The 57,225-nt window shown below is 43.1% G+C and carries 50 protein-coding genes, 1 pseudogene and 1 other annotated feature; of the genes and pseudogenes, 43 read left to right on the top strand and 8 right to left on the bottom strand.

Going from position 1 to position 57,225, the window contains the following annotated elements:
- Positions 1-70: 70 nt before the first annotated feature.
- The 8 genes from rsmA (at position 71) to WKT00_RS11310 (ending at position 10,875) form a co-directional block, all read left to right on the top strand.
- A complete protein-coding gene (gene rsmA / locus WKT00_RS11345) occupies positions 71-955 on the top strand; it encodes a 16S rRNA (adenine(1518)-N(6)/adenine(1519)-N(6))-dimethyltransferase RsmA (protein WP_101696071.1) in 885 nt (294 codons plus the stop codon).
- A 66-nt stretch (positions 956-1,021) separates the two neighbouring features.
- On the top strand, positions 1,022-2,395 hold the full coding sequence (locus tag WKT00_RS11340; RefSeq protein WP_101696070.1) for a citrate/2-methylcitrate synthase: 1,374 nt from the start codon (positions 1,022-1,024) through the stop codon (positions 2,393-2,395).
- Positions 2,396-2,398: 3 nt separating this feature from the next.
- Positions 2,399-2,653, top strand: a complete 255-nt coding sequence (locus WKT00_RS11335; RefSeq protein WP_340263712.1) for a PF20097 family protein — start codon at positions 2,399-2,401, stop codon at positions 2,651-2,653.
- A 39-nt stretch (positions 2,654-2,692) separates the two neighbouring features.
- Positions 2,693-3,529 carry a hypothetical protein gene (locus WKT00_RS11330; RefSeq protein WP_340263711.1) on the top strand — a complete coding sequence of 279 codons (837 nt, stop codon included), beginning with the start codon at positions 2,693-2,695 and terminating at the stop codon, positions 3,527-3,529.
- Between the two features lie 310 nt (positions 3,530-3,839).
- The gene (locus WKT00_RS11325) at positions 3,840-4,535 is read left to right on the top strand and encodes a response regulator transcription factor (RefSeq protein WP_101696067.1); all 696 of its coding nucleotides are present in this window, start codon (positions 3,840-3,842) and stop codon (positions 4,533-4,535) included.
- 12 nt (positions 4,536-4,547) lie between these two features.
- Positions 4,548-7,184 carry an MFS domain-containing histidine kinase gene (locus tag WKT00_RS11320; RefSeq protein ID WP_101696066.1) on the top strand — a complete coding sequence of 879 codons (2,637 nt, stop codon included), beginning with the start codon at positions 4,548-4,550 and terminating at the stop codon, positions 7,182-7,184.
- Between the two features lie 97 nt (positions 7,185-7,281).
- Positions 7,282-8,433: a methyltransferase gene (locus WKT00_RS11315; protein WP_101696065.1), complete on the top strand. Its 1,152-nt coding sequence runs from the start codon at positions 7,282-7,284 to the stop codon at positions 8,431-8,433.
- Positions 8,434-10,875 (top strand): hypothetical protein, encoded by a 2,442-nt coding sequence (locus WKT00_RS11310; protein ID WP_340263709.1) that lies wholly within the window; start codon positions 8,434-8,436, stop codon positions 10,873-10,875. It abuts the gene before it with no gap.
- A gap of 45 nt (positions 10,876-10,920) precedes the next feature.
- Here the strand turns inward: WKT00_RS11310 and WKT00_RS11305 are convergent, their stop codons facing one another.
- Positions 10,921-11,421: a QueT transporter family protein gene (locus WKT00_RS11305; RefSeq protein ID WP_340263707.1), complete on the bottom strand. Its 501-nt coding sequence runs from the start codon at positions 11,419-11,421 to the stop codon at positions 10,921-10,923.
- Between the two features lie 304 nt (positions 11,422-11,725).
- Positions 11,726-12,664 (bottom strand): annotated as a pseudogene (locus tag WKT00_RS11300) (DDE-type integrase/transposase/recombinase).
- Between the two features lie 227 nt (positions 12,665-12,891).
- Between WKT00_RS11300 and asnS the strand changes: the two are divergent.
- From asnS to WKT00_RS11275, 5 genes are all read left to right on the top strand, one after another.
- Positions 12,892-14,283 carry an asparagine--tRNA ligase gene (asnS, locus tag WKT00_RS11295; protein WP_101696062.1) on the top strand — a complete coding sequence of 464 codons (1,392 nt, stop codon included), beginning with the start codon at positions 12,892-12,894 and terminating at the stop codon, positions 14,281-14,283.
- A 108-nt stretch (positions 14,284-14,391) separates the two neighbouring features.
- Positions 14,392-15,081, top strand: a complete 690-nt coding sequence (gene vanR, locus WKT00_RS11290) for a VanR-ABDEGLN family response regulator transcription factor (protein WP_101696061.1) — start codon at positions 14,392-14,394, stop codon at positions 15,079-15,081.
- Complete coding sequence (locus WKT00_RS11285; RefSeq protein ID WP_340263706.1) at positions 15,071-16,276, top strand: sensor histidine kinase; 1,206 nt, start codon at positions 15,071-15,073, stop codon at positions 16,274-16,276. Before vanR ends, WKT00_RS11285 begins: the two co-directional genes overlap by 11 nt.
- Complete coding sequence (locus WKT00_RS11280) at positions 16,212-17,267, top strand: metallophosphoesterase family protein (protein WP_101696059.1); 1,056 nt, start codon at positions 16,212-16,214, stop codon at positions 17,265-17,267. The genes WKT00_RS11285 and WKT00_RS11280 overlap by 65 nt, the downstream gene beginning before the upstream one ends.
- Positions 17,268-17,270: 3 nt before the next feature.
- A complete protein-coding gene (locus WKT00_RS11275) occupies positions 17,271-18,836 on the top strand; it encodes an ATP-binding protein (RefSeq protein WP_340263704.1) in 1,566 nt (521 codons plus the stop codon).
- A 118-nt stretch (positions 18,837-18,954) separates the two neighbouring features.
- Here the strand turns inward: WKT00_RS11275 and WKT00_RS11270 are convergent, their stop codons facing one another.
- The 4 genes from WKT00_RS11270 to murC all read right to left on the bottom strand — a co-directional run bounded on the left by WKT00_RS11270 (position 18,955) and on the right by murC (position 23,745).
- The gene (locus WKT00_RS11270; protein WP_101696057.1) at positions 18,955-20,139 is read right to left on the bottom strand and encodes a ribose-phosphate pyrophosphokinase; all 1,185 of its coding nucleotides are present in this window, start codon (positions 20,137-20,139) and stop codon (positions 18,955-18,957) included.
- A complete protein-coding gene (locus WKT00_RS11265; protein WP_340263701.1) occupies positions 20,123-21,139 on the bottom strand; it encodes an ATP-binding protein in 1,017 nt (338 codons plus the stop codon). The genes WKT00_RS11270 and WKT00_RS11265 overlap by 17 nt, the downstream gene beginning before the upstream one ends.
- Positions 21,140-21,154: 15 nt before the next feature.
- Entirely contained in the window at positions 21,155-22,231 is a 1,077-nt protein-coding gene (locus WKT00_RS11260) for a DnaD domain protein (RefSeq protein WP_101696055.1), read from the bottom strand.
- Between the two features lie 134 nt (positions 22,232-22,365).
- Positions 22,366-23,745 (bottom strand): UDP-N-acetylmuramate--L-alanine ligase, encoded by a 1,380-nt coding sequence (gene murC / locus WKT00_RS11255; RefSeq protein ID WP_340263699.1) that lies wholly within the window; start codon positions 23,743-23,745, stop codon positions 22,366-22,368.
- 235 nt (positions 23,746-23,980) lie between these two features.
- On the opposite strand from murC, the gene WKT00_RS11250 reads away from it, so the two are divergent.
- Genes WKT00_RS11250 through spoVG form a run of 3 tightly spaced genes read left to right on the top strand, consistent with a single transcriptional unit; the run spans position 23,981 to position 26,680 of the window.
- On the top strand, positions 23,981-25,255 hold the full coding sequence (locus WKT00_RS11250) for a glucose-1-phosphate adenylyltransferase (protein ID WP_101696053.1): 1,275 nt from the start codon (positions 23,981-23,983) through the stop codon (positions 25,253-25,255).
- The gene (gene glgD, locus WKT00_RS11245; RefSeq protein WP_101696052.1) at positions 25,252-26,370 is read left to right on the top strand and encodes a glucose-1-phosphate adenylyltransferase subunit GlgD; all 1,119 of its coding nucleotides are present in this window, start codon (positions 25,252-25,254) and stop codon (positions 26,368-26,370) included. Before WKT00_RS11250 ends, glgD begins: the two co-directional genes overlap by 4 nt.
- 37 nt (positions 26,371-26,407) lie before the next feature.
- On the top strand, positions 26,408-26,680 hold the full coding sequence (gene spoVG / locus WKT00_RS11240; RefSeq protein ID WP_101696051.1) for a septation regulator SpoVG: 273 nt from the start codon (positions 26,408-26,410) through the stop codon (positions 26,678-26,680).
- A gap of 65 nt (positions 26,681-26,745) precedes the next feature.
- Here the strand turns inward: spoVG and WKT00_RS11235 are convergent, their stop codons facing one another.
- Positions 26,746-27,453 carry an RluA family pseudouridine synthase gene (locus WKT00_RS11235; protein ID WP_101696050.1) on the bottom strand — a complete coding sequence of 236 codons (708 nt, stop codon included), beginning with the start codon at positions 27,451-27,453 and terminating at the stop codon, positions 26,746-26,748.
- A gap of 218 nt (positions 27,454-27,671) precedes the next feature.
- Positions 27,672-27,878, top strand: a binding site (T-box leader).
- Between the two features lie 109 nt (positions 27,879-27,987).
- On the opposite strand from WKT00_RS11235, the gene proS reads away from it, so the two are divergent.
- The 15 genes from proS (at position 27,988) to WKT00_RS11160 (ending at position 44,113) form a co-directional block, all read left to right on the top strand.
- Entirely contained in the window at positions 27,988-29,427 is a 1,440-nt protein-coding gene (proS, locus tag WKT00_RS11230) for a proline--tRNA ligase (RefSeq protein ID WP_340263695.1), read from the top strand.
- 29 nt (positions 29,428-29,456) lie between these two features.
- Positions 29,457-30,317, top strand: coding sequence for an REP-associated tyrosine transposase (locus WKT00_RS11225; RefSeq protein WP_340263693.1), 861 nt, complete (start codon positions 29,457-29,459; stop codon positions 30,315-30,317).
- 111 nt (positions 30,318-30,428) lie between these two features.
- A complete protein-coding gene (locus WKT00_RS11220; protein ID WP_340263691.1) occupies positions 30,429-31,760 on the top strand; it encodes a CCA tRNA nucleotidyltransferase in 1,332 nt (443 codons plus the stop codon).
- A gap of 164 nt (positions 31,761-31,924) precedes the next feature.
- Positions 31,925-32,938: a CotS family spore coat protein gene (locus WKT00_RS11215; RefSeq protein ID WP_101696046.1), complete on the top strand. Its 1,014-nt coding sequence runs from the start codon at positions 31,925-31,927 to the stop codon at positions 32,936-32,938.
- A 44-nt stretch (positions 32,939-32,982) separates the two neighbouring features.
- Positions 32,983-34,716: a phospho-sugar mutase gene (locus tag WKT00_RS11210; RefSeq protein ID WP_340263689.1), complete on the top strand. Its 1,734-nt coding sequence runs from the start codon at positions 32,983-32,985 to the stop codon at positions 34,714-34,716.
- A 189-nt stretch (positions 34,717-34,905) separates the two neighbouring features.
- Positions 34,906-35,208, top strand: a complete 303-nt coding sequence (locus WKT00_RS11205) for an HU family DNA-binding protein (RefSeq protein WP_274602442.1) — start codon at positions 34,906-34,908, stop codon at positions 35,206-35,208.
- Positions 35,209-35,300: 92 nt separating this feature from the next.
- Positions 35,301-35,540: an RNA-binding S4 domain-containing protein gene (locus WKT00_RS11200; protein ID WP_101696043.1), complete on the top strand. Its 240-nt coding sequence runs from the start codon at positions 35,301-35,303 to the stop codon at positions 35,538-35,540.
- A 51-nt stretch (positions 35,541-35,591) separates the two neighbouring features.
- Positions 35,592-35,876: a sporulation protein YabP gene (gene yabP / locus WKT00_RS11195; protein ID WP_173815044.1), complete on the top strand. Its 285-nt coding sequence runs from the start codon at positions 35,592-35,594 to the stop codon at positions 35,874-35,876.
- A gap of 4 nt (positions 35,877-35,880) precedes the next feature.
- On the top strand, positions 35,881-36,234 hold the full coding sequence (yabQ, locus tag WKT00_RS11190; RefSeq protein WP_101696042.1) for a spore cortex biosynthesis protein YabQ: 354 nt from the start codon (positions 35,881-35,883) through the stop codon (positions 36,232-36,234).
- Positions 36,235-36,294: 60 nt separating this feature from the next.
- Positions 36,295-36,618, top strand: coding sequence for a septum formation initiator family protein (locus WKT00_RS11185; protein ID WP_101696041.1), 324 nt, complete (start codon positions 36,295-36,297; stop codon positions 36,616-36,618).
- A 94-nt stretch (positions 36,619-36,712) separates the two neighbouring features.
- Positions 36,713-38,122, top strand: coding sequence for a SpoIIE family protein phosphatase (locus WKT00_RS11180; protein ID WP_173815015.1), 1,410 nt, complete (start codon positions 36,713-36,715; stop codon positions 38,120-38,122).
- Between the two features lie 133 nt (positions 38,123-38,255).
- Positions 38,256-39,644, top strand: a complete 1,389-nt coding sequence (tilS, locus tag WKT00_RS11175; protein ID WP_340263688.1) for a tRNA lysidine(34) synthetase TilS — start codon at positions 38,256-38,258, stop codon at positions 39,642-39,644.
- A complete protein-coding gene (gene hpt / locus WKT00_RS11170) occupies positions 39,628-40,155 on the top strand; it encodes a hypoxanthine phosphoribosyltransferase (protein ID WP_101696039.1) in 528 nt (175 codons plus the stop codon). Before tilS ends, hpt begins: the two co-directional genes overlap by 17 nt.
- Before the next feature lie 26 nt (positions 40,156-40,181).
- Positions 40,182-42,020 carry an ATP-dependent zinc metalloprotease FtsH gene (gene ftsH, locus WKT00_RS11165; protein WP_173815012.1) on the top strand — a complete coding sequence of 613 codons (1,839 nt, stop codon included), beginning with the start codon at positions 40,182-40,184 and terminating at the stop codon, positions 42,018-42,020.
- A gap of 50 nt (positions 42,021-42,070) precedes the next feature.
- Positions 42,071-44,113, top strand: coding sequence for a glycoside hydrolase family 13 protein (locus tag WKT00_RS11160; protein WP_340263686.1), 2,043 nt, complete (start codon positions 42,071-42,073; stop codon positions 44,111-44,113).
- Between the two features lie 113 nt (positions 44,114-44,226).
- On the opposite strand, the gene map is transcribed toward WKT00_RS11160, so the two are convergent.
- Entirely contained in the window at positions 44,227-45,036 is an 810-nt protein-coding gene (map, locus tag WKT00_RS11155) for a type I methionyl aminopeptidase (protein ID WP_101696036.1), read from the bottom strand.
- Between the two features lie 222 nt (positions 45,037-45,258).
- Here map and WKT00_RS11150 point away from each other — a divergent pair, with 222 nt between their 5' ends.
- The 12 genes from WKT00_RS11150 to WKT00_RS11095 all read left to right on the top strand — a co-directional run bounded on the left by WKT00_RS11150 (position 45,259) and on the right by WKT00_RS11095 (position 56,918).
- Positions 45,259-46,344: a 6-phosphofructokinase gene (locus tag WKT00_RS11150; RefSeq protein WP_101696035.1), complete on the top strand. Its 1,086-nt coding sequence runs from the start codon at positions 45,259-45,261 to the stop codon at positions 46,342-46,344.
- 18 nt (positions 46,345-46,362) lie between these two features.
- Positions 46,363-47,943, top strand: coding sequence for a DNA polymerase III subunit gamma/tau (dnaX, locus tag WKT00_RS11145; protein WP_101696034.1), 1,581 nt, complete (start codon positions 46,363-46,365; stop codon positions 47,941-47,943).
- 15 nt (positions 47,944-47,958) lie between these two features.
- Entirely contained in the window at positions 47,959-48,312 is a 354-nt protein-coding gene (locus tag WKT00_RS11140) for a YbaB/EbfC family nucleoid-associated protein (RefSeq protein WP_101696033.1), read from the top strand.
- A 17-nt stretch (positions 48,313-48,329) separates the two neighbouring features.
- Positions 48,330-48,926: a recombination mediator RecR gene (recR, locus tag WKT00_RS11135; protein ID WP_101696032.1), complete on the top strand. Its 597-nt coding sequence runs from the start codon at positions 48,330-48,332 to the stop codon at positions 48,924-48,926.
- Positions 48,926-50,023 carry a LacI family DNA-binding transcriptional regulator gene (locus WKT00_RS11130; protein ID WP_101696031.1) on the top strand — a complete coding sequence of 366 codons (1,098 nt, stop codon included), beginning with the start codon at positions 48,926-48,928 and terminating at the stop codon, positions 50,021-50,023. Before recR ends, WKT00_RS11130 begins: the two co-directional genes overlap by 1 nt.
- 245 nt (positions 50,024-50,268) lie before the next feature.
- Positions 50,269-50,922 carry a fructose-6-phosphate aldolase gene (gene fsa, locus WKT00_RS11125; protein ID WP_101696030.1) on the top strand — a complete coding sequence of 218 codons (654 nt, stop codon included), beginning with the start codon at positions 50,269-50,271 and terminating at the stop codon, positions 50,920-50,922.
- 65 nt (positions 50,923-50,987) lie between these two features.
- On the top strand, positions 50,988-51,824 hold the full coding sequence (locus tag WKT00_RS11120) for a transketolase (RefSeq protein WP_101696029.1): 837 nt from the start codon (positions 50,988-50,990) through the stop codon (positions 51,822-51,824).
- On the top strand, positions 51,812-52,753 hold the full coding sequence (locus tag WKT00_RS11115) for a transketolase family protein (protein ID WP_173815009.1): 942 nt from the start codon (positions 51,812-51,814) through the stop codon (positions 52,751-52,753). The genes WKT00_RS11120 and WKT00_RS11115 overlap by 13 nt, the downstream gene beginning before the upstream one ends.
- 135 nt (positions 52,754-52,888) lie before the next feature.
- Positions 52,889-53,386, top strand: coding sequence for an HDIG domain-containing metalloprotein (locus WKT00_RS11110; protein WP_101696027.1), 498 nt, complete (start codon positions 52,889-52,891; stop codon positions 53,384-53,386).
- 105 nt (positions 53,387-53,491) lie between these two features.
- Positions 53,492-54,532 (top strand): LysM peptidoglycan-binding domain-containing protein, encoded by a 1,041-nt coding sequence (locus WKT00_RS11105; RefSeq protein WP_101696026.1) that lies wholly within the window; start codon positions 53,492-53,494, stop codon positions 54,530-54,532.
- Positions 54,533-54,737: 205 nt separating this feature from the next.
- Positions 54,738-55,991, top strand: coding sequence for a DUF5711 family protein (locus WKT00_RS11100; protein ID WP_101696025.1), 1,254 nt, complete (start codon positions 54,738-54,740; stop codon positions 55,989-55,991).
- A 9-nt stretch (positions 55,992-56,000) separates the two neighbouring features.
- Positions 56,001-56,918 carry a CvpA family protein gene (locus WKT00_RS11095; RefSeq protein WP_101696024.1) on the top strand — a complete coding sequence of 306 codons (918 nt, stop codon included), beginning with the start codon at positions 56,001-56,003 and terminating at the stop codon, positions 56,916-56,918.
- The last annotated feature ends 307 nt before the right edge of the window (positions 56,919-57,225 follow it).

Genomic DNA, 57,225 nt, shown 5'->3' with positions numbered 1-57,225 from the left:
TTTTTTCTATATCATATCTCGTGAAATTATTGTATAATAATCGAAAATACCTGAATTCAAGGAGGGGAAAATGAACGGTCCAACACTGGGAAACCCACAAAATACGATTGAAATATTGCAAAAATACCAATTTTCATTTCAGAAGAAATTTGGTCAGAATTTTTTAATAGATACACATGTGCTGGATAAGATTATCCGGGCGGCAGAGATTACCAAAGAAGATATGGTATTGGAGATCGGTCCGGGAATTGGAACCATGACACAGTATCTGGCGGAGGCTGCCGGTAAGGTGATTGCTGTGGAGATTGACAGAAATTTGATACCGATTCTGTCAGAGACGCTGTCTATGTATGATAATGTTCGGATTATCAACGAAGATGTATTAAAATTGGATATTCGGAAACTAGCGGAGGAAGAAAATCAGGGGCGGCCGATTAAAGTGGTAGCGAATCTTCCTTATTATATTACAACACCTATTATTATGGGATTGTTTGAAGGACAAGTTCCGGTGGAGAGCATTACGGTTATGGTGCAAAAAGAAGTGGCGGATCGGATGCAGACGGGACCGGGAAGCAAGGATTACGGTGCGCTGTCGCTGGCAGTACAGTATTATGCAAAACCTTATATTGTGGCAAATGTACCGCCAAATTGTTTCATGCCGCGTCCTAAGGTTGGTTCGGCGGTGATTCGGCTGACCAGACACGATACCCCGCCGGTTCAGGTGAAAGATGAAGGGCTGATGTTTGAGATTATTCGAGCTTCTTTTAATCAAAGAAGGAAGACTTTGGCAAATGGATTAAACAATTCCAGTCGTTTATCATATCCGAAGGAAGTGATTGCCGAAGCGGTTGAAAAACTTGGGAAGGGGCCAAGTATCCGAGGAGAGGCGCTGACGTTGGAAGAATTTGCAAGGCTGAGCGATATTTTAAGCGAAAGCAGACATGAGCAGGGATAATTATCAGAAGCGATGATTATATAAAGTACAGATTGAAAATAATTACGGGCAGAAAGGATGATGGCTATGGCAGAAAAAAGAGTAGAGTATGCATTGTTTGAAATCACACCGGAGATTGAGCATCTGGCAAAATTGTGTGAGGAAAATAACGCGATTGAGAAGGAACTGTATGCGAAGTACGAGGTAAAGCGTGGGCTTCGTGATTTGAACGGAAAAGGTGTTCTTGCCGGTTTGACGAATATATCTGATGTATGTGCTACGAAAATTGTGGATGGAAAAGAGGTTCCATGCGAAGGAAATCTTTACTATCGCGGCTATAACATCAAAGACCTTGTCCGTGGATTTTTAAATGATAAACATTTTGGATTTGAGGAAATTTCTTATCTGTTGTTGTTTGGGGAATTGCCAAGTGAGCAGGAGCTGGAGGCTTATAAAAAGACATTGGTAGAGCGCAGAACTCTACCGCCTACTTTTGTAAGAGATGTGATTATGAAGGCTGCGAGCCGGGATATGATGAATAGTTTGTCCCGTTCTATTTTGAGCTTGTATACTTATGATGCAAAAGCAGATGATACTTCTATTCCGAATGTGCTTCGTCAGTGTCTGAATTTGATCAGTCAGTTCCCTATGATGATGGTGTACGGATATCATGCGTATAATTACCGGATGGGAGATGATTTATTCATCTATGCTCCGTCACCAAAGCTGTCTGTGGCGGAAAATATTCTGATGATGTTAAGAGAAGACCGCAAATATACGGAATTGGAAGCTAAAATTCTGGATATGGCGTTGGTGCTTCACATGGATCACGGCGGTGGTAACAACTCCACGTTTACGACACATGTTGTAACCTCTTCAGGAACCGATACTTATTCTACTATGGCAGCAGCTATGGCATCGTTAAAGGGACCTAAGCATGGCGGTGCAAATATTAAAGTGACACAGATGTTTGAGGATATGAAAGAGCATGTATCCGATTGGGAGGATCAGGACGAAGTTCGCCAGTATTTGGTAGATTTGCTGGAGAAACGTGCTTTTGATAAGAAGGGATTAATTTACGGAATGGGTCATGCCGTTTATTCAGTATCCGATCCGCGAGCAGATATTTTCAAAGGTTTTGTAAAACAGCTTGCAAAAGAAAAGGGACGTGAAAAAGAGTATGCTCTCTATGAATCTGTTGAGCATATTGCGCCGGAAGTAATTGGAGAGAAACGTAAGATTTACAAAGGAGTAAATGCAAATGTAGATTTCTACAGTGGTTTGGTGTACAGTATGTTAGACCTTCCGTCATCTCTATATACGCCGATTTTTGCGGCAGCTCGTATTGTTGGATGGAGTGCGCATCGTTTGGAAGAGTTGAAAAATGTAGACAAAATTATTCGTCCGGCTTATAAGCCTTTGGCAGCACATCGTGAATATGTGCGTATGGAGGACCGTTAATTTATGAAATGTCCCTATTGCGGAAATGAAATGATACAAGGAATGATACATATTGATTCCAACGGTACATTTTTTGAACAGAGGTTTGTCAGTGATAACGATACTCCTGTCAAGGAAAAAAGACAGATTATGAAAAGGTTGTTGGGCGTTTATGCGCCGGCTTATACCAATATGAAGGAGTGTTCTGATGCATGGTGCTGTGAGTCTTGCAAAAAAGTTTTTGGAGAGTTCCCATTAAGAGAAGAGTGGGAAGGGTAGAGCGCGCAGAAACTGAAAGACTAGGAAGAGGAGACGAATATGACACAGCAATATTTAGATTTGGAAAAAAATGTACCGGTTCATGTATTTCCTAAGGCTCAGAAAGAAGTCGATCGCTATTGGAAATGGTGTCATATTTGGAAAGGGATTACGTTGGTAGCGCTTGTGAGCGTGATCCTGGCAAATGTTATGGGTCTTGTTGGAATTACCAGTGCGCTGATGGTTCCGACCTATTTTCTGGCACTTGCAAGTATGGCAATTTATATCGGGTATCGAGTAAAATATTCAAAAAAATGGAAAAATTTCCTGCTTAAGGAGTGTAATCCGGGAAAGGAACTTTCTGTTTTATGGGCGCTTTTGCCGAAAACGTCGTGTGTGAAAAGTAACCTTTGGAGTAGACATTTCTATAATGTGGGGATTACTTTGTTTTACGCTGGTAGAAGAGAAGATGCAGAGAAAATCTTTCCACTATTTGTAAAATATTGTCCAGATGCATCCGGGGAGTTCAAGTACGAACTCCTTCGGATGACAATTGCGTTTGAGCAGAATAACGAGCAACAGCTGCAAAGGTCCTGTGATCGGTTAAGACAGCTGGAAATGATGGTAAAGCCCAAAGGAAAGTTTTGGACATTATATCAGGATCGATTGAGATATCCGATGCTAATACAGCTTGAGAAGAGTGGACAGTATGAAGAACTTTATCACATATGGCAGCAGACTGGAAACAGGCAACACTCCAGACTTGCGGAGGTGGTCAGACAGTTTCATCTTTATCGGGCGGCAGAGGCAATGGGGAATGCAGAATTAGCAGAGCAGCACAAGAGGTATGTGCTTACATATGGCGGTACACTTTGGTATCGAACTTATGTTGAATAACAGAAATCTTTATTATACAGCGAAACCCCGCTAACCAAAGGTTAGCGGGGTTCGTTGTTACTATAGTTATTTAAAGGAATGAGAGTAAAGTGTGCACCGGGAAGGTTACGCCCGGTGTTTTACTTTATGAGGGGGGAGATAGTTGATGTGCTCTTCAACTATCTGACATTTAGTATACATGGAAATTATGTCCAAAGTATGTTGAAATTCTAAAAGAAGCGGAAAAATTCTTTAAAATATCTTAATAAATTCCCCAATCTCTCTTAAAAACTCCCTGTTATTCTTGTATAGTATAAGGGAGGTGATGAAAATGGCTAAAATATTAGTATGTGATGATGATAAAGAAATCGTGGAAGCAATTGAAATATATCTGCTGCAGGAAGGGTATGATGTACTGAAGGCATACGATGGAGAAGAAGCCCTGAAAGTATTGAAAGAGGAGAAAGTAGATCTCCTTGTAATTGATGTAATGATGCCAAGGCTGGACGGGATCAGAGCCACCCTTAAAATTCGGGAGAAAAACAACATGCCGATCATTATTCTTTCCGCAAAATCAGAAGATGCGGATAAGATTCTCGGATTAAATGTGGGAGCAGACGACTATGTGACCAAGCCGTTTAACCCATTGGAATTGGTAGCGAGAGTAAAATCGCAGCTTAGGAGATATACGCAGCTTGGAAGTACCGTGGAGTCAGAGCATCAGGAGGTTTATGAAACGGGTGGATTGTCCATCAATGATGATCTGAAAACAGTAACTGTTGATGGTGAGATCGTAAAATTGACTCCGATTGAATATAATATTTTGTTATTGTTGGTGAAAAATCAGGGAAAAGTTTTTTCTATTGATCAGATTTATGAAAGTATCTGGAATGAAGACGCGATTGGTGTAGATAATACGGTGGCAGTACATATCCGGCATATTCGTGAGAAGATCGAGATCAATCCCAAAGAGCCCCGTTATTTAAAAGTAGTGTGGGGAGTTGGATATAAAATAGAAAAAATTTAGAAAGGAGGATCTATGAAACAGCAATGGTATCAGTCACCGATTACAAAAGCGTTCCTAATTGCAGCGGAGCATATATTGGTGGCAGTTATGGTAGGATGTATTCTTTTATTATATTGTTATCCAGTGATGGGAAGTGAGCTTCTGCATGGAAAACCAGCAGAAAAATATGAGGATACAGCTGCGTTTTCTACATTGATATGGGAGGCCTCCAATACCGTAATGGATGGAATCCGTAATGTAGATGAATTTGAGACAGACGGAAATTATGATCCGCAGAAGATTGTGGACATTGAAACTTATAGAGACACGCATAGTTTGTCCGGAGAGGATGAGCATGGTTTGGCTTACCGCTTGGAAGACCTTTACCAGTGGGCGCAAGAGTATTATAGCACTGGCGAGGGAGGCGTGATTTATAATGCGGCAGAAGAAAGACCGGCGGAAGCAGTTGATGGAGATAGTGAATATTACAAAATTATTGTTTGCAAGAAGCCAGATGGTTCTTACCATTATTATTCTTATGAAGAATTTAAAAATATGATCGACAGTGGAGAGCTTCAATTTGTAGTTACGGAAGATGAATCCACTTCAGAAGACGATCTTTTAGCGATGCTTCATTCGTCAGAATTGTATGAGGGAAATGCTGATCGTGTGGGATTCCGCGGACTGCAAAGTGAAGACGGGAAGATTTCCTATATTGATTGCTGGAATTATGACGGGCAGGTAATGAAGGAAAAAGTTCCGCCATTGAATGCAAAGAGTGTAGTGGATGTGGCAAACAATAATCCGTATTGGAACGGAAGGCTGAATGAAGCGTATGAGATGTTACATGATGCAATTTTTGGAATTTATGATGAGCTTTCCAGTTATTTGAATAAGGAAGAATATTATAAAGAAGGGGATACGAATCTGGTTTATCTCTATGCAGATCAAAGAAATAAACGGATTTATACGAATTGTGAGGCGTTTTCAGATTACACAAACTTGGAAAATAGCATTAAGAGCGTCCAGGCAATGGGAAAGTACGCGGTGATTCATCCGAAATTAAAAGATTTTGATACGAATATTCAAGAGATTGATGAAGAAAGCTGGAGGAATCATATTAAATTTAGTGGCCCAAATGAAGATAGTTTTGTATACGCTGTGGCGGTAGATACGGCCTATCCGATTCATGACACCTTCTATAATGAAGCAAAATTGTATCAGAAATATGGGGGAAATGCACAGATTCTTGCAGTAACAGCCGCGGTGTCGGGGGTATTTTTTCTTCTGATTTTGATTTGGCTTACGGTAACTGCAGGCCGCAGTAACCGGACGCAGGAAGTATGTTTAAATTGGTTTGATAAGATTAAAACAGAACTAGCCGCTGTTTTGGTAATTGGACTTTGGATAGGGCCGTTGGCCTTTGCAATTGCGGTGGCATCGGATATTTTCTTCCCGGCCGTTCAGTCTGTGACGCCATATCTGTTTGAAGAAGGGCAAAATGGATACGATTATGTTCGTGAAGCAATTCCGTATATTGCATATATTGCAGTGATGGCAGTTTATACCTGTGCGTGGTTTTTGATTGGCTATTTGAGCCTGGTAAGACGTATAAAACGGAAAACACTTTGGAAAAACAGTGTGCTTAGAAGTATTGGCAAATTTATTGGAAAAATTTATAGTCATATTCAATGCGTATGGCGGGCAATCCTAATATTTGGTGTTTTTCTTCTTCTCCACTGGATGCTGGTAATTACCAGTGGAAGCTATCTATTTGCCGTGTTAGTGTTTGGCGCAGATTTGGTGGCATTTGTCTATTTGATTTACCAGGCGATAGGAAAGCAGAAGATAAAAAAGGGAATTGAGAAAATTGCCGGAGGAGAAGTTGATTATCAGATTTCTGCGGAAGAGCTTTACGGAGAGCAGAGAGTGATTGCAGAATGTATCAACTCCATTGGTGAAGGGCTAGATTCTGCATTGGAAGAAAATATGAAGAGCGAGCGCTTAAAAACAGACTTGATAACGAATGTTTCGCATGATATTAAGACGCCCTTGACTTCGATTATTAATTATGTGGAACTTTTAAAGCAGGAAAATTTTGAAGATCCTAAAATACAGCGCTATCTGGAGGTTCTAGAACAGAAGTCCCAGCGCTTGAAGACGTTGACAGAGGATGTGGTAGAAGCTTCAAAAGTGAGCTCCGGGAATATTAGCTTAGAATACATGAATATCAATTTTGTGGAAATGATTCAGCAGACCAGCGGCGAGTTCGCGGAGAAGTTCCAAGCGAGAGATTTACAGGAGATATTAACGCTTCCGGATCAGGAATTGATCATACGGGCAGATGGACGAAGAATGTGGAGGGTGACCGCAAATATTTACAATAATGCAGCGAAATATGCGTTAAGGGGAACGAGAGTTTATGCGGACCTGAAAGCGGAAGATGGCTGGGCAGTATTTAATTTGAAAAACATATCTGAACAACGTCTTAATATTTCGGCAGATGAACTGACGGAAAGATTTATTCGCGGAGATATTTCGAGAAGTACCGAGGGAAGCGGATTGGGGCTTTCCATTGCAAAGACATTGACGGAAATACAAGGTGGAAAATTCGAGATTTATGTGGATGGAGATCTGTTTAGAGTTACAGTGAGCTTTCCGATTTGTTAATTGGGGACGGAGGTTTTTGCAAAAACCTCCGTCCCCAATTAATTTTCCCCTGTCCCTCTTGCAGGATTGTGGAAAAAACATTATTATAATAAATGCTATGGATGAATTAAGAAAACTTTTACAGGAAAATTTAAATATAGACTTTATTTCGGCCGTTCTCAGTAACCCAAGGAAAAAGGATGGTCCATCCAAGGTGAAAGTACGCCCAATTATGAAGAAAGACCAGTTGCTCTTCCAATTGGAAACCTTTGAAAATAATCAGGCTTTTCACCGGAATGTGGATAAGATAGAAGCAAGCGAGCTTTTGGCTCATGCGATGGAGAATATGAAGCAGATGCAGATGGAGACGCAGTGTGCGGATTACAATGTGCTGGTAAGTAAGAAAGGGAAGGCAACGATCAAGCGAAAGCTTCATAAGGGAGAGGCAAAGAAAGTGGATCTGTCTCATAACAGGAAGAAAAGGTATGTGTTAGAAGAAGGAATTCCGGTTCCGTTTCTCGTAGATCTTGGAGTAATGACAGCAGAGGGAAAGATTGTGCGTGCACGGTTTGACAAGTTCCGTCAGATTAATCGTTTTCTGGAATTTATAGAAGATATTCTGCCTCAGCTTGCAAAAGATCGTGAACTTACAATTTTGGATTTTGGCTGCGGAAAATCCTATCTTACATTTGCTATGTACTATTATCTGCATGAATTGAAGCGCTACGATATTCGGATTGTTGGACTGGATTTGAAAAAAGATGTGATTCGGCACTGTAATGAACTGAGCCAGCGGTATGGGTATGAGAAACTCAAATTTCTGGAGGGAAATATTGCGGATTACACGGGAGTAGATGAGGTGGATATGGTTGTAACCTTGCATGCGTGTGATACGGCAACGGATTTTGCACTTGCAAAGGCGGTGCACTGGAATGCAAAGGTAATTCTTTCAGTGCCGTGCTGCCAGCATGAGTTGAATCGTCAGATTAAAAATGAGGATCTAGCGCCGGTTTTAAAATATGGCTTGTTGAAAGAACGTATTTCAGCGTTGGTAACGGATGGACTCCGTGCTCAATATTTGGAACGGGAAGGTTATGAGGCGCAGATTTTGGAGTTTATTGATATGGAACACACGCCAAAGAATATATTAATCCGTGCAGTAAGAACAGGGCGCAAAGGGGAGAATGAAGACGCAATTCGCCGCTGCGAACAGGCGCTTGGAGTAGCGCCGACGCTGGGATGGCTGTTAGACCATGAAGGGGAAGTTTAAATGAGTTGGAAAAAAAGATTGTTAAATATCGGGATTTTATCGGCAGTATTTGTGGTAGCAGTGCTATTCTTTGGATATTTGACGAATAAAGGAAATGACGATATGACAGCGGACATGGGGGCGGCTACCTACCCCCAGGTTTCCTTTTCTTATGATGGGTATAGTCTGAATACACTGAGTGGTTATGCGAAACGGATGGATATTGTGTCTATGCGTGATTCTATTACGCCAGTGGTAAACGGGTGTTTGAATCTTTCTGTTCAGGAGTATGGAAATAAAATAGAGAGTCTGAGATATCGGATTTTTTCGCTGAACGGAAAAGAAAAATTGTTGGATGAGACCGTGAAAAAGCCGGGCGAGGAGATTGCTCTGGAGTTTGATCAAGAGGGCCTTTTGACAGAGGAGCGGGTGTTGGAGCTGACTCTTAACCTCGGGAAGGATCAATTGGTACATTTTTATACCCGGATAAAAAATGGCACCGATGCGCATATGCTGGAGTGCCTGGATTATATTCGCAACTTCCACGAAAGTGCCCTGGGAAAAGTAGAAGGAGCGGGAGTTGGCGCTGCGATTGAGCCGAGTGAAGAGGGAGATAATACGACCTTTGGACATGTGACGATTCATTCTGATTATGATCATGTATCCTGGGGGGAGCTGGAACCGGTTGTAGAGCAGGGAGAACGCTGGTACATTAAGGAGATGAATAGTTCTTCGACTTCGGTGCAGTTGGAGTATCGCGTCCGCTGCAAGGGAGAAGAAAATGAGACGGATCTTTATACTGTGAAGGAATTTTTCCGTGTTCGTCATATTCCAGAGGTAAATAAAACATATCTTTTGGATTACGATCGGACAATGGATCAACTGTTTGATCCGACAAAAGTGGTGTTGAATGAGAAAGGAACCCTACTTGGAATTCAGTCGGAAAATATTCCTTATGAAGTCAATAAAGACGGTTCTATTGTATCGTTTATTGTGGGAGAAGAACTGTGGAACTATAATAAAAATACAGATGAAATTTCCCTGGTATTTAGTTTTTCAGCTGCAGAGAATACAGACGGGCGCAATCTGGTTGCACAGCATCAGTTGGAACTTCTTGAAATGGATGGAAAGGGGAATACAACATTTGCCGTGTACGGCTATATGAACCGGGGAGAGCATGAGGGTGAGACCGGAGTTGGCGTATACTGCTATGATATTGAGACGAATTCTGTGGAAGAGAAGGTATTTATTTCTACGGATATATCTTATGGAAATGTGATTCAGTCTCTCAATAAGCTGGCTTATTATAATGTGGATCAGGATACGTTGTATGTTATGCTGGAGGGAACCTTGTATGAGTATCAGGTTTCTGAAGAGGAACAGACTGTGCTGGTGAAAGGGTTAGATGACAGTCAGTATACGATTTCGGAAAACGGGCATATGGCCGCTTATCAGAAAGAAGGAGATGAAAACGGCGCGAAGAAGCTGGAAGTGCTGAATCTTGATAATGGAAAGAAACGAGAAGTCACCTGTCAGGATTCGGAATATTTGAAGCCTCTGGGCTTTGTGAAGAATGACTTTGTCTATGGTGTTGCGAAGGCTGAAGATATGGGAAAAACCGTATTTGGAGAGCGGACGCTTCCAATGTATAAAGTTGAGATTCAAGATGAAAAAAGTAAGGTGATCAAGACTTATGAAGTGGAAGGCATTTTTGTTCTGAGCGCAGAGTTTGAAGATAATATGATTACACTGAATCGTGCGACGAAGAATGGAGAAACCTATACGAAAACAGCGCCGGATTACATTACTAACAACAAAGAAAAGAAAGAAAGTAATATTTATTTGGAGTCCTATGCCACAGAATTGAAGGAAACTCAGAGACGTTTGACTTTTGAAAACGGTATTTCTGATAAGGAGCCAAAAGTCCTGAAACCAAAGCAGGTATTGTTCGAGACCCCATCGGTGGTAACATTTGATGAGTCGGAGCCGAAGAAGAAATATTTCGTATATGGGCATGGAGAACTGCAAGGAAGTTACGGAAAAGCCGGTGAGGCGGTGCGGGCAGCAGATGCCATCAGCGGAGTGGTGGTGGCGGAAGATCAGACGTATGTGTGGGAACGTGGAAATCGAAACCTTCAGCATACAATCAGTGATAAGGAGGAGATTATAGAAGGAATACGAACAAAGCTTGCAGCGCAGCAGCCGCCGGCAGAAGTTATGAAAGAGATAAATGGCGGAAGTTATATGGATCTGACGGGGTGCAGCACGGAAGAATTATTGTATCTGATAGGAAGGGGTCGACCGGTAGTTGCTATGCTGGATTCCGTTTATGCGGTTATTTTGGTTGGATATGACGATAGCAGCGTGACATATGTGGATGTGGCAAGCGGCGAGCGCAGAAGTGTGCCATACGAAGAGATGGATCAGATGACTGCGGGAAGTGGAAATACGTATATAGGATAACATTTGGGACGGAGTTTTTTTCAAAAAACTCCGTCCCAAATGTTATTATACCCTGTCCCTAATTGGACGAAAAAGTACATTTTTATATTTTTTTAAAGCATAATAAATGATTAATCCCAATAATCCACAGGAAATAATTTCACCTATTCCCACTGTCAACATCATAAAAGGAATTGGCAGTGCAACGCCATAGCCGTAGCGAAGTACGAATGGAACAACGAAAACGTTGGCGATGATTGGTGGCAGTGGTCCAAGAAATGGATTTTTACTGCGCAGCTGATACGTGAAAAATGCGCCAATCAAAGTTGCAAGACTGCCAAATATAATATCTGGGAGAATGGCGCCGCCTAGGATGTTTCCGATTAGGCATCCTGTGAATAACCCGGGAATAGCCGCTGGTGTAAATAGGGGAAGTATGGTAAGTGCTTCTGAAATTCGAATTTGTACTTCTCCGAAAGAAAATGGTGCGAATACGAAAGTTAGCACCACGTAGATAGCAGCGATCATGGCTGCCTGTGTCATGAATGTTACTTTTTGATTTTTCATATTTTGTTCTCCTTTAGTTTTGTTTTACGAGTGGAAGGTCGCGAACACTCGATTCATTTTACGCCGGGAATCGGCGGTGAGCCCATTAAGACCTTGTTTTTGCGGGCTCTGCAACGTGAGTTAGTATAGCATGAAAAGCCAATAAAAGCAAGGTAAGAGAAGGTCTTTGCACTAGATTAGTGACGGCGGGGATTTCGCTTCGTGTATATTAGTCAATGATGTGACACCAATTTTTAAAAAATAAAAGAACTGGTATGGTACTATAAATTTTAATGAAGGAGCAAGTGTTGCTCCTGCCAAATTCTTATTCCGCCTCAAGTAAGAGGCGCATCTCCAATGGAGATTTCCAACCTAATACTTGCATAGGGATGTTGTTGGAACGATTTAGGTAACGTTTCATTTGAATTAGAAGATCGTTGTAATCATAGAAGGACATATGATTGTAAAATCGTTCTTGATCATTTCGGTGACTACGCTCTACTTTCCCATTGTGTCTTGAAGTGCGTGGGCGTATTCGTTTATGCTCAATGCCAAGTTTCTTACACAGGATATCAAGGGGATGGGTTCTGTCTGTTTTGGAAAGATGTGTAAACTCAGCACCGTTATCGGTTTGAAGGATTTGAGGCTTATATCCAAAGTAGACAATTGCTCTTTTGAGAAAGTCAACTGTTGAATAGCTGCTTTGCTCCATATAAGGGAAGATAAAACGTTCCCTGGAAGCTTCATCGATTACAGTGTATTGATAGAACTTCTGTGGAATTAAGCCTGAATAACAGGAAGATGGAACATATTTTACATCCATCTGCCATTTGATACCTAATTTAGTTGGAGTATCGTAAGGTTTTGGCTTGTGTTTATTTTTGGTGGATGGCGCAGCATTAGAATACCCAAGTCTCCTGTACACTCTATACAATGAGCCGGGATGTCTTGAGTAACCTTAATGTGTGCGGAGCTTACCATAAAGTTCGCAAACGGAGATATTTGGATTTCGTCTGTGGTAATCCTGAATCCATTTAAGTTCTTCTTGTGTGTGTGCATTAGGGTGCTGGCTATGAGGTTTATGTGATTTATCCATTAACGATTCCTTTGTTCCATCGAACTTTTTATTCCAACGTAACAAGGAAGATTTGGAAATATGGTAGCGGCGACAAACGAAAGAAACGCCTACACCGGTACGATAAAGTTTAACTGCATAAAATTTTGTATTAAGTTCATGTGGAAAATATCGTTGAGAGTATGTTATTGTATTCGTGACGGCTGATGATCCTTTATATAGATTTTTGGTTTGGCGATTAGAATTTTATAGGACTCAACCGTTTTTGTATAGAGGCAGGGTGTCACATCAATTGTAACTCTACATTAGTGACGGCGGGGATTTCGCTTCGCCCCTTTCAAAAATTTTTTGGATATGTTATAATACTTTCAAACTGTCCGTGAGACGTAAGCGATTAGAAAAAGGAGTAGATAGATATGGATTTAATTGCAATCAGAGAATTATATAAGAACAAAGATCAGTATTTGGATCAGAAAATTACTGTGGGGGGATGGGTGCGCAGTATTCGTGATTCAAAAGCATTTGGATTTATTGTATTGAATGACGGTACATTTTTTGAGCCACTGCAGATTGTGTACCATGATACCATGGATAATTTTGAGGAAATTTCCAAGTTAAATGTAGGAGCTGCAGTTATCGTAACAGGAACGCTGGTGGCGACACCGCAGGCAAAACAGCCATTTGAGATTCAGGCAGATACGGTAGAGGTGGAAGGTGCGTCTGCTCCGGACTATCCGCTTCAAAAGAAACGCCATAGTTTTGAGTATCTCAGAACAATTTCTCACTTAAGACCGAGAACCAATACCTTCCAGGCAGTGTTCCGCATCCGTTCCCTGACAGCTTATGCGATTCACAAATTTTTCCAGGAGAGAGGATTTGTATATGTGCACACGCCGCTGATCACAGGAAGTGATTGCGAAGGTGCAGGTGAGATGTTCCGGGTAACGACATTAGATATGGAAAATCTGCCAAAGACGGATGAGGGAAAGGTGGATTATAGCAAAGATTTCTTTGGAAAAGAGACGAGCCTTACTGTAAGCGGTCAGTTAAATGGAGAAGCGTATGCTCAGGCATTTCGTAATATTTATACATTTGGTCCTACATTCCGGGCAGAGAATTCCAATACGACCCGTCATGCAGCAGAATTTTGGATGATTGAGCCAGAGATGGCATTTGCAGATTTGGATGATAATATGATGCTGGCAGAAGCAATGCTGAAATATGTGATTAATTATGTGTTGGAAAATGCACCAGAGGAAATGAATTTCTTTAATTCATTTGTGGATAAGGGACTTTTAGATCGTCTTCATAATGTGGTGTCTTCTGAATTTGCAAGAGTTACTTACACAGAGGCGGTAGAGCTTTTGGAGAAGAACAATGACAAATTTGAGTACAAGGTATCCTGGGGAACAGATCTTCAGACGGAGCATGAGCGCTATCTGACAGAGGAAGTGTTTAAACGTCCGGTTTTTGTTACAGATTATCCGAAGGACATCAAGGCATTCTATATGAAGCAGAATGAGGATGGAAAGACAGTGGCAGCAGTTGACTGTCTGGTTCCGGGAATTGGAGAAATCATCGGAGGAAGCCAAAGAGAGGATGATTATGAGAAGCTGCTTGTGAGAATGAAAGAAATGGGACTTGCTGAGGAAGATTATAAGTTCTATTTGGATTTAAGAAAGTATGGTTCAACGAGACATTCCGGATTTGGTCTGGGATTTGAGAGATGTATTATGTATTTGACAGGAATGGGCAACATCCGTGATGTGATTCCGTTCCCAAGAACTGTGAATAATTGTGACCTGTAAATGTGGTAAATGGGGATAATTTTAATTGCCAAAAGGGACAGGGATATTTTCATCGGGGACGGAGTTTTTTGAAAAAAACTCCGTCCCCGATGAATAGGAGGACAAATTATGAACATTTTAGTTGTGGACGATGAAAGAGAGATTGCTGACATTATTGAGTTGTATTTGCAGAATGATCAGTATAATGTATACAAGTTTTACAATGGACAGGATGCGCTAAATTGTATTCGGACAATGAAGATTGACCTTGCGATTCTGGACATTATGCTTCCGGACATTGATGGTTTTCAGATTTTGAAACAAATTCGGGAGCGTTATACGTTTCCTGTGATTATGTTGACAGCGAAGACGGAATATATGGACAAAATTACAGGACTGACATTAGGAGCAGACGACTATATACCGAAGCCTTTTAATCCGTTGGAATTGGTTGCAAGAGTAAAGGCTCAAATTCGCCGATACACACAATATAATGAAGGAACCAAGGATGAGGGTGACGTAATTGATTTTGGAGGTCTAGTATTGAATCGGACATCCCATGAGTGCGTATATAATGAAGTTCCACTTACCCTGACTCCGATAGAGTTTGATATTCTTTGGCTTCTTTGTGAAAATCGCGGTAAAGTGATCAGTTCAGAAGAGTTGTTTGAAAAAGTCTGGAACGAAAAGTATTATAAGAACAGCAACAACACGGTTATGGTGCACATCCGTCATCTTCGTGAGAAAATGAGCGGCCCAACCGGGAAATCTGATTTCATTAAGACAGTGTGGGGAGTTGGGTATAAGGTTGAAGAATAATTATCGCAAATTGAAATTCAGTATTCTTTTGCAGACAGTGTTTGTTACAGCCGTAACGGTGCTGGTCGGAGGTTTTCTGCTGAATTATGTCATTGATGGAATTTACAATGATAGTTTTGGGAAAATTTTTGTAAAAGTCCTAATGTCTTTTCAGGTAGATGAGCAAACGGCAATTGATTTATATTGGAGATGGCTGGGAGACAATAAAGCCTTTTTTATGGTTGTTGGCTTTTTGCTTCTTTTTGCGCTGTTTTTCTACGTCGCGCTCTCCAAGATGACAAAGTATTTGGATCAGATCGGGGATGGTATTGAGAATATTGTTTCGGATTCTACAGAGCCGATTCATTTGATTACGGAATTAAAACCGATTGAAATCCGCTTAAATGAGATCAAAGCGACACTGAAGCGTCAAGAACTGGAAGCGGAAGAGGGAGAGAAGAAGAAAAATGACTTGGTACTCTTTCTGGCACACGATTTGAAAACACCGCTGACGTCCATTGTTGCGTATCTGAGTATGTTGGACAGCCATCCGGATATGCCGCAGGAGCAGCGGGAAAAATATATCCGAATTGCAATGGAAAAATCGATTCGTCTGGGGGAATTGATTAACGAGTTTTTTGATATTACCCGCTATAATCTACAGAATATTGAATTGGAACCGGTTGAAATCAATCTTTCTTTGATGCTGGAGCAGCTGGCAGATGAGCTTTATGGAGTGCTTCAGGAAAAGCAGCTGACTTGTGAGGTGAATGTAGAAGAAAATTTGATGATTTACGGAGATCCAGATAAGTTGGCGAGAGTTTTTGATAATATTTTAAGAAACGCAATTGCATATTGTTATCCACATACGAAAATTCGGATTGAAGCCCAGATGAAAAATCAGGATATTGAGATTATATTCAGCAATCAGGGAGATAAAATTCCAGGAGCAATGCTTCAGACAATATTTGAAAAATTCTATCGTGTAGATGGTTCCAGATCCAGCGGAACCGGAGGAGCGGGATTAGGTCTTGCGATTGCAAAAGAAATTGTAGAGTTGCACGGCGGCATGATTCGCGCGAAAAGTGATGATATTTCTACACAGTTTATTGTAACATTGCCAGGAAAGGCTGACGAAGAGGGAGTAACAGATGAAATTTATACACATCGCAGATATACATTTGGGGGCAAATCCGGACGCAGGAAGCGCAGGTAAGGACACGCGCGGACGAGAAATGTGGGAGTCGCTTGAACGAGTGACGAAAGTTTGCCGGGGAGAAAAGGTGGACGTTCTGTTGGTGGCAGGGGATTTGTTCCACCGGCAGCCACTTTTGAGAGAATTAAAAGAGGTTAATTATTTATTTGCGTCGATGGAAGAGACGCAGGTAATACTGATTGCCGGAAACCATGATTATCTGAAAAAGGATTCTTATTACCATACATTTGCCTGGGCGCCGAATGTACATATGATTTTGAGTGAAGAAATTTCCTGTGTAGAACTGCCGGAACTTGAGTTGGCTGTTTATGGCTGCAGTTATTATAGCAGAGAAATTGCAGAGGAAAAATATCAGGGGATTTATGCAAAACATTGCCAGAAATATGAGATTTTGTTGGCACATGGTGGTGATGAGAAGCATATTCCGATCAAAAAAAATGATATGGTTTCTCTTGGATATGACTATGTTGCACTTGGGCACATTCATAAGCCACAAATATTTGAACCTTATCCTATGGCATATGCAGGAGCGCTGGAGCCCATAGACAAGAATGATATGGGGGAACACGGTTATATCAAAGGGGAATTAACGGAACAGGGATGCCAGTTTGAATTTGTCAAATCTGCTTTGCGAGAGTACATTTCTATGGAGATTGTGGTGGATAAAGAGACGACCGGATATGAACTGCGTGGAAAAATTGAAGAAGCGATTGCCGGATGTGGATGTAGGAATCTCTATAAGATTCGGATTACAGGGCAGAGAAGTCCAGAGACGCTGTATGATTTGAGCGCGATGGATCCGTATGGTAATATTGTAGAACTGAAAGATGAGACCCGTCCGGCTTATGATTATGAGAAATTGATGAAACAAAATGGCGAGAACCTGCTTGGCCGGTTTATTCAAAGTTTGAAGGATAGCGAAGAAGACAGCATTGAATATCAGGCCTTGTGTGCAGGAGTAGAGGCTTTGGTAGAGACGAGAAGAGGATAGAGTATGAAAATCTGCAACCTTTTGCTGAAAAATTTCGGCAAATTCCAAGGACGAGAGATTGAATTAAAAGAGGGAATCAACATTCTATATGGGAAGAATGAGTCGGGAAAAACGACTCTGCATTCTTTTATCAGGGGGATGTTTTATGGAATAGAGAGAGGGCGTGGCCGAGCATCTGTGAATGATACTTACATGATGTATGAACCATGGGACAATGCGGCTTATTATTCGGGGGCACTTCGTTTGGAGAGTGGCGGAAAAATTTTCCGGATAGAGCGAAATTTTGACCGCCATACGAAAAAGGCGGATTTAGTGTGTGAGACGGATGGAGAGCAGCTGTCTGTGGAAGAAGGGGATTTGGATATGCTGCTGGGAGGATTGAGTTCCTCTGGGTTTGACAATACGGTTTCTATCGGGCAGATGAAAGTTGAGACGGGACAGTCGCTGGATGCGGAGTTTCGTAATTATGCAATGAACTACTATCAGTCGGGAGCAGAAGAAATTAATCTGGAAGCAGCCCTTAATTATCTGCGAGAGAAACAAAAAAGCTTAGATCAGCAGATTCGTCAGGAAATGGAAAAACGACAGGAAAAAAGGGAGAGGATTGAACAGGAGTCTTCTTATGTGTGGAGGGATGTTCATCGTTTGGAGATGGAACGGGAACATCTGGATGAGGAACTGCATTATCGGGAAAAGAAGGAACAGGAGCGAGAAAAAGAGCAAAACAGCAGTCAGAATGGACATAGTGTAGTGGAAGAGCTACGGGCAGATAAATGGAGGGTTCATCCTCTGGAAATTATTTTGTTTATTGTGCTGGTAATTGGTTCTTTTGCCTTGATTCCCCGTCCCTGGAACTATCTGGTTGCGATTGTCATATTCCTTGCTTGTGGATTATATATTTGGAATCGGATGAAGGTGGGGAAAAAACAAGAAAAAACGGAACCTGAGTTGATTTTAGAAGAGATTACGCCAGAAGAAGAAAAAATACCGCTGAAAAAATTGGCATGGGGAATTGAACGAATTGATGCCGACTTAAAAGAAAAAAGAATTCAGTATGACAATCTTCAGGAGCAGTTGGCAGAACTGGATGAAATCAGCGGAGAATTTCAAGAGTGGGACAGGAAGCGGGAAGCATTCGTGCTTGCTCAGGAGAGATTAAAAGCTTTGTCTCAGACAATGCAGGAACAGTTGGAAGCTAGATTGAATCAGCGGGCATCGCAGATCATTCAGGAAATTACAAATGGACATTATGATCGTCTTTTAGCAGAAGATCATTTGCATCTGGTACTATTGTCGAAAGGAAAGAGAGTGCCGGTTGAGCGAGTTAGCAGAGGAACTTTGGAACAGGCATATTTTGCGCTTCGGATGGCAGCTGGAGAGATGCTTTTAGAGGAGGAGATGCCGGTTATTTTAGATGATACATTCGTGAATTATGATGATGAGCGTTTGGAGAGAACCCTTCAGTGGTTGGTAAAGAACAGGAAACAGGTTTTGATTTTTACCTGTCAGAAGCGAGAAGAACAGGTCCTGTTGGAGAGGGGAATTGCGTTCCACAAGGTTATTGTATAAAAGATGAAAAAGAATAATAAGAATCCCGGAAGAAAGGGATTTGTGCTTGTTTGAAAAGACTGCAGAAATCTTTCTTCCGGGATATTTTGTTTTAATAAAGAGAAATTAAAGATCGATATTAAATCTCTTCGCCTCGGTTGTATTTTTCGATGACCGCCTGAATACGTTCGCTTGGATTTAAAATACTGCTGATGGAACCATCGTGGTTCAGCGTATCAATCATCAGAGCGATGTACTTACTCATGTCACAGTTGATATAGTAAGGACGCTCCAGAAGCTCTGGTGTCTGATAGATCAGGTTGGTGGTGAGGATTGCGTCAATGAGTCCTTCCTCGTATGCCTGATCAAACTTCTCAAGTCCGTTGGTGAAGAGTCCGAAAGTTGCAGCAGCAAAAATACGTTTTGCTTTGCGCTGTTTCAGCTGGCGTGCAACATCTAAAATACTGTCTCCGGAGGAAATCATATCATCCAGGATAATTACATCTTTTCCTTCTACAGAAGAGCCAAGGAATTCGTGTGCAACGATAGGGTTGCGTCCATTCACGATTTTGGTGTAGTCACGACGCTTATAGAACATACCCATATCAAGGTTTAGAACGTTGGCAAGGTAAATTGCACGTCCGGTAGCACCCTCATCCGGGCTGATTGCCATCATATGTTCGCTGTCGATCTTCAGATCTTTGTAATGACGGAGCAGTCCTTTCACAAACTGATAAGTAGGACGAACTGTTTCAAAGCCGTTTAAAGGAATTGCATTTTGAACTCGTGGGTCGTGTGCATCAAATGTAATGATGTTGTCAACACCCATGCGAACAAGCTCCTGAAGAGCGAGTGCGCAGTCTAAAGACTCGCGTCCGCTTCTTTTGTGCTGACGGCTTTCGTATAAAAATGGCATAATGACGTTGATGCGGCGTCCTTTTCCGCCAACAGCAGCAATCACTCGCTTTAAATTCTGAAAATGGTCATCTGGTGACATGTGGTTTACATGACCGGTCAAAGAATAGGTCAAGCTGTAGTTACATACGTCCACCATAAGATAGAGATCTTTACCGCGAACAGATTCGTTGATGATACCTTTTGCTTCTCCGGAACCAAAACGTGGAACTTTGGCATCAATCAGATAAGTATCCTTTTCGTAACCATTGAACACGATATCATTTTTGGGGGCGTGATTGTCTTCTTTGCGCCATTGCACTAGGTAATCATTTACTTTATTACCCATTTCGTTGCAACCGTCCAGTGCGATGATCCCCAGAGCACCAACCGGTATGTTGTCAAGAGTACGATCAGTACGACGTAGCATCTTTTGTACCTCCCAGGTTTAATAATTTTTTTTGGATACGGATGTCGTCTCCAGTCAACCGCAGCATAGTATAATTACTGCTGATTCGTGAAAAGATCCGCTCCGAGTAAATAGATTTTATATCTTCCAATGCTAGATTGGTAGAGATAACAGTGGATTTCTGACGCAGGATGCGTTCGTTTAGACAAACAAATAACTGTGATGTAGTAAAGGAATTGGAAAGTTCCGTTCCCAAATCATCAATGATCAGCAGATCACAGTTATAAATATATTCGGGCTCTTCCTGGTCTTGTTCTTCTTTTCGCCCAAAAGTATGGCGGGCAAAAAGATCAAACAACTGCGCTGCAGAAAAGTAAATGACGGAATAAGCCTGGTCAATTAGCTCTTTGGCAATGCAGTGCGAGAGGAATGTTTTTCCAACTCCTGTGTCTCCATAGAGCAGAATATTTTGAAAGTTCTCTGAAAAATGAGCTGCAAAATCATGGCAGGTTTTCAGAGCTGTCTGCATGGATTCTAATGAAGATCGCCCGGTCAGCGGGTCGATATGGTTGCTGGAATAAAAATCCAGGCAACAGGTATGGAAGTTTTCCTTTTCCAGAATTTCATGCAGATTCGATTGTGTATAGAGAAGATCTACGATTGCTTTTTTCAGGCAGTGGCATTTCTGGGTGCCCTGATAGCCCGTATCTTGACAGTCTGGACAAGTGTAATGAAGTTCCAGATAGTCAGAAGGCAATCCGTGAGATTCTAATAGCCGTTGTTTTTGTAAAGTAAGAGAGGTAAGGTCCTGCTTTAAAGAAAGAAGAGCGGTCTCGTCACCATCTAAAAGTTTCCTTGCCTTCTCAAGGCTTAGAGAAGAGATGGCGTGATCCAGCTCTTCCAGTTCCGGAATCAGAGAATAAGCGCGTTTATAGCGTTCCCGAAGCTGGTATTCGTTATCCAATTGTCGTTGTTCATAAGTACGCATAATTTGTTCGTACTGTGAATTCGATAATGCCATGGATCAAACTCTCCTTTATTGCTGAACAAGTCTGCGTTCCAAATCATCCATATTATAGGAACGGTTGTCGAAATTGTTGAATTTATTTGTTTTTGGAGCAGGAGAAGAGCAAGCAGTCTGCTTTTGTTTCTTTTTCTGTTCCTTTTCTTTTAGATAATGGGCGTCCAGTGCAGAAATATCCTTAAATGCACGTACTTTTTTTTCATGCCAGTTTTCTAAAATTCGATCGGTATATTCAAAGCTTGGCTGATGGATCGCGTTCATAGTGCGGTCACATGCCTCTAAAATAATGTCCAGTGTAAAACCATATTCTTCATTCCATTTACGAATATAAGCAATTTCAGAAGAGGCAGGGGCTCGTCCCTTAATTCCGTATGCATTTAAAATGGAATAACAATTTTTATTATACTGAAGAGAACTGGATTTTGCGGCTTCTACAGTGGTAATATTCTGTTCGCTCCAGGAAAGTGCGACTTTTTGGATGTATCGCATGCTCTTGTGCCCGTTTTCCACACAGTATTCAATCAAATATTCAATCAACTCTGCGGACATATGGAGAGAATCAAAAAAGTATGTAATCATATCGATGTCAACAGAAGATAAAGTTTTTCCCAAGTATTGTTCTGCAACAAAGAGCAGCTCTTTAAATTCTTTCCGCTCTTTGCGGCTACGATACTGCTGAATATTAGAAACGCTGTTGACTTCATCTGAGGACGCCTTTGGCACGGATTCTTTGCACATAGAAGGTGTCGAAGCGGTCTGGATAGCAGATGCGCCGGCCTGCTGATTGGCTGTGCCAGAAACAGGATCTTCCGGTGTTAGCTGTGTAGTATCATCCGGATCGTCATAATCAAGAAGTCCTTCTTTTTTCCAGTATTTTAGTGCTCTTAACACATCCTTCTCCGTGCAGTCTAACAGATCTGCCATCGCAGAGATGGAAAGTGTGCCAGAAGCGTTGGAAAGATGGCGCAAAATCAGAAGATACACCTTTACATATTCTCCGTTTGCCGTGGGCATATAACGGTCTATAAATTCATTTTCCAGCACGGTAGTAGTGCCTTGTACGTAATTTGTAAGGGTTAATTTTTTCATAATCAGTACGCCTGTCCTTCCTCTTGCTCGTTTAGTGTAGAGTTATTATAGCATCAGAAGGACAGGGAAAAAAGAAATTTTTGCTTGAAAAATCAGGTTTTTTGTGGATAAAAACCTGTGGAAAATGTGGATAACTAACGTTTTAACAGGTTTTCGCCAATGTTTACAACGTCTCCCGCGCCCATAGTTATCAACAAGTCCCCTTTATGACACATCTTGAGACAGAAGTCCTCGATTTCTCCGAAACTGGAGAAATAATAGGCATCACAGCCCTTTTCTTTCAGTGCATTTGCAAGGTCAAGAGAAGAAACACCAAGGGTATCCGTTTCTCTGGCGGCGTAAATATCGGCCAGAATAATATGATCGGCCCTTTGGAGCGTTTCTACAAATTCATCAAACAGCGCCTTGGTACGTGTGTAGGTATGGGGCTGGAAGATGCACCAGAGCTCCTGGTGAGGATAGTGATGGGCAGCGTCTAATGAGGCTGCAATTTCTGTTGGATGATGTGCATAATCATCAATAATAGTAATGCCGTTTACTTCGCCTTTATGTTCAAAACGACGGTTTGTTCCGTGAAAATCATGGAGTCCGGTCTGGATTGTTTCCATTGGAATTCCAAGTTTGTCTGCAACGGCAATGGATGCCAGAGCATTAGAGACGTTGTGGTCGCCGCTGACGGACAAAGAAATCCGTGAAGCAAAGATTCCTCCGATTACCAGGTCAAAGGAAGCTGCTCCGGTTTGATTGTGTGTGATATTAACGGCAGTGTAATCAAAAGAGCTGTCCATTCCATAGGTAATGACATTACATTTTAAACCATCGGTAATGCCGCCTAAACGGTCAATTTCACCGTTGATGATCAGTGAACCGTCTTTTGGCAGGAGTTCTGCAAATTTGCGGAATGAATTGCGAATATCTTCCAGATCTTTAAAGAAATCCAGGTGGTCCTCGTCAATATTAAGAATCACACTGATTTTTGGAAAGAAATGAAGAAAGCTATTGGTATATTCGCAGGCTTCTGTCAAGAAAATTTCGGAATTTCCGACTTTAATATTTCCGCCGATAGCTTTTAAAATGCCGCCTACAGAAATTGTTGGATCCAGTTCTCCGGCGAGAAGGATGTGGGACAGCATGGATGTCGTTGTCGTTTTCCCATGGGTTCCGGAAATGGCAATCGGCATATCGTAGTTATTCATCAGCTGTCCGAGAAGTTCTGCCCGGCTTAACATAGGAAGACCTTTTTGTACAGCTGCCATATATTCTTCATTGTCTTCGTGAACGGCGGCAGTATATACAACCAGATCGATTCCTTCTATCATATTAGATGCTTTCTGCCCGTAAAACACGGTTGCACCGAGTGAAGCTAGATGCTGGGTCAGAGCGGACTCCTTGTTGTCAGAGCCGGAGATCGTAAATCCTTCTTTCAGAAGAATTTCTGCAAGACCACTCATGCTGATACCGCCGATACCGATGAAGTGTACGTGTACAGGCTGAGAAAAATTAATTTTATACATATTGATCAATCACCTTTCTGTTCAATTGCGTGAATCTAATTAAAATAACTGTCATAAATCTATCTATCTGTCCATATTATTATAAACATATATGGCAAAAAAACCAAGCCGTAAGTTTTTGTTATATTTTAATAAAAAGTTCAGAAAAAATACGATTTATTTGTAAAATTCGTTCTCTGAAAATCAAAACTATGGTATAATCAGAACTATAATATTACTGAGGAGGGGTGATGACATGAGAAAAAAGGAAATGATAGCGATGCTGTTGGCAGGAGGGCAGGGCAGCAGACTTGGAGTTCTTACTGCTAAGGTCGCAAAACCAGCGGTTGCATTTGGCGGTAAATATCGGATTATCGACTTTCCACTCAGCAACTGTATAAATTCAGGAATTGATACGGTCGGAGTATTGACCCAGTACCAGCCGCTTCGGCTGAACGCACATATAGGTATTGGAATTCCGTGGGATCTAGACCGGAATTTCGGAGGCGTGACTATTTTACCGCCGTATGAGAAGAGCAGCAACAGTGAGTGGTATACCGGAACGGCAAATGCTATTTATCAGAATCTGGAGTATATGGAGACGTTTAATCCAGATTATGTATTAATTTTGTCAGGCGATCACATTTATAAGATGGATTATGAGGTTATGCTGGATTTCCATAAAGAGCATGATGCTGACGTTACGATTGCGGCAATGCCAGTGCCAATGGAAGAAGCGAGCCGTTTTGGAATTGTAGTTACCGAAGAGGAAGGGCGGATTGCAGAGTTCCAGGAGAAGCCGCCGCAGCCAAAGAGCAATTTGGCTTCTATGGGAATTTATATTTTCAGCTGGCCGGTATTAAAAGAAGCACTGCTTGCTCTGAAAAATGAGCCGGGGTGCGACTTTGGAAAACATATTATTCCATATTGCCATGAAAAGGGACAACGGTTATTTGCCTATGAATATAATGGATATTGGAAGGATGTAGGAACGCTGGGATCATATTGGGAAGCGAATATGGAATTGATTGATATTATTCCGGAGTTTAACCTGTATGAAGAATTCTGGAAGATTTATACAAACAGCGAAATCCTTCCGCCGCAGTACATATCTTCACAGTCGGTGATTGAGAGAAGTATTATAGGAAATGGCTCTGAGATTTATGGAGAAGTTCATAACAGTGTGATTGGTTCAGGAGTAACCATTGAAGAAGGAACGGTTGTCCGGGATTCTATTATTATGAAGGATGTTACCATTGGAAAAGGCTGTGTAGTAGACAAGTCTATTATTGCAGAGAAATGTAAGATTGGTGACAACGTTACATTGGGAATTGGAAGTGACGTGCCAAATAAGTTGAAACCAGCAATTTATTCCTTTGGCCTTGTAACCATTGGGGAAAATTCAGTAGTGCCAAGCGGAGTGCAGATTGGAAAGAATACAGCGATCAGTGGAGTGACTTCCAAAGAAGATTATCCGAATGGCGTATTAGACAGTGGAGAGACATTGATAAAGGCAGGTGAACGTGTATGAGAGCTGTTGGAATTATATTAGCAGGTGGAAACAGTAATAAGATGCGTGAATTAACACAGAGACGTGCGGTGGCAGCAATGCCGGTGGCGGGAAGCTACAGAGCAATTGATTTTGTGCTTAGCAATATGTCTAATTCACACATTCAGAAGGTTGCCGTGCTGACACAGTATAATGCACGGTCACTCAACGAACATTTGAATTCTTCTAAATGGTGGGATTTCGGAAGAAAACAGGGTGGTTTGTACGTGTTTACGCCGACAATTACGGCGGATAATGATTATTGGTACAGAGGAACTGCAGATGCGATTTATCAAAATCTAGATTTTCTGAAAAGATGCCATGAGCCTTATGTGATTATTACTTCTGGAGACGCTGTTTATAAGATGGATTATAACAAAGTGCTGGAATATCACATTGCAAAAAAAGCAGATATTACAGTGGTTTGTAAAGAAATGGATTCAAATGAGGATGTAAGCCGGTTTGGAACGGTGAAGATGAATGATTCTATGAGAATAGAAGAATTTGAGGAGAAGCCGCTTGTGGCAACATCCAATACGGTATCAACGGGAATATATGTGATTAGAAGACGCCAGCTGATCGATCTGATTGAACGGTGCGCGGAAGATGACAGGCATGATTTTGTAACCGATATTCTGATCAGATACAAAAATGTGAAGAAGATTTACGGTTATAAGATAAAGGATTACTGGAGCAGCATATCGACAGTGGATGCTTATTACCAGACAAATATGGATTTCCTAAAACCGGAAGTCAGAGAGTATTTTTTCAAAAAGCAGCCAGAGATCTACTCTAAGGTTAGTGATTTGCCACCGGCAAAATATAATCCGGGCGCAGTGGTTAAGAACAGCCTGATAGCGAGTGGAAGTATTATCAATGGAACAGTGGAAAATTCAGTTCTCTTTAAAAAGACGTTTGTCGGCAATAATTGCGTGATCAAAAATTCTATTATTTTGAACGATGTTTATCTGGGAGACAATACTTATATTGAAAATTGTATTGTTGAAAGTCGTGATACGATCAGAGCAAATACGCGTCATGTTGGAGAAAATGGTGTAAAAGTAGTTGTGGAAAAGAACGAGAGGTATGCACTGTAAACAGGAGTGCAGCTTGGAAGAAAGGGGCTAAAGGAATATGCAGATTACAGATGTACGTGTGAGAAGAGTCGCAAAAGAGGGGAAACTTAAAGCGGTAGTTTCAATTACTATGGATGAGGAATTTGTAGTACATGATATTAAAGTGATTGAAGGAGAAAAAGGTCTGTTTATTGCAATGCCGAGTAAGAAGGCGCTGGATGGGGAATATAGAGATATTGCACATCCGATTAATTCGGGGACGAGAGAGAGAATTCAAAATATTATCCTTGAAAAGTATGAGGAAGCGCTGAACGAAGAGGTAGAAGAGTAATTAATCGGGGACGGAGTTTTTTGAAAAAAACTCCGTCCCCGATTACGTTGTGCGCCTGTCCCGTTCTAACAATCATCCTGTTCTAATTCAAAATGTAAGGGCTTTTGGGTCTTAGGATGATGAAAATCTAATCGATAGGCACATAAGCAGGTTGTTTGCCAGGTGCCGTTTTCCACAGGTTGTGGATTATATTTGGAATCTCCGAGAATAGGACAGCCAAGAGCTGCTAGCTGTACTCGGATTTGGTGATGCCTTCCTGTATCGAGGTGGATGTTAAGCTCAATTGGGGACGTGTTCAAATGAAAAAAACTCCGTCCCAAATGAAAAATCCCCTGTCCCTTTTGAACGGTTTCGTAATGCAGACGGGCAAGTTTTGCACCAGGTGTATCGGGAGTGCAGATTTGAGAGATATTTGTTTTGCGGTCTTTGACCATATAATTTTCAAGGGTGCCACTTTCCGCAGGTGGCATTTTATCAACGAGGGCGCGATAATATTTCCCAAAGCTATGGGAGGTAAGCTGGCGGTTTAGTTCTTTGGCAGCGAAGGGAGTTTTTGCAAAGACCAAAATTCCGGATACCGGTTGATCTAAACGATGAATGACTGCCAGATAAGGTTCACCCTTGCTGTGGTTGGAGTGGGCGATATGATTTTTAAGAAGAGAAACCATATCTGGAGAGCCAAGTTTTCTGCTTTGAGTTGCAATGCCGTGCGATTTGACGCACACCAGAATGTGCGTATCTTCGTATAGAATATTAAGAGGTTTGGTATTCATTGTTGATTCTCCTTAATGTTGAAGTGGTTTGTTTTTATCATTTAAACATAGAGTATCTGAATATGCAAATATAAATGGAAAGGAAGGTGGATAAAGGTGTAATATTACTGACTTTTGTACATGTGAGGAAATGGTGAAGCAGAGTAAGGGCTTGGGTGTGGAAATTTCTGCCTTGACAAATGCAAAATGATAGATTAAAATCACAGTTAACTCAAGAATTTTTGGCAATGAAGAGGATTAGTACATGAAAGCAAGCCCCAGAGAGGAGATCATATGGTGGGAGATCTCTGCTTTGAACTACATGGAACCCGCCTTGGAGCCACTGCATGAAAGTGCAGCGTCTGCCAGCGTTAATGGCAAATGAGAGAACTGCGAATGGGTTGCAGTTAACTAGGGTGGTACCGCCGAGCTTTTCGGTCCCTTTTAGCGGGGACGTAAGGCTTGGCTTTTTCTTTGTGAAAAATAATACGTTTCCCGATATATTTGAGTGTGGGGCAAGGGCCTCGTCAGAATAAGAAAAAGGAGAAGAGAAACATGGCAAAGGAAAAATTAGTAAAAAATATCACACCTCGTGATGAAAATTTTGCACAGTGGTATACAGACGTTGTGCGCGAGGCAGAGTTGTGTGATTATTCAAGCGTAAAAGGATGTCTGAATTATTTACCGAATGGGTATGCGATTTGGGAACTGATTCAGGCGGACCTTGACAGACGTTTTAAAGAAACAGGAGTAGAAAATGTATCTTTACCGCTTTTGATTCCGGAAAGCTTGCTTGAAAAAGAAGCTGATCACATTGAAGGATTTGCGCCGGAAGTTGCATGGGTAACACATGGTGGTATGGAAAGACTGCAGGAAAGATTATGTATTCGTCCGACTTCAGAGACGTTATTCTGCGATCTGTGGGCAAGAACAGTAAAATCTTATCGTGATCTTCCGAAGGTATGGAACCAGTGGAATTCTGTGCTTCGTTGGGAGAAGACTACAAGACCGTTCCTTCGCTCTAGAGAGTTCCTGTGGCAGGAAGGACATACAATTCACGCAACATATGAAGAGGCGGAAGCACGTACGATTCAGATGTTCCATGTATACGAGGATTGCTATAGAGAAACGATGGCGATTCCATATGTGTCTGGAAGAAAGGCAGAGCATGAGAAATTTGATGGAGCGCAGGATACTTACACAGTAGAGGCGCTGATGCATGACGGAAAGGCACTTCAGTCTGCAACAAGCCATTTCTTTGGAAGCGGATTCCCAGATGCATTTGGTATCAAGTATATTGATAAAAACAATGAGCCTCACAGTGTATACGAGACTTCCTGGGGATGGTCTACCAGAAGTATCGGAGCATTGATCATGGTTCATGGTGATGATGACGGACTTGTTCTGCCACCGCATGTTGCACCTGTTGAATGTAAAATTATTCCGATTGCACAGCATAAAGAGGGCGTGCTTGACAGAGCGTATGCATTGTTAGATGAGCTGAAAAAAGCTGGATATAGAGTGAAGATTGACGACTCCGATAAGAGTCCGGGATGGAAGTTCTCTGAACAGGAGATTCTTGGTATTCCAACTCGTATTGAGATTGGACCAAAAGACATTGAGAACAATCAGGTTATTGTTGTTCGCCGTGATACACGTGAGAAAATTGTGGTATCTCTGGATGAAATTGCTACAAAACTGCGTGAAATCTTAGAGCAGGAGCAGCAGGATATGTACGACAGAGCGAAAGAATTCTTGGACAGCCATATCGATACAGCCGTGACGATGGATGAAATGGTTGAGAAGTTTAAAGCAAATCGTGGATTTGTAAAAGCATGCTGGTGTGGAGATCCGGAGTGTGAAGGCGAAGTGAAGTATGCAACAGGAGGAGCAGCAACCAGATGTCTGATCGAGGATGAAGAAATGATTTCAGATAAATGTATCTGGTGTGGAAAACCTGCAAAACATATGGCATATTGGGGAAAATCCTACTAATTTTTGCAATTCATTTGGGACGGAGTTTTTTGAAAAAACCTCCGTCCCAAATTGAAATTGAAAATACCCTGTTCCTAAATTTTAAGAAGCTCATTCTCCGTCAAAGGGGGAATTATATGCCAAGAAAACCGAGACAGGAAAGTCTAACAGGATATTATCATGTAACGACACGAGGGTTGAATAAAGAGCTGATTTTTAATGAAAATCGAGAAAAATCTAGAATTCTTAATATCATTCGAGAAAACTATCAAAAATTCAATGTCAAAATATTTGCATATTGTATCATGCAAAATCATATTCACTTGTTGGTGAAATCAGAAAAAGAGGATTTATCATCTTTCATGGCCAAGATTCTGGCTGAATACGCAAAATATTATAATTATAAACATAAAAGAGTTGGTTACGTCTTTCAGGGACGATTTCATAGCCAATGTATCGAAAGTGAAGAACATTTCTGGAATTGTCTACGATATATTCATTTAAATCCATTAAAAGCAAAAATGTGTAAGAATGTACAAAGTTATCGTTATAGTAGTGCACAAGAATATTTTGATCTGGCAAAATACAAGAAGGGTATTTTAAGTAGTGAAGGATATGATATGAACGTGGGATTACTGGATGGCACGAAAGCCTTTGAAGAGTTTCATCGGATTGAAAGTTCAAAGGTTTTTGCGGATATTCCAGAGGAGGAATTGATGCAGCAAAAAGAAATTGCAAGGATGTTTCTCGAGAATATTTCGAAAGATTTTGAACTTTCCAAGGAAGAGATTTTGGATTGGTGTGACATGAGAAATTTGTTTGAAAGTATTATTGCAAATCAGTTTGAAATTTCAAAACGTGCGGCAAAGAAGCTTCAGAAACTATTAAGGGAAGAAATGAGAATGAGATAACCAAAAGGGACAGGGATATTTTCATTCGGGACGGAGTTTTTTGAAAAAACCTCCGTCCCGAATGAAAATATGATATTATAACCATGGTGTTAGTAAATGGAGGAAAAAGATATGGATAAGTTAAAAATTAATTTGCCGAAGCAGGTAAATGAAATTATAAAAGTTTTGCAGGAACATGGATATGAGGCATATGCTGTTGGTGGTTGTGTGAGGGATTCAGCCTTGGGGAGAAAGCCAGAGGATTGGGATATCACAACATCTGCAACACCAGAAGAAACAAAGGCGCTGTTTCATCGGACATTTGATACGGGGATTGAGCATGGAACAGTAACGGTTTTGCTGGACCATGAAGGGTTTGAAGTTACGACATATCGGGTAGATGGAGACTATGAAGATAACAGGCACCCAAAAGAAGTTACATTTACTAGAAATTTGAGAGAAGATTTATTGAGGCGTGATTTTACCATTAATGCGATGGCGTATAACGAAAAAGATGGGCTGGTCGATGTTTTTGGAGGAATGCGCGATCTAGAGGCAGGAGTAATACGATGTGTGGGCAATGCAAGACAGCGATTTTCGGAAGATGCCCTTAGAATTCTGCGAGGAGTAAGATTTGCGGCACAATTGGGATTTGAGATTGAGGAGGATACAAGAAGCGGGATGCGCGAGCTTGCGGATACACTTCAAAATATCAGTGCTGAAAGAATTCAGATAGAGTTAATAAAAATGCTGACTTCGAAACGGCCAGGATTGCTGAAGGATGCCTATGATTTGGGAATTACAAAGCAATTTTTGCCGGAATTTGATCAAATGATGGAAACGGATCAGGAAACGCCGCATCATATGTATAATGTGGGAGAACACACACTACATGCAATGGAAAATATAAGAGCAGATAAAATTTTGCGTTTAACTATGTTAATGCATGATATGGGCAAGCCGAAGATGAAAACGATAGATGCAAACGGTCGGGCGCATTTTAAAAAACATGCAGTAGAGAGTGAGAGTATTGCGAAAAATGTGCTGCGCAGGTTGAAATTTGATAATGATACACTGCATAAAGTGTGCAAACTTGTTTGTTATCATGACTATCGTATGCCAGCAGAGGCAGCTAATGTTCGGAAGGCGATGAATAAAATAGGGGAAGATCTATTCCCATATTATATGGAAGTGCGTCGGGCGGATGTTTTAGCGCAGAGTCTGTATCAAAGAGAAGAAAAGTTATCTAATTTAGATGCAATTGAAAAATTATATTGTGAAATCTTAGAAAAAAAACAATGTGTGTCATTGAAAGATCTTGCAGTGACTGGCAAGGATTTGATAGAAGCCGGGATGAAGCCTGGCAAGGAAATTGGGGATAAGTTAGAGGAAATGTTGGGGATAGTACTCATAAACCCAGAAAAGAACACGAAAGAAGCATTGTTGAAAACTCTGCACATATAATTCGTTAGAACGTGAAAGACAAATTGGGACGGGGGAAAGTCAATTTGGGACAGGGAAAAATATGAATGGGGACGGAGGTTTTTTCAAAAACCTCCGTCCCCATTCATATTTTCTCCCCATCGGACATACGTTAGAGAGAATAACGGAAAATGTAGGGGATGGATATGCAGGAATATGAGTTGAAAGTATTAGAACAGTACAATATAAAAGTGATCAGTACGCGGAAAACCAGGGGCGCCGTGCTATGTGATACGGACCAGGGACTTCTTCTGCTAAAAGACGTCACCGGGCAGGAGAAGCGAATACCGGTTGTGTGGGAGCTGCACGATTACCTCCGGCAGCAAGGAGTAGAGAATACGGATGAAATCATTTTGAATCAAGAGGGGGACAGTGTGTCCGCATTAGAGGGGGAAGGAAGATACATACTGAAGCGCTGGTTCCCCGGACGGGAATGTGATCTGCACCGACCGGCGGAACTTCTGGAGGCAACAGCCAGCCTTGCAAAATTACATTTACTGATGCAGCATCAGCTGGAACTTCCGGCGGGGACAGGGACTGATTTGAAGGAAGAGTACGCACGTCACAATCGGGAATTGAGAAAGGTGCGGAAATATATGAGAAAGCTTTCGCCCAAAGGAGAATTTGAAATTGCCTTTTTAAAATGTTTTGATCAAATGTATCAGTGGGCATCCGCTTCGCTTCAGGAATTGGAACAGTCAGGCTATGATACACTTTATAAAGAAAGTGTGGAAGGGCACTGCCTCGTTCATGGAGAATACAATTACCACAATATTCTGATGCTTCCGACAGCGCGCCCTGCGCGGGTGGAAATGCCGGAGATTGCAGTGACCAACTTTGAAAAATTCAAGTATGATGTACAGGTAGAAGACTTGTATTATTTTCTGAGAAAAGTAATGGAAAAGACCGGCTGGAAAACCAGGCTTGGTGATAATATGATCAATGCCTATTCAGCCGTCCGCCCAATATCGGATGTGGAGATGGAATACTTGAGAAATCGTTTGTCCTATCCGGAGAAAATCTGGAAGATCGCCAATTCCTATTATCATTCCAACAAAGCATGGGTTTCGGTGAAAAATATCGAAAAGCTTTCCACGGCAATTCGGCAGACGGAAGAAAAACGCCGGTTTTTAGAGGAGATATTTTCTTTTCATTTGTAGCATCCTGTTGTATAATAATGATATTAATGACAGGAGGTGCAATTATGGAATATCGTGAAAGATATGAAGAATGGTTGAATAACCCATATTTTGATGAGGCTATAAAGAAGGAACTGCAGGGGATTGCAGAAGATGATAAGGAAATCAAAGAGCGTTTTTACAAAGATCTTGAGTTTGGAACGGCAGGACTTAGAGGAATCATCGGAGCTGGTACGAACCGCATGAATCTCTATACCGTCAGAAAGGCAACTCAGGGGCTTGCAAACTATATTATAAAGAAAGAGGAACAGGCAAAAGGTGTTGCCATTGCGTATGATTCTCGCCGGATGTCTCCGGAGTTCGCAGATGAAGCAGCGCTTTGTTTGGCTGCAAATGGAATCAAAGCATATGTATTTGAGTCCCTGCGTCCAACACCGGAGTTATCTTATGCAGTGCGCAGACTGGGCTGCATCGCAGGTATTAATATTACAGCAAGTCACAATCCGCCGGAGTATAATGGTTACAAGGTTTACTGGGAAGATGGAGCGCAGATTACGCCGCCCCATGATAAAGGAATTATGGATGAAGTAAAGGCTGTGACAGATTACAGTACTGTAAAAACCATGGGGCTTGAGGAAGCAAAAGACAAAGGTCTTTATGAAGTGATTGGCGAAGATGTGGATGATGGATATATTGCAGAATTGAAAAAGCAGGTGATTCATCAGGATGCCATTGACGCAGTTGGAAAAGACTTAAAGATCGTTTACAGTCCGCTTCATGGAACCGGAAATATTCCGGCAAGACGGATTCTGAAAGAGCTTGGTTTTGAAAATGTATACGTGGTCAAAGAACAGGAACTCCCAGACGGAGAATTCCCGACCGTTTCCTATCCGAATCCAGAGGCGAAAGAAGCGTTTGAGCTGGGTCTGCAACTGGCAGAAGAAGTGGATGCAGATCTTGTGCTGGCTACGGATCCGGATGCAGACCGCCTTGGTGTTTATGTGAAAGATAATGCGTCCGGCGAATACCGTGAGTTGACAGGTAATATGTCCGGATGTCTGCTTGCAGATTATGAGATCGGTCAGAGAAAAGCATTAAAGGGACTTCCTGATGACGGATATCTGATTAAGACGATTGTAACCTCCAACCTTGCAGATGCGATCGCAAAAGGTTACGGAGTTGGGCTGATCGAGGTGCTGACAGGATTTAAGTTTATCGGACAGCAGATTTTGGGATTTGAAACGACAGGAAAGGGTACATATCTTTTCGGATTTGAGGAAAGCTATGGATGTCTGATTGGAACCCATGCAAGAGATAAAGATGCGATTGTAGCAACGATGGCGCTTTGTGAAGCGGCTGCTTACTATAAGACACAGGGCAAGACTCTGTGGGATGCTATGGTTGATTTATATGAACGTTTTGGCTATTACAAAGATGGTATTCAGGCGATTACGTTAAAGGGAATTGAAGGCTTGCAGAAGATTCAGGAGATCCTGGAGACTCTGCGTAAGAATCCGCCGGCAGAAGTAGGCGGATATAAGGTACTCAAAGCAAGAGATTACCAGGCAGATACGATCAAAGATATCGAGACGGGAGAAGTGACAGGGACAGGCCTTCCATCTTCCAATGTACTGTATTATGATCTGACGGATGATGCGTGGCTGTGTGTAAGACCATCAGGAACAGAGCCGAAAGTGAAATTCTATTATGGAGTAAAAGGAGAATCTCTTGCAGACGCAGATGCAAAATCAGAAGCACTTGGAAAAGAAGTTCTGGAAATGATTGATGCTATGATGTAAAGAAATGGAAAATAAGGTTTCAGCCGTATGCAAAAATGCGGAAAAAGCCCGTAAATACGGCGAAAACCGGGAAAATTACCTTGACAAACATAGGGAAAAACGGTATAACAGTAACTAAAGGCATTTGCAGAGGGGACTGATGCAAGATGTCAAGGATAATAGAAGAGAGTAGAATAAATACAGGATTCTATGCGAAGACAAGAGGAGGAAAAATCCATGAACAAAACAGAATTAATCGCAGCAATTGCTGACCAGGCAGAATTATCTAAGAAGGACGCTGAGAAGGCTTTAAAAGCATTTGTTGACGTAGTAACAGATGAATTAAAGAAAGATCATAAAGTACAGTTAGTAGGCTTTGGAACTTTTGAAGTAAGCAAGAGAGCTGCAAGAGAGGGAAGAAATCCTCAGACAGGAAAGACTATGAAGATCGAAGCTTGCAGTGCACCAAAGTTCAAAGCAGGAAAAGCTTTAAAAGATGCGGTAAATGCATAATTGTGGATACGAATAGAATAGTAAGGTTCGTGTAAGGATAGGGAGCTTTTTGGCTCCCTACTTTTATTATTGAAAACAGGAGGATTTCAGAGATGAGATTGGATAAATTTTTGAAAGTGTCCCGTCTGATTAAAAGAAGGACAGTGGCAAATGAAGCCTGCGACGCAGGAAGAGTACAGGTTAACGGAACGGTTGCCAAGGCATCCGTGAAGGTAAAACCGGGAGACGTCATAGAAATTCAGTTTGGTACCCGCACCGTGAAAGTGGAGGTGCTGGATATTCAGGATACAACCAAAAAGGAAGAGGCAAAAGAATTGTTCAAATATTTGTAATATTCGCGAACAACCTTTCATAGGATTAGGAAGAAAGGTTGTGTGGCAGATATGGAAGAAAGAACAGTATCAAAAAATCATAAACTGGTCATTAATAATCGGAAAAACAGTCTGGTAACCGGAGTGAATGATGTGTTGTCTTTTGACTTAAATGAGATCCTGCTGGAGACAGAGCAAGGAATGCTCATGGTGAAAGGGTCCGATCTTCACGTGAATCGGTTAAGTCTGGAAAAAGGGGAAGTCGATCTGTCGGGAAATATTGACAGTGTGGCGTATTCAGATATGAAGGCGGTTGGAAAGCAGTCGGAAAATCTGTTTTCTAAATTGTTCAGGTAATGGAATGACAGGGATCCGAGAAGAATTTATGGTGTTTTTGGCGGCAGTGCTTTCCGGGGGAATCATCCGTTTGGTATACCGATGCATTTCCTGTTTCCGTCAGATTGTACGTCATAATCTGACAGTGATAGGAATTGAGGACCTGATTTTCTGGATGGGGACGGCTGTTTATGTGTTTGTGCAAATTTACCATACCAGTGATGGTAGCGTTCGATGGCATTTTATACTAGGTGTTGTAGTTGGGGCGCTTTTTATGACGGGGTTTTTGAAACAGGAAGAAAAACTGTATAAAAAAATCTACACTTATCGGGAACGGATTTGCTCCAAAAGACTTGATTCAGGGAGGAAAAAAAGATAAGATAAAAAACAATAAGGGATAATAAAAGTCGGCAGGGGTGCCGGCGTAAGGGTGAGTATAATGAATAAAATGAAGCAGAAAAGCCGTATGCAGCGGCAGAGGAAGCGCATGCAGCGCCATCGGAGAAGTGTTCTCGGAATCAGCGCAGTTATCCTTCTTCTTATGGCGGTAGTGTCGGTTAATAGCGTATCGCTGAAAGCCAAAGACCGGGATTATCGGGCACAGGAAGAGGAACTGAAAGAGAAGATTGAGGACGAAAAAGCACGTGCGAAAGAGATTGAAGAGCTGGAAGAATATGTAGGTACAGATGAATATGTAGAGGATGTGGCGAAGGAGAAGCTAGGTCTTGTACATGAAAATGAGATTATATTTAAGGCGGAATAAAGAACAGATGATAAGCTTTAGGAAGAGATTCCTAAAGCTTTTTTCAATGTCTGGGCAAAATTTGTCAAAGAAACCGCAGGAAAAGGGGAAAAGAATGGAAGCAGTAAAAGAAAAAGAGACGTTTTTGAATCCATATGTCATTCAGATGGACAAGTTTGCGGATTCATTGGTACATTTGTCGAACACCTTTGTACAGCTGGAGCCGTATCGAGGGACATTTTCAAAAGAGGAGATCGAAGAAATGTTTCAGCGGACAACAGATCGGGTGTGCAGAGGCTGTGAGTGTGAGCGGCGGGGAGAGTGTTTGGGAGAGAAAAAGATCGATACCTATCAGATTTTTTATGAGATCTTGTGCAAGGTAGAAGAATACGGGGCGGAATTGAATGTGGAATTGAAGCGGAAACTGAAACGTCAATGTCTGCTGGCGCCAAGATTTCTTCGAGAGGCACTGGAAGTATTCGAGGGCGGTAAGCAGGTACTGATGTGGAACCAGAAAATCGTCCGCAACAGGGAAGGATATGCAGGGCAGCTTATGAGTCTGGCAGGGATGATAAAAGGGGCAACGAGAGAACTGGATGCGGGAATATTTACAGATGATCATCTGGAAAAGCGGATCAAGAGTCAGCTGCGAAAGTCCGGCGTGCGGATGCTGTCGGTGGTGTTTTATATGACGTCCCAGGGGAAATATGAGATTCACTTAACGGTAAAGGCAGGGAAAGGCCAATTGATTGCAACCAAAGAAATGGCGGCTCTTGTAGGGAGATGCGTAGGACGAACCATGGTTCCGGAGCAGGGGGAGCGTCCGGTAGTGGGGGAAGAATACTGCAGTATCGCCTGTGTGGAGAGTGCAAGGTTTCATACGCTTCAAGGAGTGGCGAAGATTGGGAAGGGGTGCGATAAAATTTCGGGAGATACTTTTTTGATGACCGATCTGCCAGGCGGGAAGAAAGGGATTGCGCTCTCGGATGGCATGGGTTCTGGGGAAGCAGCGCTTCAGGAGAGTAAAATGGTTGTGGAGATGCTGGAGGAACTTTTAGAAGCGGGCTTTCCGGTAAAAACAGCGATTCAGATGATGAATACAGCGCTTGCCATTGGGAGGGAGGAAGTTCGGTTCTCAACGATTGACGTTAGTATGTTTGATCTTTATACGGGAACCTGTGAATTTGTGAAAGCCGGTGCATCGGTTACTTTTGTAAAGCGGGCAGAAGGGGTGGAGAAGATTACCTCATCAACGCTCCCGATCGGCGTTTTACAGGAATTGGAAATTGACAGTCAGACACTTAAGCTGGAATCGGGAGATTTTGTGATTATGGTGACGGACGGTGTGATGGATGCACTTCCGGTAGGAGAACAGGAAGAATTAATGAAGCAGTTTATTTGGGAAGCCGGTATGGTGAATCCAAAAGAATTTGCACATCATATTTTGGGGCGGGTTCTGGAAGTGTCGGGAGAGGTGCCTTCGGATGATATGACGGTGATCGCAGTGGGAATCTGGAACCTGTAAACTTGCTTTTTTGTCTGAATTTCTATATAGTTATAAATTAGTAAAGCAGAATCTGAAGAAGTACCAAGTTCAGAGAGCTCAGAAGGAGTTCAGAGAGAATAGAGAGGAAGAGAAAGGCAAAAAGAGTCGGAAGATGGAACAGCAGATAAAAGCATATATAGAAAAATATCATATGATTGACCGGGGCGATAAGGTGCTGGTGGGCTTGTCAGGAGGTGCAGATTCGGTGTGCCTTCTTTTCGTGCTGTTAAACTTACGCGCTGAACTTGGAATTGAGCTTGAGGCGGTTCATGTTCATCATGGATTAAGAGGGGAATCAGCAGATGAGGATGAAGCCTATGTGCGCAATCTGTGCCGGCAGCAGAACGTAGTGCTTCATGTTCACCGGGCAGACATTCGAGCTTATGCGCTGGAGCGGGGCGTTGGGGAAGAGGAGGCAGGCAGAGAGGTGCGCCGCCAGGTGTTCACGGAACTTTTAAAGGAGAGAGAAGGAAGTAAGATTGCACTTGCTCACCACAAAAATGACAATGCAGAGACACTGCTTTGGAACCTTTGCAGGGGGTGCGGACTAAAGGGGGCAGGAGGGATTGCTCCGGCTGAAGGAGTGTGGATTCGTCCACTTCTTGCGGTTAGTCGGCTGGAGATTGAATCATATTTGGAAAAACGGGGAATATCTTATTGTACGGATGAAACAAATAAGGAGGACACCTATACCAGAAACCGGATCAGAAGCCATGTAATTCCGTACTTGGAACATGCGGTTAATCGGCAGACGGTGGAGCACATGGCAAAGGCAATGGAACAGTTTCGTGCTGCAGAGGAATATCTTGAGGCAGAGACGGAAAAACATTTAGAAAATTGTTTCCAGGAAGGCTGCCTGCACAAATCCATTTACGAATGTGTTCCTGAGGCGCTGAAGTCGAGGGTGGTATATCAAGTGCTTTGCCGGATGGCGGGAAAGAGCAGAGATATAGAAGTGGTTCATGTGGAAATGGTACAGGAATTGATGGAGAAACAGGTAGGAAGAAGGGTTTTGCTTCCGTATCAGTTGGAAGCGATTCGGTGCTACGAAGGAATTCGAGTGGAAAAATGGGGCAAAAAAATACAGGGCGAAGAAGCACAGCTTGATGTGTATGAGGAAATGCCGGAATCTTTGATGGCAAAGAGAGTATCTATGCGAGTTTTTGAAAGAACGCCGGATATGACAAGATTTCCTGAAAAAGAGTACACGAAATGGTTCGATTATGATATAATAAAAAATACTGTAAAAATAAGGCACAGGAAGCCGGGAGATTCCCTGGCGGTGAATCGCATGGGAGGAAGGCAGAAGCTGAAACAGTATTTTATCAATGAGAAGATTCCCAAAGAAGAGAGGGATCGGGTCTGGCTTGTGGCGGACGGCTCTAAGATTATGTGGGTGGTAGGATACCGGCAGAGTCAGGATTATCAGATTACAGAACACACAAAAAATATTTTAGAAATTACATTTTACGGAGGAAAAGAAGATGGCAGAGAGCGTTAGAGTATTGGTTGATGAGGCAGAGGTTGCGAAGAGAATTGAGTATCTTGGAAAGAAGATCAGTGAGGATTATGCCGGCAAACAGGTGCATCTGATCTGTGTATTAAAGGGCGGCGTATTCTTTATGTGCGAGCTGGCTAAGAGAATCAGCGTGCCGGTATCTATGGATTTTATGAGTGTTAGCAGCTACGGAGACGGAACGGCGTCAAGTGGTGTTGTGAAGATCGCAAAAGATTTAGATGAGACGTTGGAAGGAAAAGATGTACTGGTTGTCGAAGATATCATCGATTCCGGAAGAACTTTGTATTATCTGCTTGACATCCTGGCAAAGAGAAATCCGAAGAGCATGAAGCTGTGTACCCTTCTTGACAAACCGGACAGACGTGTCAGAGACGTAAAGGTAGATTATGTTGGATTTGAGATTCCAGATGAGTTTGTAGTTGGCTATGGACTTGACTATGCACAGAAATATAGAAATCTTCCATATATCGGAGTGGTAGAAGGCGTAGAATAGGGAGCGAAATAGAAAGGGGCTAGACATTGGGCGACAAAAAAACAAGAGGACTGAGTGGAGTGACGCTGTTGATGTTCGTCATCTTTGTGTTTGCGGCACTCTGGTTTACGAATCAGTTTGAGCAGAAAGAAAAACAGCTGTCCTGGAATACGTTTGAAAAGCTGATTGTAAGCGAAGACGTAACAGAGGTGGTTGTCAGACAGAACAAGAATGTTCCGACTGGTCGATTGGAGATTCAAGTCGGCGATGCGAAAAACGGAGATGTCCGTTATCTGTATGTATCGGATGTCAATGAGATTCAGGATTATTTAAAGAAGAAGGACGTCGATTATCAGATGCCGGATATTCCGCAGGATAACTGGTTTGCGACGACGATCATGCCGATGCTTTTGATGTTTGGCGGTGTGATGGTAATCTTTATGCTGATGAATCGGCAGAATGGCGCGGGAGCTAATTCAAAGGCGATGAACTTTGGGAAGAGCCGTGCGCGTCTGAGCACGGAGCAGGACAAGAAGATTACATTTGCCCAGGTGGCGGGCTTGAGAGAAGAGAAAGAAGATTTGGAGGAAATTGTTGATTTCCTTCGGTCTCCGAAAAAGTATATTCAGGTAGGGGCGAGAATCCCGAAAGGAGTTCTCCTTGTGGGACCTCCGGGAACCGGAAAGACTTTGCTTGCAAAGGCAGTGGCCGGTGAGGCAGGAGTTCCGTTCTTTACCATCTCAGGATCTGACTTTGTGGAAATGTTTGTTGGTGTAGGTGCGTCTCGTGTTCGTGATTTATTTGAAGATGCAAAAAAGAATGCGCCTTGCATTATATTTATTGATGAGATTGATGCCGTGGCAAGACGCCGTGGCACCGGTATGGGCGGCGGCCATGATGAACGGGAACAGACATTGAACCAGCTGTTGGTTGAGATGGATGGCTTCGGAGTTAATGAAGGGATCATCGTGATGGCGGCGACAAACCGGGTGGATATTCTGGATCCGGCAATCTTACGTCCGGGAAGATTTGACCGGAAGGTTATGGTAGGACGTCCGGATGTCCAGGGAAGAGAAGAGATTCTGAAAGTACATGCCAAAGGCAAACCTTTGAGTGAGGAGATTGATCTAAAACAGATTGCGCAGACGACGGCCGGATTTACCGGGGCGGATCTGGAGAACCTTTTGAATGAGGCAGCAATTATTGCAGCGAAAGAAGACCGGGTATATCTGAAACAGCAGGATATCCGCCAGGCATTTGTGAAGGTGGGAATTGGTACTGAAAAGAAGAGCCGGGTTATTTCCGATAAGGAGAAACGAATCACTGCGTTCCATGAAGCGGGGCACGCGATTTTGTTCCATGTCCTTCCGGATGTGGGTCCGGTCTACAGCGTATCCATTATTCCGACGGGAGGCGCCGGCGGGTATACGATGCCGCTGCCGGAGCAGGATGACATGTTCAACACCAAAGGGAAGATGCTGCAGGATATTACCGTGTCTCTTGGCGGGCGCGTAGCAGAAGAGCTAGTGCTTGATGATATTACGACAGGAGCATCTCAGGATATCAAGCAGGCGACGGGGCTTGCGCGTTCCATGGTAATGAAGTTTGGAATGTCTGAGACGGTTGGTCTGATTAACTACGATGACGATAGTGATGAAGTGTTCATCGGGCGAGATCTGGCTCATGCTTCCAGAGGTTATGGAGAAAATGTGGCGACAACGATTGATCAGGAAGTAAAGCGGATCATCGATGAATGTTACGAGAAAGCAAAAACCATTATTCAGAAGTATGATGGTGTGCTGCATGAATGTGCAGAACTTTTGCTGGAAAAAGAAAAAATTTCCAGAGAAGAATTTGAAGCTCTGTTTCTGGAAGAATCCTGCTAATTTAGCGGCAGGAGACCGGATACAGGAAGAATAGAGAGGAATCAGAGCGCATGAATGAACAAGCGTTATTCTGTGATGGAACCGCAGCCTATGTCATTCCGGCAGAGCCAAAGGAGCGGGAGATGGTACGTCTCCGGTTCCGAACGGCGAAGGATGATATAGACTGCGTCCGTCTAATTACCGGGAATGTGGGTTATGATATGGAAAAAGAAAGCTCCCGGGGATTATTTGACTATTATACAATTAACTGGAAGCTTGGCGAAGAACCATTTTCCTATTGTTTTCAGGTGGAAAAAGGAGAAGAGCTTTGTTATTATGGCAGATGCGGCGTATCGAAGGAAAGGAAAATCTTTTATGATTTCAGGATTGTTCCTGGCTTTTCTACGCCGGACTGGGCAAAAGGCGCGGTGATGTATCAAATTTTTACAGACCGCTTTTATAATGGAGATCCTTCCAATGATGTAGAAGACAGAGAGTATTATTATATAGGCGGCTATAGCAGCAGGGTGAAGGATTGGAACAAATATCCGGCGGCTATGGGCGTTCGGGAATTTTACGGCGGTGATCTACAGGGCGTGATAGAAAAGCTGGACTACCTGCAGGATTTGGGCGTGGAAGTGTTGTATTTTAACCCGCTGTTCGTATCGCCATCCAACCACAAATACGATATTCAGGATTATGATTATATTGATCCGCACTACGGCGCGATTGTAGACGATGGCGGAGAGGTTCTGCCGGAGGGAGTGACGGAAAATAGACAGGCGACAAAATATCAGCGGCGAACAGGCAGCTTTAAAAACCTGGAAGCTAGTAATGAGTTGTTTATCCAATTGGTAGAGGAACTCCATCGGCGCGGCATGAAAATTATCCTGGACGGTGTATTCAATCACTGTGGTTCTTTTAATAAGTGGATGGATCGGGAAAGGATTTACGAAGGGCAGGACACATATGAGCCGGGCGCCTATGTGTCGGCAGACAGTCCTTACAGGAGCTATTTCCGATTCTTTCAGGAGGAGCCGGGTGCTTGGCCGTACAATGGGAATTATGATGGATGGTGGGGGCATGATACCCTTCCGAAATTAAATTATGAAGATTCTACGAAGCTGGAAAATTATATTTTGCAGATCGGACGCAAATGGGTGTCGCCGCCGTACAATGTGGATGGCTGGCGCCTGGACGTGGCGGCAGATTTGGGACGCAGCAATGAGTATAATCATTATTTCTGGAAGAAATTCCGGCAGGCAGTGAAGGATGCAAATCCCAATGCGCTGATTCTTGCTGAGCATTACGGGGATCCGGGAGAATGGCTGCAGGGAGATGAATGGGATACGGTGATGAATTATGATGCATTTATGGAGCCGGTCACCTGGTTTTTGACTGGAATGGAGAAGCACAGCGATGAAGCAAGAGAGGAGCTTCTTGGAAATGCAGATAATTTTGTGGGAAGTATCCAGCATCATATGGCGAATATGCTGACGCCGTCTCTGCAGGTAGCGATGAATGAGTTGTCCAACCATGATCATTCCAGGTTCCTGACCCGGACAAACCACATTGTGGGACGAGTGGAACACCTTGGCCCGGAAGCGGCAGAGGCATATGTGAATCCGGCAGTTATGCGTGAAGCTGTGGTGATGCAGATGACATGGCCCGGAGCGCCGACGGTGTATTACGGCGATGAGGCCGGTGTGTGTGGATTTACAGATCCGGATAACCGAAGAACTTATCCGTGGGGACACGAAGATCAGGAAATGCTTTCGTTTCACAAAGAGATGATCCGCATTCATAAAGAATTCCCGGCGCTTCGGACGGGATCCTTGAAACTTCTTTGCTGGGATGAAAATATTCTGGCTTACGGAAGATTTTTGGAGGAGCCGATTATTGTGATTATCAATAACCGCAGTGAGCTGGCAGAGGTGACGGTTCCGGTATGGTGCGCCGAAGTTGCGCAGCGCTGCCGCATGGTTCGTCTGATGTATTCTTATCTGGATGGGTATACGATGGAGTATGAGGAATATCTGGTGAGAAATGGCGATCTTGTGGTAAATATGGGAGCGCATTCTGCGCTGGTGCTGAAGGCGATAGATGAAAGTTAAATGCAGAAAAATTTATATTTATAAAAAGGAAAGAGTCGTGAGGAAAGGGCATTTATTCAAATGCGTCGATCCCGTACGACTCTTTTTGTATATGCATTCGTTTTCAAAGGGATTTATTTTGTTAAAACTTCAACCCCTGTTTCGGTGATCAAAACCATGTACTCAATCTGAGCAGAAAGCCCATCGTCGATGGTGTAGACGGTCCAATCATTTTCTTCATCAATAAAAAAGTCCGGGCTGCCTTCGTTGATCATTGGCTCGATGGTAAAAATCATTCCCGGAACCAGAACCATCTCAGACCCCTTTGGTGTTACGTAACTAACGAAAGGATCTTCGTGGAATTCAAGACCGATTCCGTGCCCGCCGATTTCCTCCACTACAGAGTAGCCGTTTTTCTGTGCATGGGAATTAATAGCATGAGCGATGTCGCCTAAGTGTCCCCAGGGTTTGGCTGCTGCAAGACCAAGTTCTACACATTCTTTCGTGACGCGCATTAGTTTCTCAGCTTCTGGTGAGAGTGTTCCGATTGCGAACATACGTGATGCGTCGGAATAGTATCCATCAAGAATGGTAGAGACATCGACGTTGATGATATCCCCCTCTTCTAGAATTTCATGCTCATCCGGGATTCCGTGACATACGACATTATTAATAGAAGTGCATACACTTTTAGGAAAACCACAGTAATTTAACGGCGCGGGGATTCCACCATGCGTCGTGGTATAGTCGTATACCAGTTGATCGATCTCGGCGGTGCTCATTCCCGGACGGATGTGAGCGGCCACGTGATCTAGCACGGCTGTGTTAAGATCGGCACTTTTCTTGATTGCAGCGATCTGTTCCGGCGTCTTTAGAAGAGAACGGTCGGGAACGATTTGGCCTTTGGCGGCCAGAGTCCATAATTTTATATCTAACTTATCCACATTTTTACCTGCTTTCTGAATTGTTCTGATAATATTATACACCGAATGTCAAGTGGGGACGTGTACAAATGAAAAAACCTCCGTCCCCGATTACATTTGGGACGTGTACAAATGAAAAAACCTCCGTCCCCGATTGACATTTCCCCTGTCCCCCGTTGTAGGATTCTCTAAAATAAGTTATAATTTCTACGTGGAAAACGATGGCAAAGAAAGGAGAAACTTATGCTGAGAATTGGTATGCTGACAAGCGGCGGGGACTGCCAGGCATTAAATGCGGCGATGCGCGGTGTTGTCAAAGGTTTATGTTCCAAACGAGAAGATGTAGAAATTTACGGATTCCAAGAGGGCTATAAAGGATTGATCTATTCAAACTTTACGATGCTGACAGCGAAGGATTTCTCTGGTATACTCACTCTTGGCGGCACGATTCTGGGGACATCCAGACAGCCGTTTAAGTTGATGCGTGTACCAGATGCAAATGGTTTGGATAAGGTAGAGGCAATGAAGCATACTTATCATAAACTGAATCTTGACTGTCTGGTGGTGCTGGGAGGAAATGGAACACACAAAACGGCGAATCTTCTGAGAGAAGAAGGATTGAACGTGGTAACGCTTCCGAAAACCATCGACAATGATCTGTGGGGAACGGATATGACGTTCGGATTCCAAAGCGCTGTGGATATTGCGACGGATACCATCGACAAGATTCATACAACAGCGACTTCCCACAGTCGGGTATTTATTGTAGAAGTCATGGGGCATAAGGTAGGCTGGGTAACGCTTCATGCCGGAATTGCGGGCGGAGCGGACATCATTCTGCTTCCGGAGATTCCGTACGATATTGATGTGGTGGTGAATGCGATTGACCGGCGCAAAGCAGCCGGAAAGCGATTTACGATTATTGCAGTTGCAGAAGGCGCGATTTCTAAGGAAGATGCAGCGCTTTCCAAGAAGGCGCTAAAGGAAAAGAAAGCGAAGAAGAAATATCCGTCTGTGGCATATGAGGTGGCAGAGAAGATTCAAAGCAAGACGGATCAGGAAGTCCGGATTACGGTGCCGGGACACACCCAGAGGGGCGGGTCTCCGTGCGCATATGACCGCGTACTGGCTACTCGGCTTGGAGCGGCTGCGGCGGAAGCAATTCTGGATGGAGAATTCGGCTGTATGATGGCGGTTCGAAGAGGAGATATCGTCCGAGTTCCGCTTTCAGAAGTTGCAGGAAAGCTAAAATATGTAAATCCGGCTTCTGAGATTATTAAGGAAGCTAAATGGACCGGAATCAGTTTCGGAGATTCCGAGATGGAGTAACAGATAGGAGTGTAAAACATGTCATATACGGCGTTATACCGTAAATTTCGTCCCGATGAATTTGAGGACGTAAAAGGGCAGGATGCTATAGTAAAAACATTGAAGAATCAGATCAAAGGGGAGCGGATTGGACATGCCTACCTGTTCTGCGGAACAAGAGGGACCGGTAAAACGACGGTGGCAAAAATTTTTGCAAAGGCAGTTAATTGCGAGCACCCGGTGGACGGAAGCCCTTGTGGGGAATGTAAAATGTGCCGTTCCATTGCGTCGGGGACGTCCATGAACGTGATTGAAATCGATGCGGCGTCCAATAATGGTGTGGACAATATCAGGGAAATTCGGGAAGAGGTCGCATACCGTCCGACGGAAGGAAGGTATAAAGTATATATCATCGACGAGGTGCATATGCTGTCCATCGGCGCATTTAATGCGCTGTTAAAGACGTTGGAGGAACCGCCGGAATATGTGATTTTTATTCTGGCGACAACGGAAGTTCATAAGATACCGATTACGATTTTGAGTCGTTGTCAGCGGTATGATTTTAAGCGTATTTCCATTGAGACGATTTCAGCCAGGTTAAGAGAATTGATTGAGAAGGAAGGCTGGGACGTAGAAGACAAGGCGATCCGTTACATTGCGAAGGTGGCGGATGGTTCTATGCGTGATTCGTTAAGCCTTCTGGATCAGTGTGTGGCATTTTATATTGGAGAGCGGCTGACGTATGACCATGTGCTGGAAGTGCTTGGTGCGGTAGATACGTCGGTGTTTAGCAGACTTCTTCGGGAGCTGCTTTCGATGGATGTGCGCAAGGTCATTGAGACGGTGGAAGAGCTGGTGATGCAGGGCCGGGAGTTATCTCAGCTTTCAGCGGATTTTACCTGGTATCTCAGGAATCTTTTGCTGATAAAGAGCTCAGATGATATGGAGGATGTGCTGGACGTATCGAGTGAGAATTTGGCGCAGCTTCGTGAAGAGGCGCAGATGATTGACAATGACACGCTGATCCGTTATATTAGAATTTTCTCGGATCTTACCAGCCAGCTGAAATATGCTGCACAGAAGCGGGTGATTCTGGAGGTAACCTTAATTAAGCTGTGCCGTCCGGCAATGGATCAGAATCAGGATGCGCTGTTTGATCGAATCCGGGCAATTGAAAAGCAGTTAGAAGAAGGTCTTCAAAATGTGGCCAGAATGGAGCCCGTCGCATACGCGGGGGACGCCGGGTATGAAATGGAAGAGGCTAAGCCGCAGAGCAAACCGGAACTTCCCCAGGCGCTGAACGAGGATGTCAAAGCAGTGGCAAAGGATTTTCGTATGATTGCGAATGATGCTTCCCCGATGCTTCGGATGTATCTAAAGCGGGCGCGCCTAAGTGCGGGCGAGGGAAACCGTCTTCTGGTAGTGCTGCCGGATGAACTGAGTGCGAGCGTTGTAGCTTCGCCGGAGCATAAGGCGGAGATCGCGCAGCTGATTGCAGAGAAGATCGGCAAGTCAGTGGAGATTGACGTGCGGCAGGTGGAAGAAGGAAGAAGATTTGAGGATAATTTTGTAGATATTGAAAATCTCATTCATATGGAGATTACCGTAGAGGATGAATAACAGGAGGAAAGAAATATGGCAAAAAGAGGTGGATTTCCAGGCGGTGGAATGCCGGGAAATATGGCAAATCTGATGAAACAGGCGCAGAAGATGCAGCGTCAGATGGAAGAACAGGCAAAAGAAATGGAGACGAAAGAATTCTCTGCAACCGCAGGCGGCGGAGCAGTGGAAGTAACGGTCTCCGGAACCAAGCAGGTTCTGAAAGTGAAACTAGATGAAGAAGTGGTAGATCCGGATGATGTAGAAATGCTGGAAGACCTGATTGTGGCAGCAGTTAATGAGGCAATGGGTAAAGTAGATGAAGTTTCCGCTTCGGCAATGTCTAAATTCACAGGCGGAATGGGCGGCGGAATGCCGGGATTATTTTAGCTTAGGAGTGGACAGGAATGGATTATTACAGTAATCAGATTACCAAACTGATTGAAGAACTTTCCTGCCTTCCGGGGATTGGCTCAAAATCGGCGGCAAGGCTTGCATTTCATCTGATCCATATGCCGATTGAAGAGGTAAAGCGTCTTGCTTCGACGATGGTAGAGGCGCGGGAAAATGTGCGTTACTGTGCAGAATGTTATACCCTGACAGATCAGGAATTGTGCCCGATCTGTCAGAATGCTTCTCGGGATCACAAGACGATTATGGTAGTGGAAAATACGAGAGATTTAGCGGCTTACGAAAAGACAGGGCAGTACAATGGTGTTTACCATGTGCTGCATGGAGCTATTTCCCCGATGGTGGGAATCGGTCCTGAGGATATTAAACTGAAGGAATTGATTGCAAGGCTGCAGGGAGATGTAGAAGAAGTGATCATTGCCACCAATTCCAGCTTGGAAGGAGAGACTACGGCAATGTATATCAGCAAGCTGATTAAGCCGACTGGAATTAAAGTCAGCAGAATCGCAAGCGGCGTGCCGGTGGGCGGCGATTTGGAGTATATTGATGAAGTGACGCTTCTGCGTGCCCTGGAGGGGAGAACGGAATTATAATGAAGAAGAACAAGGTGACATCTACCGATATTGCGAAGGCGGCAGGGGTATCTCAGGCTACCGTTTCCATGGTGCTTAACAAACGGCATAATGTATCATTTTCCAGAGAAACCGTGGAAAAAGTGGAACGAGCCGCCAAAGAACTGGGCTACGTTCCGCCGGGGCGCAAGACTAGGAAGGGCGCAAAACGGGAAAAGCTTCTGGTGGTATTTTGTTCCAATCTTACAAACCCATATTATGTAATGCTTTTGCAGGGAATTGAGTCCAGGGCGAAAGAGCAGGGCTTTGGACTTTTTGTATGCAATACCCAGAGAGATCTGAAGATGGAAGAACGCTATCTGAAGATGATGTGGGAGCTTCGTCCGCTTGGAATTATCTATACCTGTAATCCCAGTCATTGTTTTATGGGGATGGTGGAAGAACTTGCAGAACAGATTCCGGTAGCCGTCGTTAATAATCAGAATGAAAAGATGAATGTCGATGCTGTGGAGCTTGATAATTCCAAGCTTGGAAGAATTATGGCCAGACATCTTCTGGAGCTGGGACACCGGAAGGTGGCCTATATAGCTCCGCCTCTTACCATTCGGCAGAAACAGCGTTCCAAACGGGTAGAAGGATTCTTAAAAGAGTTTGAGAAAGCAGGCCTGAAGGAACAGGTGATTATCAAGGCGGCCGATGAGGAAATTGATTTAGATGTGGCCCACATTGATTCTGAGTACAAGATTGGATATGATCTGACGAAGGAATTGCTTTCGGAAAACAAGAATGTGACAGCGATCGCAGGACTAAACGACATGATTGCATTTGGCGTGCTGGACGCGCTCCACGAGGCGAAGATCAAGGTGCCGTCAGAGGTGTCGGTGATGGGATGTGATAACACATTGTTTGCGCGGATGCATAAGGTGGAACTAACGACCATTGAACATTTCGTGATCTTCAAAGGGCGAGATGCCTGTGACATTATTATGAAGAAAATGGCATCCCAGAACAGCCGATACTCAGAGCTGGAACCGATCAGTACCTATCACGTCGAGTATGAGCCGAAGCTGATTGTACGGGGGACTACGGGACCGGCAAATACCAGGAAGAAAAAATAAAATTAATTTGTTTTGAAAAATTATTACTAATAATAATGCTCAACCAATCAAAAAACCATAGTAAAATTGAAAAACGGGTATGAAAATTATTAATAAATACGAAAAATTAATAAATAAAATTACTAATAAAAACAAGGTGCTATTGACCGAATCTTATTACACGACTATAATTTTAGACATAGAAGACTGCACAGGAATGTCTGAAAAAAATCGTAAAAAGATAAGATAAGAGGAGGAAGTCAAAAATGAAATTTTTTATTGACACAGCAAAGGTAGAGGATATTAAAAAAGCAAATGATATGGGTGTAATCTGTGGAGTAACCACTAACCCGTCTCTGATTGCAAAAGAAGGAAGAGTATTTGAAGAAGTAATCGCAGAGATCGCATCTATCGTAGATGGACCAATCAGCGGAGAGGTAAAGGCAACTACAACAGATGCAGAAGGCATGATCAAAGAAGGAAGAGAAATCGCTAAGATTCATCCAAACATGGTTGTAAAGATTCCAATGACCGTAGAAGGACTGAAAGCCTGCAAACAGCTGACATCTGAAGGAATCAAGACAAACGTAACATTGATCTTTACTGCAAATCAGGCACTTCTTGCTGCAAGAGCAGGAGCAACTTATGTATCTCCATTCCTGGGACGTCTGGATGACATTTCTGTAAGAGGTACAGATCTGATTGCAGAGATCGCAGAGATCTTCAAGATTGCAGGAATTAAGACAGAGATTATTGCAGCAAGCGTTCGTCACCCAATGCATGTAACAGACTGCGCACTGGCAGGCGCTGATATTGCAACAGTACCATATGCAGTAATCGAGAAAATGACAGAGCATCCGCTGACAGATGCAGGAATTGAAAAATTCCAGGCAGACTACAAGGCTGTTTTTGGTGAATAGTTGCCACGAAAGCTAAGTTATGCTATATATTAAAGAGATAGAATTATAAAACTAGGAGGAACACCATGAACAAGTTAGAGTTGATGAAGGCGGCAAATGAAGTCCGCAAGGGTGCCGTGACAGCAGTTCACAGTGCAAAATCCGGTCATCCGGGCGGATCTTTGTCTGCAGCAGATATTTATACATATCTTTATTTTGAAGAAATGAATATTGATCCGAAGGATCCAAAGAAAGCGGATCGTGACCGTTTCGTATTATCCAAAGGACATACTGCGCCGGGATACTATGCGACATTAGCGAACCGTGGATTTTTCCCAGTAGAAGATCTGACTACCTTAAGAAAAGTAGGATCTTATCTGCAGGGACATCCGGATATGAAACATATTCCAGGTGTGGATATGTCCAGTGGTTCTCTGGGACAGGGAATCTCTGCAGCAGTAGGAATGGCTCTGTCTGCAAAACTTTCCGGAGACAGCTACCGAGTATATACCCTGCTTGGTGATGGAGAAATTCAGGAAGGACAGGTATGGGAGGCAGCAATGCTGGCAGCTCACCGTAAACTGGACAACCTGGTTGTCATCGTAGATAACAACAATCTTCAGATTGACGGAGCAATTGATGAAGTAAACTCTCCATACCCGATTGATCAGAAATTCGAGGCATTTAACTTCCATGTAATCAATGTTGACGGACATGACTTTGATGCACTTGACGCTGCATTTAAAGAAGCAAAAGCAACCAAGGGATGTCCAACTGCAATTATTGCGAAGACAGTCAAAGGAAAAGGTGTTTCCTTCATGGAAAACCAGGCATCCTGGCATGGAGCTGCTCCAAACGACGAGCAGTATGAGACTGCAATGGCAGATTTAGAGAAAGTGGGGGAAGCATTATGTCAGAAGTAAAGAAGATCGCAACAAGAGAAAGCTACGGAAATGCTCTGGTTGAACTGGGAAAAGAGCATGACGATGTAGTAGTATTAGATGCAGACCTTGCAGCAGCAACAAAGACAGGAATGTTCAAGAAGGCATTTCCGGAGCGTCACATTGACTGTGGAATCGCAGAGTGTAATATGATGGGAGTGGCAGCAGGAATCGCTGCAACCGGAAAAGTTCCATTTGCAAGTTCTTTTGCAATGTTTGCAGCAGGACGTGCATTTGAGCAGGTACGTAACTCTATTGGATATCCGAAGTTGAATGTAAAGATCGGTGCAACACACGCAAGTATTTCCGTAGGAGAAGACGGAGCAACTCACCAGTGTAACGAAGATATTGCACTGATGCGTACGATTCCTGGAATGGTAGTACTGAATCCAAGTGATGATATCGAAGCAAAAGCGGCAGTAAAAGCAGCTTACGAGCATGTAGGACCGGTTTATATGCGTTTTGGAAGAGCAGCAGTTCCGGTAATTAATGATCATCCAGATTATAAATTCGAGATTGGAAAAGCAATTACACTCCGGGAAGGAACAGATGTAACAATCATTGCAACTGGTCTTACCGTATCTGAATCCTTAGCAGCAGCAGAGAAGCTGGAAGCAGATGGAATCAGTGCAGAAGTGATCAATATGCACACCATCAAACCATTAGATGAAGAAGCAGTCATCAAAGCAGCAGCAAAGACAGGCAAGATCGTAACAGCAGAAGAGCATTCTGTAATCGGCGGACTGGGAAGCGCTGTTTGTGATGTGGTTGCAGAAAAAGCTCCGGCGAAAGTATTGAAAATCGGAGTAAACGACGTATATGGAGAGTCTGGACCAGCAGCAGAGCTGATTAAGAAGTACGGACTTGACAGCGACAGCATTTATGAAAAAGTAAAAGCATTCGTAAAATAATTTAAGGTTCCACAAGGAATCCGTGTAAAAATAGCTGCACCATTCGGCGAAATCATGCGCTGGATGGTGCAGCTATTTGCAATAGTGGAGATCAAATGGTAAAATAGGGGCATCAAAGGTGGGAAGAGAGAAAAGATGTTAAGAGAATTTCGGTTATCTGCGGCGCGAAGGTTAAAACGGAAGCGTCAGGCGTGGAAGAATGAATTTTATCAGGAAGTAAAGGATATTGCACGGCATCCGGTTGTGCTTCGGATGAAGCTTTATCCCCATCATGGGAGTACGAACTGCTATCAGCATTGCATGAACGTAGCGTACTATAATTATCAATGGTGCCGCTTCCTGAAATTAGATGCTAAGTCGGCGGCAAGAGGCGGGATGCTCCATGATCTGTTCTTGTATGATTGGCATACCCATGCGGCGAAGACGGGCGATCGGTTTCATGGCATAACACATCCGGAGAAAGCGTATCAGAATGCGCGCAAATTTTTTGATTTGAATCCGGTAGAAATAGATATTATTCGGAATCACATGTGGCCGGTGACACTTTTTGGGGTGCCGAGGACAAAAGAAGGATGGATTACGACGCTGACAGACAAGTATTGCGGCGCCTGTGAGACAAGCCGTCGAAAATAGAGAGACTCTGCCGTAAATTTCCAATGGACAGGCTCCATCAACCGCTAAATTCCGCAAAAGTCATATGCTATCATAAGCAAAAATATGCAGATGAGGTGATAGTATATGGAAAGACAATTTCCGAAAAATGTAAGGCAGATAGGAAATGTGAGCGATGAACCCAAGATCTATGTGGAAGATTATGTAGATACCTATCTGAACCAGCTAAAAGAAAAAGCGGCAAAAGAGCCGGTGATGGCGGTACTTGCCGGGGAGATTGTGACGCAGGAAGGGCAGGAAGTCGTTTACATATCCGGGGCGGTTCGGGTGGAAGAAGTGAAAACAGAAAATGGGAAGTTGGAGTTTGATATTGAAGCGTCAGATCGAGCGGAAGAACTTCGGAAAGAGCATTTTCCAACCTGTCAGACGATTGGATGGTGCCTGATTGAGAGCGGTAATCTGATGGGGCAGGAGCAGGAGGCGGCGAGAATTCACGAGCGTTTCTTTGCAAAAGCAAACAGCATTTTCATTCACAAGGATGCTGTGGAGAATGAGGAAGTATTCTACGCCTATAAGTTCGGGGAACTAATGCAGATGGGCGGACATTATATTTATTATGAAAAGAATCCCGATATGCAAAATTATATGATTCATGCAAGACGACAGATCGGCGTGACACCCAGTGAAGTGGTTGAGGATCGAGCTGCAAAGGATTTTCGCAGTGCCATAAGGGAGCAGCTGGAAGCAAAAGAGCATCATCAAAATTCCAGATTTGTATATGCTGCGAGCATACTGCTGATTGTAGTAGTATTGGCGATGGGTATCTCAACCATGAACAATTACGATAAAATGGAAGCGGTTCAGACGTCGCTGGAAACGTTGTCGCAGACAGTGACAGAGCCAAAGCAAAAAGCGGAAACGCTCTCCGGGAAAGAAAGCAAGAAAGACACTCAGAGTGTGCAGAAAACAGGAACGGTGCCGGAAATTTCGACGGTGCAGGAGCAACTGGGAGACGAAGAGTATTATGAGGTGGTCAAAGGAGATACACTGGATCGAATCAGTGAAAAAGTGTACGGGGATGCATCCCATGTAGATGCAATCTGCAGGATGAACGGATTGTCAGATGGAAACCTGATTTATATCGGGCAAAAATTACTATTACCATAAAAAGAAGTGTGGTATAATGATTGCACTACATGCAATCCAAGCCGATTCCTCGGCTTGCTGCCACATTCGTGACAGATTATACCAGGCAAGCCACAGCTTGAAAAGTAAATACCCTTGCGGGTGCTTCCTTTTCTGCGCATTGTGGTATAATGATTGCGCTATATGCAATCCAAGCTACGGCTTGAAACTTTGAGAGGGAATACAGATGTTACACCGGAAGAATAGGAATTTCCATGTAGTACGGGAACCAGAAGATCCAACGGATGAGATTATCGATAGAATTATGGATGAACTTAACAGTGAGGATGGCAGGCTTCCAGACATGGAGGAAGAAATCAGAAAACGTAAAATAAAATTCAGAAGGAAGGTTATCCTGATTGCAGCAGCGGTTATCGCAGCAGTTGTGGGAGTTTATCTGCTGATTAATTTGCAGACGTACAGCGAAGTGCGTACGGTAGATACTTATGGAAATGGCAAAACGGCAAATAACGGGTATGCTCAGTTTGGAGATGGGGTGTTGAAATACAGCCGTGATGGTATTGCTTATCTGAATCAAAAAGGAGAAGAAGAGTGGAACCAGTCGTATCAGATTAAAACGCCGGTTATTGACGTGTGCGAAGAGGCGGCGGCTGTAGCAGATAAAGGTGGAAATGATATTGTTGTGTTCCAGGAAGAAGGAACCAAAGGCGAGATTCATACCACCATGCCGATTGAGAAGATCAACGTTTCTAAGCAGGGAATTGTCAGTGCGATTTTAAAAGGTGATGGGATAACCAAAATTATGTGCTATGATACGGCAGGAAATGTATTGGTGGAACACAAAACGTCTCTTTCGGGAACGGGTTATCCACTGGATGTGACCTTGTCTTCGGATGGAGAGACAATGCAGGTGCTGTATTTGTATACGCAGGCAGGCAGCATAACGTCCAAGGTCGTATATTATAACTTTGGAAAAGCGGGAGAGGACAAGGCAGATCACCAGGTGGCTGTGGAAACATATGAGAATACGATTATGGCAGCGGGATTTTATATGAATGATTCTGTGTCTGTGGCGGTAGGCGATAACTGTCTGGTTATTTATCAAGGGGGCGACAAACCGAAAGAACGGGTGAAAGTTTCGATAAAGAAAGAGATCAAAAGCGTCTTTCATAGTGAAAAATATATTGGACTGGTTTTGAAAAATGCAGGGAAAGAAGGATATGAGCTGCGGCTTTACAATACCAATGGAAAGATGGTTATGTCAAAAGATTTCACAGGAGACTATAACCACGTAAAAATCTGCGGTAATCAGGTGATTATGTATGACGGCAAGAAATGCAGTATTTTTATGAAAAATGGAATCCAGAAGTTTGAAGGGGAAATGAACAATAATATTTTGGAAATTTTTCCGATTGCCGGAGTGAATAAGTACATTGTGATGAATGCAAATGGAATGGAAAAAGTACGGCTTGTAAAATAAGGAGAAGCTATGAACTGGTTGTTTGTAATGGTAAGCTCGGTATTAGTGATCGGAATGATAATCGGAGTCTGGCGCGGAGCCATTCGCATTGCAGTGTCCTTGGTGACGACACTGGTTACGTTGGTGTGTGTGTTTTTCGCGACACCGTATGTGGCGGGGGCGATTGCAGAGTATACACCGCTGGATGAGATGATTCAAAAAGAGGTAGTCAGCGTAATGGCAGATGAGGCGGCATCTATGGCGGCAGATCCGGAAGGAGAAAGCGTTACTGCAGAGAATGTTAAGCGGGTGTTGGAGGCTGCTGGAGTTACAGAGGACATGCTGGCTCAGTATGGAGTGAGCGTTGATGATATTCTAAATGGAAATATTACCAGTGAAGATTTGGAAAAATTTGGGGTATCCGGCAGTATCTTAGATGGTCTTAGCGGAGAAGCTTCAAAAGAAATGGAAGAAGCGATAAATAACGCCGAAATTCCAAGAGAATTGCAGATGCAGGCAATTGAACAGGCGGAGCTTCCGGAGATATTTAAGGAGCTGTTGTCGGCAAATAACAACGGCGAAGTGTATCAGGAATTAGGGGCGGAGACGTTTGCCCAGTATGTGGGAAAGTATTTGGCGAAACTCATCATTCACCTGATTGCATTTCTCTGCACATTTGTGTTGATTACGATTGTGTTTCGAGCAATTGTATTTGCGCTTGATATTGTGTCGTCACTTCCGGTTCTTGGCTTTCTGAACAGGCTGGCTGGAGGCGCGGTAGGAATTGTGGGGGCACTGTTTTTTGTGTGGACTGCATTTGTGATTATTACATTACTTTATACAACGCCGGCAGGAAGAGGAATGTATCAGATGATAGAGACGAATCACATCCTGAAAACATTATATGAGTATAACCCGATTATGAAGCTGGCGATGCTGATTCGATAGGTGTGAAAACGATAGAAAAGAATGTGAAAAGAAGTTGTGTAGAAAATGTAAAGAAAAGTAGTTTTTTTGTAAAAAAGTGCTTGACACTGTAAAATAAAGGTGCTAATATAAAAGTCCACCGCGGAAAGCGAGTGGGCTTTTTAAATAAGAAAGACAAAGAAATTTAAAAAGTTTAAAAAAGTTGTTGACAAGCTCGACTGAATGTGATAATCTAATATGGCTGTCGCAAGAGAGCAAACAACAAAAACGAACCTTGATAATTAAACAATAGACAACAACCCTGAAAATTCTTTCAGAGAATTATTCG

Source organism: Dorea sp. ICN-14282 (genome assembly GCF_037890115.1).
Taxonomy (GTDB): Bacteria; Bacillota; Clostridia; order Lachnospirales; family Lachnospiraceae; genus Dorea_B; species Dorea_B phocaeensis.
This window is presented reverse-complemented; position numbering and strand designations above follow the sequence as displayed.

Bases quoted from the DNA above. Each gene is read 5' to 3' on its own strand.
- rsmA (WP_101696071.1), top strand. From the start codon at position 71: ATGAACGGTCCAACACTGGGAAACCCACAAAATACGATTGAAATATTG.
- WKT00_RS11340 (WP_101696070.1), top strand. From the start codon at position 1,022: ATGGCAGAAAAAAGAGTAGAGTATGCATTGTTTGAAATCACACCGGAG.
- WKT00_RS11335 (WP_340263712.1), top strand. From the start codon at position 2,399: ATGAAATGTCCCTATTGCGGAAATGAAATGATACAAGGAATGATACAT.
- WKT00_RS11330 (WP_340263711.1), top strand. From the start codon at position 2,693: ATGACACAGCAATATTTAGATTTGGAAAAAAATGTACCGGTTCATGTA.
- WKT00_RS11325 (WP_101696067.1), top strand. From the start codon at position 3,840: ATGGCTAAAATATTAGTATGTGATGATGATAAAGAAATCGTGGAAGCA.
- WKT00_RS11320 (WP_101696066.1), top strand. From the start codon at position 4,548: ATGAAACAGCAATGGTATCAGTCACCGATTACAAAAGCGTTCCTAATT.
- WKT00_RS11315 (WP_101696065.1), top strand. From the start codon at position 7,282: ATGGATGAATTAAGAAAACTTTTACAGGAAAATTTAAATATAGACTTT.
- WKT00_RS11310 (WP_340263709.1), top strand. From the start codon at position 8,434: ATGAGTTGGAAAAAAAGATTGTTAAATATCGGGATTTTATCGGCAGTA.
- WKT00_RS11305 (WP_340263707.1), bottom strand. From the start codon at position 11,421: ATGAAAAATCAAAAAGTAACATTCATGACACAGGCAGCCATGATCGCT.
- asnS (WP_101696062.1), top strand. From the start codon at position 12,892: ATGGATTTAATTGCAATCAGAGAATTATATAAGAACAAAGATCAGTAT.
- vanR (WP_101696061.1), top strand. From the start codon at position 14,392: ATGAACATTTTAGTTGTGGACGATGAAAGAGAGATTGCTGACATTATT.
- WKT00_RS11280 (WP_101696059.1), top strand. From the start codon at position 16,212: ATGAAATTTATACACATCGCAGATATACATTTGGGGGCAAATCCGGAC.
- WKT00_RS11275 (WP_340263704.1), top strand. From the start codon at position 17,271: ATGAAAATCTGCAACCTTTTGCTGAAAAATTTCGGCAAATTCCAAGGA.
- WKT00_RS11270 (WP_101696057.1), bottom strand. From the start codon at position 20,139: ATGCTACGTCGTACTGATCGTACTCTTGACAACATACCGGTTGGTGCT.
- WKT00_RS11265 (WP_340263701.1), bottom strand. From the start codon at position 21,139: ATGGCATTATCGAATTCACAGTACGAACAAATTATGCGTACTTATGAA.
- WKT00_RS11260 (WP_101696055.1), bottom strand. From the start codon at position 22,231: ATGAAAAAATTAACCCTTACAAATTACGTACAAGGCACTACTACCGTG.
- murC (WP_340263699.1), bottom strand. From the start codon at position 23,745: ATGTATAAAATTAATTTTTCTCAGCCTGTACACGTACACTTCATCGGT.
- WKT00_RS11250 (WP_101696053.1), top strand. From the start codon at position 23,981: ATGAGAAAAAAGGAAATGATAGCGATGCTGTTGGCAGGAGGGCAGGGC.
- glgD (WP_101696052.1), top strand. From the start codon at position 25,252: ATGAGAGCTGTTGGAATTATATTAGCAGGTGGAAACAGTAATAAGATG.
- spoVG (WP_101696051.1), top strand. From the start codon at position 26,408: ATGCAGATTACAGATGTACGTGTGAGAAGAGTCGCAAAAGAGGGGAAA.
- WKT00_RS11235 (WP_101696050.1), bottom strand. From the start codon at position 27,453: ATGAATACCAAACCTCTTAATATTCTATACGAAGATACGCACATTCTG.
- proS (WP_340263695.1), top strand. From the start codon at position 27,988: ATGGCAAAGGAAAAATTAGTAAAAAATATCACACCTCGTGATGAAAAT.
- WKT00_RS11220 (WP_340263691.1), top strand. From the start codon at position 30,429: ATGGATAAGTTAAAAATTAATTTGCCGAAGCAGGTAAATGAAATTATA.
- WKT00_RS11215 (WP_101696046.1), top strand. From the start codon at position 31,925: ATGCAGGAATATGAGTTGAAAGTATTAGAACAGTACAATATAAAAGTG.
- WKT00_RS11210 (WP_340263689.1), top strand. From the start codon at position 32,983: ATGGAATATCGTGAAAGATATGAAGAATGGTTGAATAACCCATATTTT.
- WKT00_RS11205 (WP_274602442.1), top strand. From the start codon at position 34,906: ATGCGAAGACAAGAGGAGGAAAAATCCATGAACAAAACAGAATTAATC.
- WKT00_RS11200 (WP_101696043.1), top strand. From the start codon at position 35,301: ATGAGATTGGATAAATTTTTGAAAGTGTCCCGTCTGATTAAAAGAAGG.
- yabP (WP_173815044.1), top strand. From the start codon at position 35,592: ATGGAAGAAAGAACAGTATCAAAAAATCATAAACTGGTCATTAATAAT.
- yabQ (WP_101696042.1), top strand. From the start codon at position 35,881: ATGACAGGGATCCGAGAAGAATTTATGGTGTTTTTGGCGGCAGTGCTT.
- WKT00_RS11185 (WP_101696041.1), top strand. From the start codon at position 36,295: ATGAATAAAATGAAGCAGAAAAGCCGTATGCAGCGGCAGAGGAAGCGC.
- WKT00_RS11180 (WP_173815015.1), top strand. From the start codon at position 36,713: ATGGAAGCAGTAAAAGAAAAAGAGACGTTTTTGAATCCATATGTCATT.
- tilS (WP_340263688.1), top strand. From the start codon at position 38,256: ATGGAACAGCAGATAAAAGCATATATAGAAAAATATCATATGATTGAC.
- hpt (WP_101696039.1), top strand. From the start codon at position 39,628: ATGGCAGAGAGCGTTAGAGTATTGGTTGATGAGGCAGAGGTTGCGAAG.
- WKT00_RS11160 (WP_340263686.1), top strand. From the start codon at position 42,071: ATGAATGAACAAGCGTTATTCTGTGATGGAACCGCAGCCTATGTCATT.
- WKT00_RS11150 (WP_101696035.1), top strand. From the start codon at position 45,259: ATGCTGAGAATTGGTATGCTGACAAGCGGCGGGGACTGCCAGGCATTA.
- dnaX (WP_101696034.1), top strand. From the start codon at position 46,363: ATGTCATATACGGCGTTATACCGTAAATTTCGTCCCGATGAATTTGAG.
- WKT00_RS11140 (WP_101696033.1), top strand. From the start codon at position 47,959: ATGGCAAAAAGAGGTGGATTTCCAGGCGGTGGAATGCCGGGAAATATG.
- recR (WP_101696032.1), top strand. From the start codon at position 48,330: ATGGATTATTACAGTAATCAGATTACCAAACTGATTGAAGAACTTTCC.
- WKT00_RS11130 (WP_101696031.1), top strand. From the start codon at position 48,926: ATGAAGAAGAACAAGGTGACATCTACCGATATTGCGAAGGCGGCAGGG.
- fsa (WP_101696030.1), top strand. From the start codon at position 50,269: ATGAAATTTTTTATTGACACAGCAAAGGTAGAGGATATTAAAAAAGCA.
- WKT00_RS11120 (WP_101696029.1), top strand. From the start codon at position 50,988: ATGAACAAGTTAGAGTTGATGAAGGCGGCAAATGAAGTCCGCAAGGGT.
- WKT00_RS11115 (WP_173815009.1), top strand. From the start codon at position 51,812: ATGTCAGAAGTAAAGAAGATCGCAACAAGAGAAAGCTACGGAAATGCT.
- WKT00_RS11110 (WP_101696027.1), top strand. From the start codon at position 52,889: ATGTTAAGAGAATTTCGGTTATCTGCGGCGCGAAGGTTAAAACGGAAG.
- WKT00_RS11105 (WP_101696026.1), top strand. From the start codon at position 53,492: ATGGAAAGACAATTTCCGAAAAATGTAAGGCAGATAGGAAATGTGAGC.
- WKT00_RS11100 (WP_101696025.1), top strand. From the start codon at position 54,738: ATGTTACACCGGAAGAATAGGAATTTCCATGTAGTACGGGAACCAGAA.
- WKT00_RS11095 (WP_101696024.1), top strand. From the start codon at position 56,001: ATGAACTGGTTGTTTGTAATGGTAAGCTCGGTATTAGTGATCGGAATG.